This window comes from Mesorhizobium sp. P2_H9 (assembly GCF_056403215.1).
In genome coordinates, this window is the sequence record NZ_JBFUFX010000001.1 from 447,501 (window position 1) to 503,855 (window position 56,355).

The window sequence follows — 56,355 nt, forward strand, 5'->3', positions numbered from 1 at the left end:
GGCACCGCCGTCTCCACCGCCGAGGTGTTCGCAGCCCTTGCCCGTCGCGACAATGACGGGCTGCCGCCGCTGCCGCGTACGTTCGATTTTCACAGCGTCCGCAACTGGCTGGAGATCACCCGCAACGATCTCGAGCCGGCGGCCAGCGCCATCCTGCCTGCTATCGGCAGGGCGCTCTCGGTGCTGAACAGAGCCGGATCGGGGTTCTCGCGGATGTCGGGTTCCGGCGCAACCTGCTTCGGACTGTTCGAGACCGGCAATGTGGCCAAACGCGCGGCGGCCGAAATCCGCAGCCGCGAACCGGACTGGTTTGTCGCCGCGACGCGCAGCATCGCATCGGAGGGAGCTGATGGGCAGAATTGACGAAAGCCGCGCCTTTGTTCCGGTGCGCATCGCGGTGCTGACGGTTTCCGATACGCGCAGCCTTGCCGACGACAAATCCGGCCAGACGCTGGCCGATCGCATCGCCGAGGCCGGCCATATCCTGGCCGCCCGCGACATCGTCACCGACGACCGCGACAAGATCCGCGACACGGTTTTAGCCTGGTCGCGGGACAGGGATATCGATGTGGTGATCACCACCGGCGGCACCGGCTTTACCGGCCGCGACGTGACGCCGGAAGCGCTGGAGCCGATCTTCGAAAAGCGCATGGATGGCTTTTCCGAAGTGTTTCACCGCATTTCCTACGACAAGATCGGCACCTCGACGATCCAGAGCCGGGCGACCGGCGGCGTCGTCAACGCCACCTTCGTCTTCGTGCTGCCAGGCTCGCCCGGCGCCTGCAAGGATGCCTGGGACGGCATTTTGAAGCCGCAGCTCGACTACCGGCACATGCCTTGCAACTTCGTCGAGATCATGCCGCGCCTGGACGAGCATCTGCGGCGCGGCAAGAGCGGATAAGAGCCCGGATCAGCGAATGACCGGTTCGCCATGAAAACGCCGGCGCGAGGGCGGTGAAACGCCAAAGCCGACCTCCATCATCAGCCGCGGCGTGCGCGTCGGCACGGTGCCCATGTGGAAACCGAACGGGTCCTCGACAAAGCCGAGACCGGCCTCGCCGGTCAGCGTCACCGGGCTCTCGTCGCCATAGACGCCGAGCACGTCTTGCGCCGGATGGCCGACGAGCAGCGTCAGCTGATGCTTCAGGGCGCGGCGCTTGTGGCTGCCCCTGACATAGACATGCGGACCGGTGCCGGCATCGACGGGCTTCAGATAGAAGAAGAATTTCAGCATCCGCCAGTCGTCGAGATCGAAATGGTATTTGCCGAGCGACGCCAGGTTCTTGTCGGCGTCCGAGGCAGCCCCGGTCGGAAAGCTCCACCAGACGCGCGTGGTGATCAGTTTTGCCTGGCCGCCGAGATAGTTCGCGGCAATGTCGAGAAGCAGCGGATCGCGCTGGATTGCAAGAGCTGCGTCGCAGTCCAGGATGCGCTCGAAAAAGTGGCCGCTGAGCAAGGAGCGGCCAAAACGCTTTTCAGCCTCGGCATGATCGTCGGCCAAGAACTCGAGGCGGCGGTCGAAATTGCCGAAGCAAGGCGTGCGCTGCGCAAAGCTGGTGATTTCCTCATGGATCGCCTGCGGCAGGACAAACCCGGAAAACAACCCATCCGATTTCAGCGCGTTGACGACGGCGGTGCGGTCGACGCCGGTAAACATCGTATCCCCTGCCTCGCCTGCCGGCTTGGCCGCTTTGGCGCCAAGCCAGTGCAGGCGCCGCCCCGGCATGGTGCGGGCCAGCATGAACATCGGCAGCCAGGCCGGGTTCTCGCGAAGATCGGTCAGATAGGTCGGAATACGCGCTGCAATACGGCGCAACAGGCTGCCGTTTCGCGCAATTGCCTCAAGGCTGGCGGCGCCGGATTTGTCAGGGCTTGTAAAGGTCATCGGGTCCTCGGGTATGAACGCGGCACTGACGCAGCGTCGATGCTCACCGCTCCGGCATTACCCAAACCCTGATGTCCCGCATCGATGAAATGTTAGCCTCACGTCATATTTTGTGCAATGCACAATAATGTGTGCCCTGCAAAATCTGGAGGAGGCGCAGGCCCTCACTTCGCCGGCGCCACCCAGATGTCGGCATTGAGCCGTTTGGTCGCAAGGCCGCGCGCGATGGCCTCGGCGCTGCGCGCGTTTTTCGACAGGGCGGTGGCCTGTCGCTTGCTGATCACCAGACCTTCGGCGAGCGCCCGGTTTCCCGAAAAGATTCGCGACAGGAACGGCGTGCGGCTGCCGCGGGCGCGTGAGAACCGCGCCGGCATGGTCTGCTTGGCCGTGTGGGCGACGACTTCGTCGATCCAGCCTTCCGCCAGCCGCGCGCCCGGTTCCAGCAACAGCAGCCACTCGCCTTTCGCCTGCCTGATGCCGGCCGCAATGCCGCCGCTGACATAGTGGCAGCCGGCATGTTCGGCGACGCGGTGCGTCTGGTCGGTGGAACCGGTGTCGCAGACGATGACATCGCGCACCACGCCCTCGACCGCGCCGCCGATAAGCGAGGCGAGCGTGCGGGCAAGGCCCTCTTCATCATCAAGGGTTTCGATCAGGACGGTGAGCATGGTTAGCCGCATAGCGGAAAGCTGCGCTCCGCGCCAGTTTTCGCATCGCGGCATAAAAAGTTCTTGCTTTGTTCTCATCGACAAAATAGGAATAGTTTCATGAACAGAGCGATTCGACAGCCGACCGACAGTCCCTGGGAGAGGGCAAAAATGGAACATATCGTGCGTGCGGACATTGCAGCCTTCGGGGCAGGAAGAGCCGAGATGGCCAATGCGATGATCGAGCAGAGCGGCATGCGCGTCCGCCCGGACCGCAATCGCGGCCGCTCGGCCGGCATCAATCCGTCCGGCCGCTTCGAGCCGGTCAGCCGGCATGTCTTCGACGACGGCTGGAATTCGCTTGAGGAACTACCGCCTTTCAAGACCGAGGTGCAGGTCGAGAAGCCGCGCACCATCATCACCCGCAACGAATCGCCCGACATTTCCTTCGACCGCTCGATCAATCCCTATCGCGGCTGCGAGCATGGCTGCGTCTACTGCTTCGCGCGGCCGACGCACAGCTTCATGGGGCTGTCGCCGGGACTGGATTTCGAATCGAAGCTGTTCGCCAAGCCGGATGCGGCACGGTTGCTCGACAAGGAACTGTCGAAGGACGGCTACCAGCCGCGCACCATTGCCATCGGCACCAACACCGATCCCTACCAGCCGATCGAAAAGCAGTACCGGATCATGCGCGAGATCCTCGAAGTGCTGGAAGCGCGCGGCCATCCGGTCGGCATCGTCACCAAATCCGCCTTGGTGACGCGCGACATCGACATCCTGTCGCGCATGGCCGAGCGGGGGCTGGCCAAGGTGGCGCTGTCGGTGACGACGCTCGACCGCATGCTGGCCAGAACGATGGAGCCACGCGCCTCGACGCCGACCAAGCGGCTGGAGGCGATCAGGCAGCTTTCGGACGCCGGCATTCCGGCTTCGGTGATGGTGGCGCCGATCATCCCCGGCCTGACCGACCAGGAGATGGAGCGCATCCTCGATTCGGCACGCGCTGCCGGCGCCCGCGAGGCCGGCTATGTCGTGCTGCGCCTGCCGCTGGAGGTCAGCCCGATCTTCAAGGACTGGCTGCTGCGCCACTATCCCGACCGCTATCGCCACGTGATGTCGCTGATCCGTTCGATGCGCGACGGCAAGGATTACGATTCGGAGTGGGGCAAGCGCATGAAAGGTGCTGGCCCCTATGCCTGGCAGATCGGCCGGCGATTTGAGATCACCGCCAAGCGGCTCGGCCTCAATGCCGAGCGGCGCACGCTGCGGACCGACCAGTTCGTCGCCGCAGCCAACGCAACCGAGCAGTTGATGCTGCTTTGAAAATTATCATCTGTCTGCCGTTGCCGGCGGGCAGATGAAGAAATCCCGTCCGGCCTGTCCCCCGGCCTGCAGACGGTGCCCTCCCGGTCTTGCCCCACCTGACCCTGGAGGGACTTGCGGAGAATCGGAGCCGATGCGAACCTCGCCGCAACATGGCTCGCGCGCGTTCCGATTCTCCGCTTCTTTTCGAAATCGTCGAGAAGCCCGACTTCTCCTTCGAGACGAAGGCGATGGCTGAAGGCCTGTGGCCGGTGGCGGGGATGGACGAGGCCGGCCGCGGTCCGCTCGCAGGGCCGGTGGTGGCGGCGGCGGTGGTGCTCGATCCCGCCAACATTCCCGAAGGGCTCGATGATTCCAAGCGGCTGAACCATCTGCAGCGCGAGGCGCTGTTTCTCAAAATCCTCGGCTCCGCCTTCGGTGTGTCGATGGCCTCGATCAGCGCGGAAGGCATCGACGGCAGCAATATTCTCAAGGCCAGTTTAGAGGCGATGCGGCGCGCGCTGGTCGGCCTGCCCATACAGGCAAAACTGGCGCTGGCCGACGGCCGCGACGTGCCGCCCGGCCTGCCTTGCCTCGGGCGCGCGCTGATCAAGGGCGACCAGCGCTCGCAGTCGATCGCCGCCGCTTCGATCGTCGCCAAGGTGATGCGCGACCGCATGATGTGCGGCTGCGGCAGCCACCACGACCGCTACGGTTTCGAGATTCATATGGGCTATGCCACCGCCCGCCATCGCACGGCGATCGAAGCGCATGGACCGGTGGCACGGCTGCACCGCGTGTCGTTTGCGCCGTTCAGGCTTGGCGGGGTCGAGGTGGTGGAAGAAGAGAGCCTCACCGGGCTGGATTGAGCCGACGGCGGTGACGGCTAATCTCCCCCCTCGTGGGGGAGATGTCCGGCAGGACAGAGGGGGCTGCCCCGCCACCCTGTCAGCTTTTTATCTTTCCAGAATACCTACATGAATTAGCAGCCGGCGCTGCGCATCAGGACAGAACGCCGGCGATCCTTCGCGCCCCCCTCTGCCCTGCCGGGCATCTCCCCCACGAGGGGGGAGATTGGCAGCTTCGGCGTTCCGCTCCGTCCTGCAACAAAAAAGCCGCCAGGTTGCCCGGGCGGCTTCGATGATCCGATCGATGCGATCGTTTAGTTCAGCTTGGACTTCACGTCCTGCAGTGAGGCCTTGAACAGGTCGGCGCCGGCCTTGGCGTCGATCTTGCCGGCGAGCAGCGCGCGGGCGGCTTCGACGGCGATGTCGACAGCGCTGGCGCGCACTTCGGCGACTGCATCGCGCTCGGCCTGGCCGATCTTCTGCTCGGCAAGTGCTGTGCGCCTGACGACATAGTCCTCTGTCTTCTTGTGCGCCTCGGCGGCAAGCAATTCTGCTTCGCGCTTGGCGGCAGCGACGATGCTTGCTGCCTCCTGCTCGGCTTCCTTGCGCTTGCGCTGGTATTGGCCGAGCAATTGCTGAGCCTCCTTACGCAAGCGGCGCGCTTCCTCAAGCTCGTTGCTGATCTTGGCGGCGCGGGCATCGAGCGCCTTGGCGATCAGGCCCGGCACCTTGATGTAGACGGCAACGCCGAGGAAAATGACGAGGGCAACCGTGGCCCAAAGCGTCGCGAGAGATGTGGCGTCCATAATGCGCTCCTCACCGGGCCACGGATTTGACCGCAGCCGCGATCTCGGCCTTGCTGGTCTTGCCGCCGACAAGCGCCTCGACAATGGCCGAAGCCGTGTCCTCGGCGATGCTGCCGACTTCCTTCATGGCGTTGGCCTTGATGGAAGCAATGCTGGCCTCGGCCTCACCGAGTTTCTTGTCGAGGGCGGCTTCGACCTTCTTGCGCGCGGTCTCGGCTTCCGCCTTGGCCGCGTCGTTGGCCTGCTGGCCGATCGCGTTGGCCTTGGCCTTGGCTTCCGCCAGTTCCTGCTCATAGGCAGCAACGGCGGCGTCAGCCTCGCCCTTCAGCCTGGCGGCATGGTCGAGATCCTGCGAAATGCGATCGTTGCGCACGTCGATGATGCCACCAAGGCGCGGCATCACCACCTTCTTCAGGAACAGGTAGAACAGCCCGAAGGTGATCGCCAGCCACAGAAGCTGCGACGGGAACGTCGCCGGATCGAATGGCGGGAACGCGCCGTGCGCTTCGGCAGGCACGCCGGTGCCGGAATGCGTGTCGCCTTCCGTCGCGGCGGGCGCTGTCTCTTGCGCAAAGGCAGATGTCACGAACATGGACTATCCCCGAAATTCAAGCTTGGCCGCAGGGTTGCGGCCGGCCTGTCCAATCTTCTCAACGCGTGCCCGAAGGGCTCAGCCGAACAGGGCCAGAAGCGCGATGAGAAGCGAGAAGATGCCCAGAGCTTCGGTCACGGCAAAGCCGAAAATCAGGCGACCGAACTGGCCATCGGCGGCCGACGGATTGCGCAGCGCGCCCGCCAGGTAGCTGCCGAAGATGTTGCCCAGGCCAATGCCTGCGCCACCCATGCCCAGGCAAGCGATGCCGGCGCCGATGTACTTTGCTGCTTCTGCGTCCATTTGTTCAACTCCTTTGGATCTGAAATTCCGTTGCGATTCCATCCGGCACGACTGCCGGAAACTCTTGGTCAGTGCCCCGGGTGCAGGGCGTCGTTCAGGTACATGCAGGTCAACACGGCAAAGACGTAGGCCTGCAGGAAAGCGACCAGCAGTTCCAGCGCCGTCAGCGCCACCGCCATGGCTAGCGGCAGGATCGAGCCGGCAATGCCGACGGCGCCAAGCGCGCTCAGGCTGACGACAAATCCCGAGAACACCTTCAGCGTGATGTGGCCGGCCAGCATGTTGGCGAACAGACGAACCGAGAGGCTGACCGGGCGCGAGACGAAGGAAATCACTTCGATCAGCACCACCAGCGGCAGCAGGAAGACAGGAACGCCATGCGGCACGAACAGCTTGAGGAAGCCGAGGCCGTGCTTCATGAAGCCATAGACGACCACGGTTCCGATCACGAGGGCGGCGAGGCCGAAGGTGACGATGATGTGGCTGGTGACGGTGAAGAAGTAAGGGAAAAGCCCGAGCAGATTGGCGACCAGCACGAACATGAACAGCGAAAACACGAAGGGGAAGAACTTCAGTCCCTGGGTTCCGGCGGCATCCCTGAGCATGTTCGAGACGAACTCATAGGCCATTTCCGAGACCGACTGCAGCCGGCCGGGAACCAGGCTGCGGCTCGACGTCGAAAGGTAAAGAAAGGCGGAGGCGACGGCTACGGTCGCGACCATGAACAATGCCGAATTTGTGAAGGACAGGTCGTAGCCGCCGATGTTGATCGGAAGCAGTTTGATGATATGGAACTGGTGGATCGGATCGACCTTGTCAGCAGCCACTTTACATCCCCGTCAAAGCCGCGCGCGGCTTGAGTGTCTTGTTCATCGCGCCGGCAGGCGGCGCCTTCATTCTTTCGGATCCCGCGGTTTGTCGCTTTGTCCGAATTCCGCCACGACGCCTGCCGAACGCAGGACATTGAGCACACCGGCGCCAAATCCCAGCAGCAGACCCACGATCAGACCCCATGGCGATGTTCCCGCCACACGATCCAGAAACCAGCCAAGGCCCACGCCCACCACTATACCGGCGATAAATTCGCTGGACAGCTTCAGGGCCTGGCCATATCCGGCCACCGCTCTCGCGTCGTCTTTCCCCTCGCTCCGGTCCGGCCGTCTTGTCGCAAGCGTTGCTTCAAGGTCGCGCCGGCGGCGCTCAAGTTCGTCGTCGCGGATGTCGGCATCGTGCTGTTTGCCGCGGCCGGTTTCTCCGGTTCCGTCTGGCCCGTTCTTCTCGGCCATCGAACCCCCCTGCCCGGTCAGAACGTCGCCGTCCGTCCGCTTCTAAAGTCGCCGGCAACATAGTTAGAGGGTTTGCGCCCGTCAAGCCACGGGTGGAACTTCAAAGCCATGTATTTTCTGTATTGAAATCAATAGCTTGGAAAGGTGCGACATCGTGCCCGGCGCAGCAGCGGGGATGCAGGCCCCGAATCCTCTAGGCAATGGCCGTTTGATCGACCTGATGTCAGGGAAAAGAAGCGGCGGTTGTCGAGCACTCAGCTCCAGCCGCCGCCATAGGTGCGATAGAAGATGTGCAGGCCGATCTTGGTCATCTTCTGCATCGTACGCGCCCATCCCGGATGGACATAATTGGCGTAGTAGTGGGTCGACGACCCGACTTCCGGAATGAAGATCTTGCCGGCGGTGACCGCCATGGCGACTTCCTGCGCGGTCTTGTAGTTGGCGGGGCTGTCGATGCGCTTCTTCCTGCCGTCGCAGGCGAAGGAAAACTGGCAACGGTTGAGCCAGTTGTCGTTCTGGTAGACGACGCCGCAGATCGAGTTCGGATAGGCCGGATTGCGGACACGGTTGAGGATGACCTGGGCGACCGCCGCCTGGCCGCGCACGCTCTCGCCACGCGCCTCGAAATAGATGCCGTTGGCAAGGCATGTCTGCTCTTTGGCGGAGAAGGCGCTCGCCGGCAGCGGGTTCTGGATCCACGAATGATCGCCCTTGGCCATCGGTGGAATGAAGCGGCCGTTGTTCGGCTCCTCGTCCTGCAGCAGGGCTTCGAAGGGCGAGGCCTTGGCATAGTCGGGCTCGGCCTGTGCGTAGGCGGTCGCCAGAACGTCCGGGTGATCGTTGTTGACCAGCGCGGCAAGCATCGCCGGCATGCCGGGATCGGGCTTCTTGTCCTCACGGGTGTGGAACGCCTGGGCGATCTGGATTTCCTTGCCTTTGATCTGCGGCCTGGCGAAAGCCATCTTGAGGCCGCTGTCCATGCTGGGGCGTAGCAGCGAGGAGGTGCGCTGGAAGATCGAGCCGGCGTTGAAGTCCTTCGGCGGCGACACCGGCGAGACCTGGATGATGCGGCCCTTCTTGTCGGCGCGCATGACGCGCTCCTCGTCGGGCGTCACGCCGGCGACGCTGCCCTTGCCGCGAAACGAGACGGTGCCGATGCCGGGCAAGCGCACGCCCGAGCCCGAGATCGAGCCGGTGCTGATGGAATCGACGAACGGCATTTCGGCGGCATGGACGGAGCCGGCGACGGATTTCTCGACATAGGAGTTCCAGCGCGAATTCGGCGCCTCGAGGCCGGAAACCAGGCTCGTCATATCCTGGTAGGCAATATCTGTGGGAAAGCCGACCCAGATGCCGAGCCCGATGATGAACGGAGACAGGAAGGAACGATTTTTCTCACCGGCGGCGGCGACAAGCCGCTTCAAAACACGTCGATGCACTGAACTCTCCAGAAACGCAGAACCGACCCACTGGAGAGGGACAATGATGCATTAACCTTGATGGGGCGTTAACGGGTTTGATCGAGTTTTCCCTGTCGTTGCCAAGTCGGGCGCTTTTGCGGCGGTGGTCCGTTCGAAGAAAATCAGGCGGGCCGAAGGAAGATCGGCCAGGCAATCAGCGCACATGCAGCGCCCGCCAGCCAAACACCCGTCCACGACCCGACCACCAGCAGCCCCGGAATGGCGATCGGAACCAGGAAGAAGGCAACGAAGACGAAACTGTTGGCGAGGCCGAGCGCCGTGCCGGCGTGGCTTGCGCCGGCAAGCGTGGCCAGTTCGGTGTAGGCGACGCCGTGCCAGGCGGAGACCGAGATGCCGGCAACGACCAGCAGCACCGCAATCGCCGGCATCAGCGCCGGATGCGCGCCCGGCATGGCGGCCGACACCAACACCAGCAGGCCGAGAACCGCGAAGCCGGCCGCACTCAACACGCTGCACAGGCGCAGGAACGGGCGGCGGTTGCCATGGCGGTCGGTGAAGCGGCCGCTCCAGACGCGCATGACCATGGCGCCGGTCTGGACAGCGGCGAGGCTGGCGCTGATCACCAGCGTGCCCATGCCGGCGAAGTCGTGCAGGAAGACGGAAGCGAAGGTGAGCACCGCCACTTGCGGAACGCAGAGCACGCCGATGGCGATTGCGATGCGCCAGACGGCCACGTTGCGCAGCGGTGCGGTGCCGGCCGGTGTTGCGGCCTGGGCCGAATGTGCATCGTCACCCTGCGGCGGCTGGTGCAGCCAGAGCCAGGTGAAGAAAGTCGAGACAGCGGACGCCGCCGCCAGCAGACCGAAGACCGCGGCAAAGCCATGGACTGAGGCCAGCGACGGCAGGATGAGGGCGCCGAGCCCGCCGCCGAGCGGCACCGCCGTCTGCCTTATGCTCATGGCAAAGCCGCGCTCGCCTTCACGAAACCAGGCCATGATGGCGCGGCCGCTTGAGCCGTTGACGCTGCCGCCGAGCAGACCGGTGACCAGGAGGCTTGCCGCCAGAAGCGCAACGCTCGGAATATGTGCAACTGACGGCACGACAAGGAAGGCCATGAACAGGAGCCAGGCCGCCGTCGCGCCGAGACCAGTCAACAGCACGCCGCGATCACCCCAGCGGTCGGTAAGCAAGCCCCAGGGCAATTCGCTCAAGGCAACGCCCAGTCCGAGAAGGCCAAGGACCAGGCCGAGATTGCCATTGGAGAGATGATAGCCTGAACGCAGAAACACCGCTGTCGCCGGGATGCCGGCAAAGGTGGCGGAGAAACTGGCATTGGCCGCGACGCCGATGCCCAGCACCTTCCAGCGATGATTGCTGCCAAATGCCGTGACGCCGGACGGCGTTACGGTCATGCCCGGGTTGCAATCGGAATCGGAAACGACAGCTGACATGGGACAGACTCCAAAGATGGACCGGCAAGCGCCGGACCTTGACGCACTGTCTCTACCGTCATAGCTTTGTCCCGAATATCGGGAAGTTTTTGACATTAAATCCCGAAAAACAGGATCATGTTCTCGTGCGGCGCGTAACATTCGACCTCGACGTTCTCCGCAGTTTCGTCACCGGCATGGAGCTGGGCAGCTTCGCCAAAGCGGCCGACCGGCTCGGTCGTTCGACCTCGGCGGTCAGCGCGCAGTTGAAGAAGCTGGAGGAGCAGGCGGCGACGCCGATCTTCCGTAAGTCGGGACGCGGCCTGGCATTGACGGAGGCCGGCGAAACCATGCTCGGCTATGCGCGCCGGCTGCTCGAGCTCAATGACGAGGCGGTATCCGCCATCCACGACGTCGAGCTGGAAGGCTGGGTGCGGCTCGGCCTACAAGAGGATTTCGGCGAGGCGGTGCTGCCGGAGGTGCTCGGGCGCTTTGCCCGCGCGCACCCCAAGGTCAAGATCGAGGCCAGGATCGCGCGCAGCCACGAGCTTGCCGAACGGATCACTTCAGGCAGCCTCGATATCGCACTGGCCTGGCACAACGGCACGACGCTGCCTTACAGCCGGCATGTCGCCGATGTTCAGATGCGCTGGATCGGCCCGGCAAAGCTGATCGAGACGAGCCTGCGCGACGGCGAGGCGCTGCCGCTGGTGGCGCTGGAAGCGCCATGTCTGCTGCGCACGGTGGCGACCGAAGCCCTCGACCGCGCCGGCCTGTCGTGGCGGATGGCTTTTTCCAGCCCGAGCCTTGGCGGCGTGTGGGCGGCGGTCGCGGCGGGGTTGGGGTTGACGATCCGCACCGATATCGGTCTGCCGGCCACTGTCAGGGCGATGACATCAGAGATTGCCGGACTGCCGGCCCTGCCCAAGATGGCGCTGGTGCTGCATCGCAAGGAGGCCGAGCTCGATCCGGTGGCGGCGCGTCTCGGCGACATCCTGCTGCAGGCGGCCCTGCAAGCGCTCCCGGAAGGTGCGCGGGGGATTGAGGGCTTGAGAGCGGTCGCTTAGGTTTCTTGGCCGACGCCCTCTCAGCTAGAGGCGTTTCCGCAAATCGCCGAGAGGTAGCCGCCTCACTTGCGCTTGTTCGCCCTGCCGGCAAACGGATTGTCCGAGGTGCGCAGCGCTATCCTGATCGGCACGCCGGGCATGTCGAAGGCCTCGCGCAAGCTGTTCGAGAGATAGCGGACATAGGATTGCGGCATCGCATCCGGCCGTGAGCACTGGACGACAAAACCCGGCGGCCGGGTCTTGGCCTGCGTGACATATTTGATCTTCAGCCGGCGCCCGGCGACGGCGGGCGGCGGATGATGCGCCAGGATGCCTTCCAGCCAGCGGTTGAGCTTGCCGGTGGAAACGCGGCTGTTCCAAACCTTGTGCGTTCGGATGACGGCATCCATCAGCTTGTCGAGACCGCGTCCGGTTTCGGCCGAAACCGTTACCGCTTGCATGCCGCGGGCCTGCGGCAGCAGCCGCTCGGTCTTCTCGCGCAGTTCCGCCAGCAGTTCCTGCGGGTTGTCGATCAGGTCCCATTTGTTGAAGGCGATGACCGGCGCGCGACCCTCGCGGATGATCAGGTCGGCGATCTGCAGATCCTGCTTCTCGAAGGGGATGGTGGCGTCAAGCACGATGATGACGATCTCGGCAAAGCGGATGGCGCGCAAGCCATCCTGCACCGACATCACTTCCAGCTTTTCGTGGATCCTGGCCTTGCGGCGCATGCCGGCAGTGTCGAACAGTTTTAGCCGGCGGCCATGCCAGTCCCAGTCGACGGAGATGGAATCGCGGGTAATACCGGCTTCCGGTCCGGTCAACAGCCGCTCCTCGCCGATCAGCGCATTGATCAGCGTCGACTTGCCGGCGTTCGGGCGGCCGACGACGGCGATGCGCATCGGCTTGGTGTCGTCATAGGCGGGAACATCTTCGGCGTCCGGGTCGAGGATGTCCTCGCCGATCAGCACTTCGCCGGCGGCAACCTCTTCGTCGCCGCCCTCTTCGTCGAAGGCACGCGCCTCGCCGAGGGCCAGGATCACCGCGTCGCGCAAATCGGGCATGCCCTGGCCGTGCTCGGCCGAGATCGGGATCGGCTCGCCAAGGCCAAGCTCCCACGCTTCCAGCATGCCGGCCTGGGCGCCCTTGGCCTCGGCCTTGTTGGCGACCAGCACCACCGGCTTGCCGGACTTGCGCACGATTTCGGCAAAAGTCTTGTCGTCAGGCATCAGGCCGGACTTGGCATCGACGGTGAAGAAGATCAGGTCGGCCTCGCGGATGGCGATCTCGGTCTGCGCGCGCATACGGCCCGGCAGCGTCGAGGCGGCGGCATCCTCGAAGCCGGCAGTGTCGATGACGTCGAAATGCAGGTCGTAGAGCTTGGCGGCATGGACGCGACGGTCGCGGGTGACGCCCGGCGTGTCGTCGACAAGCGCCAGCTTCCTTCCCACCAGTCGATTGAAAAGGGTCGATTTGCCGACGTTAGGCCGGCCGATGATGGCGACTTTGAATGTCATCCGACCCTACGATCTATCATGCATGTCGTTGTCCCAAAACCGCTGCGCACTTTTGGGCGACATGCACTACGACGCGCTGCCCGACCCGCGGATCAGTTCGGACATCAAGGTCGCCCGTTCGCGCGTGTTGCGCGGGGCACCGTCATCCGAAGCGATCTGGTCGAACAGTTTGAGTGCATCCTGGGTCTTGCCTTCCTTCCAGGCGGCAAGGCCGAGTGCTTCGCGCGCCGTATGGCGCAGCGTGTTGGTGTCGGAAGTCAACGCCTCGACACGGCTGGAGACATCGGCGAAGGAGCCATGATCGACAAGCAGGAGTGCTGCCCTGAGGCGCGCCATGTCGCGAATGCCGGACGGAATGGCGGTGTCGGCGGCGACGCCGTCAAAATCCTTGACGGCGGCATCGACGTCGCCCTTGTCCGCCTTGACGGTCGCCGCACGCATGCGGGCAAGCAGCGGATAGGCGCCGTAGCCGTCCGTTTCCAACGCGGCGAGCGCCGTCAGCGCGTCGTCGCTCTTGCCGTCATTGGCAAGCTTCAGCGCCTGCGAAAAGGCGTCACCCGAGCGGTTGGCGCGGGTCTCGTCCCAATAGCGATAGCCGACGACAGCGGCGGTGCCGAGCACCACCAGGATGGCAAGGCCAAGCAAGGCGGGGCCAAAGCGGTCCCACAGCGCCTGCGCCTGGTCGCGCCGCATCTCTTCGTTGACTTCGCGGATAAAACTGTCGTCCGACATCGATCAAAACCATTCCTGCCCGATCCGGGCCCGTTCTTGAGCCCGCGTTTTAGCGAAATTTTGTCGGCATGGAAGGGGTTCGGCAGGAAAATCGGCTAATCGCCGCTCCGGCCGCTTTAAAGGGCAACCATGGGTGCCACCGCACCCACGCCACATTTTCACGATAGCCGGCCTTTGACCCTCCAGATGCAGATCAGATTGCCGATGCCCCGTTTGTCTCGCGTTCTTGCGTTTTCCGTTGCCGCGCTCGCCACGGCGGATGTCGCTTACGCCGATCCGCCCGCGGCGCCATCGCCGGCAAAGCCGAAGCAGATCGTCATCATCTCGTTCGACAGCGCCCGTGAGATTTCGCAGTGGCAGCGCAGCCGCGCGCTGGCGCAGCGCACCGGCGCCCACTTCACCTATTTTCTGTCCTGCGTCTTCCTTTTGTCGCAGCAGACCCGCGCGGAATACACGGCGCCCGGCAAGACTGCAGGCAAATCGAACATCGGCTTTGCCGCTTCCCAACAGGAAGTGGCGGATCGGCTCGAACAGATCGGGCTTGCCGCCTCGGAAGGCCACGACATCGCCAGCCATGGCTGCGGCCATTTCGACGGCAAGGACTGGAGCAAGGCCGACTGGCTGACCGAATTCGCCTCGTTCAAGCATATTTTCGAGAACGCCTATTCGATCAACGGCATTGAGCCGGAACCCAAGGGCTGGCGCGACTTTGCGCGGCACGCGGTGATCGGCTTTCGCGCACCCTATCTGTCGGCCAACAAGGCGCTCTACGAGGCGCTGCCGGCGGCCGGCTACCAGTTCGACGCCAGCGGCGTCTCACAAGGGCCAGCGGTGCCACCGACCCGCAAGGGTATCACGCGCTTTTCGCTGCCGGAGATTCCGGAAGGTCCTAGTTCAAGGCCGGTGATCGCAATGGACTACAATCTCTTTGTCCGCCACTCCGGTGGCTTCGAGCGGCCGAGCGGAGCGACGGAATTCGCTGAGCGGAGCTATCAAGCCTTCCGCGCCGCCTTCGATGCGCAATACCGGGGCAAGCGCGTTCCGCTGGAACTCGGCTTCCATTTCACGCAGATGAACAACGGCGCCTACTGGAACGCGCTGGAGCGCTTCGCCGGCGAGGTCTGCGTCAAGGCTGATGTCGAGTGCATCAGTTTTCGCGACTATGTTTCGCGGCAAGGCGAGAAACAGGCGCAGGTAGGCGGCTGAGCCGCCCACCATTTTCCAGCCAGCAAATCAGGCCGGGTCGGGTTCCTGAGCCTGGCGTTCGAGGAATCGCCGATCGATGTCGGGCAGCGGTCCGCCGTCTAGCGTTGCTTCGAAGGCGCGAAGACGCTTGTAGATGGAGATAAGCACAACGATGTCGCTCCATGAACTTACCAGATACTGGAACGACGAAGCCACTTCTGAAAATGCAGAAACAATCTGCTGAAAAATTCCCAGCGTTATCTTACCAGCGGCAATCGTCGGAATAAGAATGACGATCGCAAAAACGCTATCAGCTTGCCCGTAGAAATATCTTGCTACGTTAAAATATGAGTAGTGGAAATACAGCCTGAAATAATTCAAGCGCACATTTCTAAAAAGCTCTTTTACAGTAACTGGCTCAGCGCGATCAGCATTATCTTCACCGTATACCAATTCTTTCCGATACGCTGCTTCAACTCGTTGGTTTCGAAATTCCAAACCCGGGAGCTTGACACCCACCGTAGCGAGGAGAACTGTTCCAAAAGCTGACCAGACCAAAGCCGCGACAACAAGCGAATACGGAATCTGGCCGACTATCGGGAGCTCGGTTATGTGATGCGAGAGCCCTGCCAGCACCGGCAAGAAGGCGATCAGGGTCATGACGGAGTTGACAAGACTGACGCCAAGATCCTCCACGTTTGTCGAGAACCGCATCGTGTCTTCCTGAACGCGCTGCGATGCGCCTTCTATGTGCCGCAGCCTCGTCCAATTGCTCATGTAGAAATCGTTCATCGCCATGCGCCAGCGAAAGATGAAATGGCTGACGAAAAACCGTGTCACGACGAGCACCGCGATCCAGCAAAATGCGATCTCCATGAAGATCAATATGCCAGCGAACAGTTCGCCCGGACTGACGGAGCCCGGTGGCGGCGTAAGCGCCTTCTGCACCAGATTAAAGAAAGGTCCACGCCATTCGTTTAGCACCACGCTGACCTGGACCGAAAAATTGGTGGTGAACAAAATGAATGCCGATCCGAGGATCGCCCAGTTCTGCCAGGGATGAGGCCGATAGAGCGCCCAGAACGCATAGAAAATGAGCACGACCGCCGCGAAATAGATGTAAAACCAGAGGAATGGCTTCGACCAGAAAGCCGTCACGCCAATGATAGGCTCGGCATCCGGAAGGGCTGGTGGCAGTCCAAAGACCGCGCCCAATTGCTCGCCGCCCAAAAACCAGAACAAAACCGCGGCAAGGCTCCAGACGATCACCGAAGTGAAAAACAGCTTCGGCTGCGGAAAAAACGATACGAACACTGTGGTGAAATCCTCGGGTCGGGGGGCAAATCAGCTGGGTTCGGCGGGCATAAGGTCACACATTAGTTGGAAAGAAAATGCCCGTGCCCGATGCCCGGCATCGAGCAAGACCACAATCATGGCGATTTTGGCGCAGCCGACCAGGTGATCGCGCCCGAGACGAGCAACACAGCAGCAGCTACGATCGAAGCGAGGAAGAAGTTGCCCGATGCCTGCGCCAGCAGCCCGGCGACGATCGGGCCGACGATCTGACCGAGGCCGAAGGAAGCCGTCATCACCGCAAAGATCCGGCGCGGCGCTTGCGGGACAAGTTGCCTCGCGGTCTGCAGGCCGAGCGCGGTGATAGCGATGAAGGTGCCACCGAGCAGAAGGCCGCCGAGCAACGGCCCGACGGTCCCGCCCATGGCAACGCTGGCGGTGACGCCGATCACCTCGACGAGGCAACCCACGGCATAGGCTGCGTAGACGCCGATCCGTGCTGCAACCTTCTGCCAGAGCCAGACCGAGGGAAAGCCGGCAAGGCCGGTGACCATCCAGACCGCGGCCTCGAAGACGCGGCCGCCGCCACCCTGGCGGACGATGGCGACCAGGAACGTCGCCGTCACCACATAGCCGAAGCCGAACAGGCCGTAGGCGACAATGATCTTCAGCAGCGATCGGTCCGTCGGCAGCGCCGGCTCGCGCCCGGTGACGCCATTGGCGGGCGCCGTGCTGCTGACCAGCAAGGCCACCACGGCAAAGCCGCAGGCCGAAAGCAGCGCCGACCACAGCCAGCCCGCCGCCCAGCCGGCATGTTCGGTGACGAGGAACGCCATCAGCGCCGAGGACGCTGCGATGCCGAGGCCGACGCCGCCGAAATGCAGCGCCTGCAGATCGTTGCGGCCGGCCGCCAGCAGATGGCCAAAGACGATGCTTGACATGAACACCATGACGAAGGCGCTGGCCAGACCGGCAAGAAAGCGGAAGAGGAGAAAGGCCGCCATGCTCTCGGTCAGGCCCATCGCGCCGGCGAGGATGGCGCTGGCGGCAAGGCCGGAAAATATCAGCAGGCGCTCGCGCCCATGCGCCCATGCGCCGGCGGCGGCAAGTGCCCCGACGAGGTAACCCAGGTAATTGGCGGAGGCAATCCAGCCGGCATCGGCCGTCGACAGGCCGAGCTCTTCCATCATGCCGGGCAGGATCGGGGTGTAGACGAAGCGACCGATGCCCATGGCGACGGCCATGGCAATCATGCCGGCCGTGGCGAGACGCAAGGGTGAAGCGGCTTTCATCGCGGCGCACAATAGATTTGCCGGGCGCCGAAACAATCCGCTTTTGTTGGGCCAGTTCGGCTCGCTGCGGCCAGGAGCCTGTGGCTATCGCTTCAACGGCAGCCGGCGCCGGCCGTCTCATAGGCGGTGCGCCGGGCCGTCAATCGGAACGGCACGTCGCCGAGTTCGCGCTCCGACATGGTGTCGAGCACCGGATGCGACAGCGGATCGGTCACCCAGTTGGCGGTTTCGCCTTCGTGCCGCCGGCCATGCTGTTGATTGGCGACGAAAAAGGCCCTGAGCAACGATAAAATCTTCACCATTCTTACCTCCTCGGTCTGACTGGCCTCCATAAAGTCTGCATTTCCGGCCTGTCTTTCAATTGAGATTTCGGCCGCGCCAGTTTAGAAAAACTGTATGGCTATTTTGAACCGCGTCCATCTCAACGGCCTGCGCGCCGTCGAAACCGTCGCCCGCCTGGGGTCGCTTGCGGCAGCGGCCAGAGAGCTCAACGTTTCCGTCAGCGCCGTCAGCCAGCAGATCAACCGAACGGAAAAGCAGCTCGGCCAGGCCCTGTTCGAGCGAACGGCGAGCGGGCTGGTGCCGACCGAATTCGGCACTGTCTTCACGGCCCGGTTGGGCGCGGGTTTTCGCGAGATCGCCCAGGCGGTGGCGCTGGCCGACGAAGGGTCGGAATGCACGCTGGTGGTTTCGGTGGCGCCGGCCTTCGCCTCGAAATGGCTGTTGCCGCGGCTGTCGCGGCATTTCGCCCGGCATCCCAACGTGCTGTTGCGCATCGACGCTTCGGTGCGGCTTGCCGATCTCGACCGTTCCGACATCGAGATCGCCATCAGGCTTGGCGACGGCAAGTGGCCAAGCGGGCGGGCGGAACTGTTGCTGGCGCAAGAAATCTTCCCGGTCTGTGCCCCGGTGATTGCCGAGAAGCTGAAGTCGATCGACGATCTCGCCTTGACCTGCGCCATCACCGACGAACGGGCGATGATCAATTGGGAAAGCTGGTTCGAGGCCGCCGGGTCAAGCCGGTCACCTTCCTCAAGGGTGCGCGCTTCACCGACCCGATGCTGTGCCTGGAATCGGCGATTGCCGGCCACGGCGTCATGCTCGGTTGGCAATTGCTGACCGCCGACGCACTGGCCGACGGCCGGCTTGTCGCACCCTTCGGCATCCGCGCCCAGAGCGGGCTCGGCTACTGGATGGTGACTTCCGCCGCCAAAAGCGAAAGCCGCAAGGTCCGGGATTTCAAGGTCTGGGTGCGCGAGGAAATCGAGGCGACGATGGCACAGTTCAGGTCGCTCGAAAGCGCGGCGTAGTTCTGGACCAGCGCAATCGTGGTGGAAAGGTCGGTGGTGCCGGTCTATGTAAAGTGTCGAACCCACACATCACGGCAGGCAAATTCATGACCACACATTCGCGCGGCGTTTCCGCATCGATCGACCCGGTGAAACTCGACAGGCTGGCCGAGGTTGCCATCAAGGTCGGGCTGCAATTGCAGCCGGGACAGGATTTGGTGCTGACCTCGTCGATCGCAGCACTGCCGTTGACGCGGCGGATCGTCGAGCATGCCTACAAGGCCGGTGCGGGCCTGGTAACGCCGATCTTCAACGACGACGAGATGACGCTGGCGCGCTACCGCTTTGGCGCCGATGCCGGCTTCGACCGCGCCGCCGGCTGGCTCTATGAGGGCATGGCGAAAGCTTTTGCCGGCAATGCGGCGCGGCTTGCCGTGCGCGGCGAGGACCCGTCGCTGCTGTCGGCGCAGGACCCGTCGAAGGTGGCGCGCGCCAACAAGGCGAATTCGATGGCCTACCAGCCGGCGTTGGAAAAGATCACCGGCTTTGATATCAACTGGAACATCGTCGCCTATCCTGATCTCGCCTGGGCCAAGCAGGTTTTCCCTGATGATGCCAACGATGTCGCGGTGGCCAAACTCGCCGATGCGATCTTCGCGGCGTCGCGGGTGGATGTCGAAGACCCGATCGGCAACTGGAAAGCGCATAATGCAGCGCTGCGCAGCCGCACCGAATGGCTGAACGGCCACAATTTCCATGCACTGCATTTCACCGGTCCGGGCACCGACCTGACCGTCGGGCTGGCCGACGGCCATGAATGGATGGGCGGCGCCTCGACCGCCAAGAACGGCATCACCTGCAACCCGAACATCCCGACCGAAGAGGTGTTCACCACGCCGCATGCACGGCGTGTCGAGGGCCATGTCTCGTCAACCAAGCCGCTGTCCTACCAGGGCACGCTGATCGACGAGATTTCGGTGCGCTTCGAGGCAGGCCGCATCGTCGAGGCCAAGGCTTCGAAGGGCGAAGACGTGTTGAAGAAGGTGCTCGATACCGATGAGGGCTCGCGCCGTCTCGGCGAAGTGGCGCTGGTGCCGCATTCGTCGCCGATCTCGGCCAGCGGCCTTTTGTTCTTCAACACGCTGTTCGACGAGAACGCCGCCTGCCACATCGCGCTCGGGCAGTGCTACTCCAAGTGTTTCGTCGACGGCGCCTCGCTCAGCCAGGACGAGATCGCGGCACGCGGCGGCAACAAGAGCTTTATCCACATCGACTGGATGATCGGCTCGGACAAGATCGACATCGATGGTGTGCACAAGGATGGCCGCAAGGTGCCGGTGATGCGCAAGGGCGAGTGGGCCTGAGGTTTCGGCGCAGCGCTGGCTTTTAGACGTCGGCGGGACAGCGCCCCCCTCTGTCCTGCCGGACATCTCCCCCACATGGGGGGAGATCAGACGTCATGCGGGGCTTTCGCCAATCACCAACGTTGCATGACAAGCGAGGCGCCAGGACCGCCAATCTCCCCCCTCGTGGGGGAGATGTCCGGCAGGACAGAGGGGGGCGCGAAGGATCGCGGCGGTGAAGGCTTACTTCACCGCGGCTTCATAGACATCCGGCTTGAAGCCAACCAGAATCCTCTCGCCCAGCTCCAGCACCGGCCGCTTGATCATGGTCGGGTTGGCTAGCATCAGTGCCTTGGCCTTCTTCTCGTCGAGGCTCTGCTTGTCCTTGTCCGACAGTTCGCGAAACGTCGTGCTGGCCTTGTTGAGCAGGATCTCCCAGCCAACCTTGCCGACCCAGCCATCCAGCCGCTTGGCGTCCAGCCCCTCTGCCCGGTAGTCGTGGAAGCGGTAAGGCACATCATGACCTTCCAGCCAGACGCGGGCCTTCTTGATCGTGTCGCAGGTGGTGATGCCGTACATCGTAGTCAAAGGCGTGCTTCCTTGGCTGACAGTCGAATCCGTTCTGCAGCCTAAGACCGCCCTTCCCGCTTTGCCAGCACCCTGGCCGACATCTCAGGATTTCTGGGACTTGCCAATACTAAGGAATTTTCCTAAGTATTACCCAGCCGCTCTTTGACAATGGTTCGGGACCGACCGATGACAAGCCTCCACACCGCAAACCCGAACCCGCCGCCGATCGACGGCATCTTCCGCGCACTTGCCGATCCGACGCGACGACGCGTGGTGGAGCGGCTGAACCGCAGCCCGGCCTCGGTCAGCGAGCTGGCGCAGCCTTTCGAGATGGCGCTGCCTTCCTTCATCGAACACCTCAAGGTGCTGGAAGGTTGCGGGCTGGTGCGTTCGCAAAAGATCGGCCGCACAAGGACCTATCAGCTGGCGCCCGAGCCGCTGCAGCTCGCCGAAAACTGGCTGGCCGAACAGCGTACCCTTTGGGAGCGCCGCCTCGACCAGTTCGACGCCTATGTGATGACCCTGAAGGAGCAAGAATAATGAGCTATCCGTTCAAGGCCGACCCCAGACTGGACCTCGTGCTGGAGCGCTTCCTCGCTGCGCCGCGCGATCTGCTGTGGCGCGCCTTGACGACGCCGGAGCATGTCAAACAATGGTTCACGCCAAAGCCGTGGTTGATCACGGATTGCGAGATCGACCTCCGGCCGGGTGGCCTCTTTCGGACCCGCATGCAGTCGCCTGACGGCAAGGAAGTCAACGACCGCCATTGCTGCTATCTCGAAATCGTGGAGAACGAGCGGCTGGTGTGGACGGATGCGCTGCTGCCGGGCTACCGGCCGTCGGGCGAGCCTTTCATCACTGCGGTGATTTCCCTGCAGCCGGACGGCAAGGGCACGCGCTATACCGCCACCGCCATTCACCGCGACGAGGCCACCCGCAACAACCACAAAGAGATGGGTTTCTTCGACGGCTGGGGCACGGTGGCCGATCAGCTTGCGCAGTATGTGAAGACGATCTGATTTTTCTCGCATGGCGGCCAGAACATCGTGCCGGCCGCCATGTTCATTTTTCGACCCTACAGCGGCAAGAGCAGGCTCCCGGAAACGAGGGGGCTTGCGGTCTCAACAATAAGATCGCTCTTCGGTGATCTTGCCGTTCTTGACCGTGTACAAGCCAACTTCGTCCATGGTGACACGCTCGCCTGTCGCCTTGGGCGTTATGTCGAACTTGAAGCGCACTGCGAACTGATCGCCATTGACATAGGGGCCTTCGACCGAAGCCGCCACGCACTTCATTGTTTCTTGCCACAACTGGCTCTTCTGCTTGAGGCCGGCTTGATGGACGGCATCTCGGCAAGCTGCCGACATGCGACACGACCAGCGCGATCAGTGGCGCACCTGATCCCGTTTTGCGTCTGGGTTGGCAAGATGCTAAGGTGGAGTGGTCATCTCGGGCGGATGCATTTGGGGCCAAGTGACCGCCCGTTCATCGTCAAATCTCGACACTGTTCCCTCCTCCCAAGGTCTGCGATGTTTGTCTACGGCAGCCGAACAGCCACCATGCGTCGCCGTTGGCCAGAAGGCATCCTGGCAATTTCGCTGCTTGTCGGCTGGGCTCTGATGCTCAGGATGCCGCTTTCGCATGATGTAGTCTACCAGATGTGGGTCGCCCGACAGTTGATCGGCGGCACTAAACTCTACGGCGAGATTGTCGAGCTGAATCCACCGCTTTGGTTCTGGATGGCGGTTCCGATTGAGCGCATGGCTCAAATTCTCGGCGCAACCGCCGGCGCTGCAGTCGTAACCGCTGTCACGGCGTTCGCGACGCTCGCCTTGACGACCCTTGCCGCAATCACATCGGATGACACAACCGGCCGACGAATGGTCCTGTTGAGTGCGGCGGGTCTTTCGATGCTGCTCATCCCGCTGGCCGACTTCGGACAACGCGAGCACTTGGCGCTCATTGGGGCATTGCCATATGCCTTTCTCATTGCGCGGCGGGCGGACGGCGCCGTGGTGTCTTGGAAGACAGCCGCAACTGCCGGTGCCCTGGCTGCAGCCGGCTTCGCTCTGAAGCACTATTTTGTCGTGGTGCCGATCCTGCTGGAGCTCTGGCTCAGATTCCGGCTGCGAGGAGCCTGGAGACTTTTCCGACCCGAAACGTTGGTGTTGGGAGCCGCCGCCTCGGCCTATGCGGTAGCGATATTGGTCTTTGCGCAAGAATACCTCCGAACGATCTTGCCTATGCTTGCAGCGGCTTACGACGGCTACAACAGTTCACTCCAGGCGCAACTGCTCACGCCGCGCGTCCTTTTCTGGGGCCTCGCGGCGATCGTCATCGCTTGCCTCCGGAAGCGGGCACCATCTGAATCGATTGCGGCAGGCTTGGCGGCCATTGGATTTGCCCTGGCGTATTTCGCACAGCAGAAAGGATTTCGGTATCATACGGTGCCGGTGACCGGGCTGGCTTTCTTCGCGCTTTGCGCAATGCTGAACATGCATGAACGCACAGTCGCCGCGGCGATCCGACAAACCGCGATCATAGTCGTTGGATCAATACCAGTTCTCCTGGCCGTTTTTGTAGGCCCATACAAAAATTCCAATGAAGAACCGGTCCTGGCTCTACTTCACGCGGTCCCGCCCGGCTCTCCGGTGATCATGCTCACTGCAACTCCAAGCAACATCTGGCCCATGATCGAGAACCAAGGCCTCGTCTGGCCTTCGAGGCACTTCAGCTTCTGGATGACGATCGTGATGGCGAAGCAGTTGAAAGCGACTGGCCGGCTGACGCCCACGCTGCAGGCAATGGCCGATAAAGTCCGAACTCAAACGGCCGACGATCTCATGTGCAATCCACCTGACGTGATCCTTGTGGATGATCTGAGCAGGTCAAAGGCCGGTGCTTTCGATCTCGTCGCGTTCTTCAGCGAGAATGAAGCGTTCCGCGCGATATTCTCCCATTATGCCAGACGCGAATCGGCGGCGAATTTCACTGCATACGCAAAACAGGGGAACTGGCAGCCCGAAAACAAACCGGCCCTATGCCGAAATCTATTCTAGATGTTTGATCTTGAGGAAAGCCCGCCTTGGGAGCGCCCGCCTCGACCAGTTCGACGCCTATGTGATGAGCCTCGGTGGCCGATCAGCTGGCGCAGTACGTGAAGACGATTTGAGTTTTCGCTTGGCGGCCAGGACGGTGTCCCGGCCGCCACATTTTTGATCACGCTAGCCGGAAGCCGGCGGAATTCCGGCTTAGTAGTAAAAGCGCTCTTCGGTGATCTTGCCGTTCTTGACCGTGTACAGGCCAACCTCGTCCATGGTGACACGTGCGCCGGTGGCCTTGGGCGTAATATCGAACTTGAAGCGTAGTGCGAACTGGTCGCCGTTGACATAGGGGCCCTCGATCGAGCCGCCATGCACTTCATTGTTCGCTTGCCACCATTCGCCCTTTTGCCTGATGGCCTCCTTGCCATGGACGATTGCCATCGGCCCCTCCATGGCTTCGTAGCTGGCGATGTCGTCGGCATTGTACTTCTCGGCGGCACCCCTGTTATCGCCCTGCTGGAGCAGCTCGGTGAAATCCTTGGCGATTTCCGTGATGGTCATTTGTGTTCCTCCTGTTCAGACTGGTTGAAGTAGGGAAGCGCTTGCCAGCCCGTCACCGTTGCCCGCACGACAGCTGACAGACCGTGTCAGGACGATTGATATAGCGCGGCTCTGTGACGACGATTTCTCACATGCCGGCCAGGGAATCGTCCTGGCCCGTCAATTGCCAGCGTCCACGCTCGGGGAGAAGGGAACTGGCCGCAGCCTCGGCGCCCTTGCCGGCAACGCTGGTGATTGGCGAAATCACCCGACGCAAGCCATTTCTCCCCGTCACTATACGGGGAGAAATGTCCGGCAGGACAATGAGGGGCAGCGCAAGCGCCCGGCAAGTTTCAATTGCCGGAACCGTTCGCCCGTCGATGCAGGGCCTGAACCCTAAGCCCCGTAGCCGATGATGCCCTTGACCTCGAGGAAGTCGTGGATCGCCCAATCGGCATATTCGCGGCCGTTGCCCGACTGCTTGTAGCCGCCGAAGGGGGCGAAGGTGTCCCATTCCGGATAGTTGATCGAGACCTGGCCGGCGCGCAGCTGTCCTGCAATTTTGCGGGCATGCTCGATATCCTGCGACTGCACATAGGCGGCGAGGCCGTAGACGGTATCGTTGGCGATCTTCACCGCGTCGTCATCGTCGCTGTAGGAAATGACCGACAGCACCGGGCCAAAAATTTCTTCCTTTTCGATGGTCATGCCTGGCGTGACATGGCCGAACACGGTCGGGCGGACATAGTAACCGCGGTTGAGGTGTTCGGGCCGGCCGGGGCCGCCGGTGACCAGTGTGGCGCCTTCCTTGATGCCGGCTTCGATCAGCCGCTGGATCTTGTCGTACTGGATGTTGGAAACCACCGGTCCGAGCTTGGTGTCCTCCGAGCGGGGATCGCCGACATTGTGCGCTTCGGCGGCTTTCTTGGCGATGGCGAGTGCTTCGTCATGACGGGCGGCCGGCACCAGCATGCGTGTCGGCGCGTCGCAGGACTGGCCGCTGTTGCCGAAACAGGCGTTGACGCCCTTGCGCACCGCTCTCTCGAAATCGGCATCGGGCAGCACGATGTTGGCGGACTTGCCGCCGAGCTCCTGCGCCACGCGCTTGACCGTTTCGGCCGCCGTCTTGGCGACGATGATGCCGGCCCGGGTCGAGCCGGTGAAGGAGACCATGTCGACATCGGGATGGCCGGCCATGACCTGGCCGACATCGGGGCCGTTGCCGTTGATCATGTTGTAGACGCCTTTCGGCACGCCGGCGGCCTGCATGACTTCCGAGAAGACGATGCCGCTGATCGGCGCGATCTCGGAGGGCTTCAAGACGATGGTGCAGCCGGCGGCGATGGCCGGCGCCACCTTGCAGACGATCTGGTTGAGCGGCCAGTTCCACGGCGTGATCAGCGCGCAGACGCCGATCGGCTCCTTGACCACCATGGTGCCGCCGCGCTTTTCTGAGAATTCATAATCCTCCAGCGCTTTGATGGCGGCTTCCATATGCGCCCTGCCCGCCCAGGCCTGCGCCTCGCGGGCCCAGGTGATTGGCGCACCCATTTCCTGGCTGACGGCCTGGGCGATATCCTCGTAGCGCTCATTGTAGACTTCGAGAATACGCTTCAGGAGCTCCAGGCGCTCGGCCTTGCTGGTCTGCGAAAACGACGGAAAGGCCGCCTTGGCCGCTGCCACCGCCTTGTCGACATCAGCCTTCGAGCCGACGGAAATCCTGGTGTAGGCCTCTTCTGTCGACGGATCGATGACATCCAGCGTTGCCGGCACCACGGGGGCGACCCATTTGCCGTCGATAAAGAAGTTCAGATGATTGCTCACGGGGGACGCTCCGGTTTTTCTGGAAGATGACGATCGGTTCAAGCTGAGAGCATAGGGCAGTTGGCGCCACGCCGCAGGCTGATATGCGCCACGTCGCCGACGCTGAATTGAAAGCCCTCGGCCTGGCGTGGTGCGTCGATCACCACTGGTGTCCCCTGCCCGAGTTCGGCATGCAGACGCAAGGTGCGGCCGTGAAAGACGATGCTGTTGACCCGTACCGGTGCCGTGCCGGTCGAGGCTTCGGTCGCCGCCAGCAGATCTTCCGGGCGCACACCGATGGTGCGCACGGCGCCTTCGGCAGGCGCATCGCCGGTTTCCGAAATGGCTTCCAGCGGCAGAGCGCCGGCGGTGAAGCGCAGCCGATCGCCATCGCGGCCGACGAAGCGCGACTGCAAAAGGTTCATCGTGCCGATGAAGCTGGCGACGAATTTGGTGGCGGGCCGGTCGTAGAGCGTCGCTGGTGCTGCGATCTGCTCGATCCGGCCCTTGTTCATGACGACGATGCGGTCGGAGATCGACAGTGCCTCGGTCTGGTCGTGAGTGACCATGACGAAGGTGGTGCCGAGCCGCGACTGTAGCCGTTTCAACTCGACCTGCATCTGTTCGCGCAGATGCGCATCGAGCGCCGATAATGGCTCGTCGAGCAGCAGCACGCGTGGTTCGCAGACAATGGCACGAGCGAGCGCGACGCGCTGACGCTGACCGCCGGAGAGTTCGGAGACGCGGGCGCCGATCTTGTCGACGAGGCCGACCATGTCGAGGGCTTCGCCGACGCGCTTGGCTTGCTCCGTGCCGGACAGTTTTCGCAAGGACAGGCCGAAACCTACATTTTCGGCGACGTTCATATGCGGGAATAGTGCATAGTCCTGGAACACGGTGTTGACCGGCCGGTCGAAGGGTCTCAGCGCCGTGATGTCGCGGCCGTCAAGCAACACCTTGCCGCTCGACGGGCTTTCGAAGCCGGCGATGACGCGCAGGCTGGTAGTCTTGCCGCAGCCGGAGGGGCCGAGCAAGGTCAGGAACTCGCCGCTGGCGATGTCGAGGTCGACGGCATCGAGGCCGACGATGCCACCTGGAAAGACCTTGGAGACAGCCTGCAGCTGGACGAGAGGATCAAGCGCCATCGCGAACCTCTGAGGGTTTTGTCGTATTGACCCAGAGGATCTGGCAGCGCTTGGAACCCGGATTGCGGAAGGCGTGCAAAAGCGTGCTTTTGAAGGCAAAACTGTCGCCGGTCTTCAGCCCGTAGGTGGTGGAATCGACAACCAGTTCGACCTCCCCCGACAGCACAAAGCCGAATTCATGGCCGGCATGGGCGTAGGCTTCGGCGGTGCCGCCGCCGGCATCGACGCTGACCAGCATGCCGGTGAGCGTTGCGGCCGGCGGCGACAGCAGCGCCTTGGCAATGCCTTCCGACTTGACCGGGATCTGCCGCCGGCTGTTGGCGCGCACGCAATAGAGATCGTTGACGGCATCGTTGCCGTCGGCAATCAGCGCCGACGGCTCGATGTCGAGGGCAGCGGCAAGCGGCCAGATGACCCTGACCCGCAATGATGACATGCCGCGCTCGATCTGGCTCAGCGCACCGATCGACACGCCGGCCTTGGCGGCAAGATCGGCCAGCGACAGGTTGCGCTCCAGCCGCAGCGCCCGCACGCGCCGGCCGACGCGAACGTCGGCGTCGTCCTTGGGCTTTCCAGCCGTGTCGTCCAGCATGTCCATCAAGTCATCCTCGTCTTGTTCCCTTCTCCCCTTGTGGGAGAAGGTGGATCGGCGCGCAGCGCCGAGACGGTTGAGGGGTGTTCCAGCGGAGCGAGACGCCGGTGTTCCCTGGAACACCCCTCATCCGTCGCCTTCGGCGACACCTTCTCCCACAAGGGGAGAAGGGGACGCCTCAGTTCAACCCCCTGCCTTGACCTTCTCGAACATCTTCGCCAGGTCGTCATTCTGTTTCATCGGCCCGGTGAAGACGGTGGTCTTCAGCATCACTTCGGGATCCGACGGCAGTTGCAGCTTGTCCAGCTCCTCCTTCGGCACCGCGGCGAAGGCCGAGCTGGTCGACGCGCCGTAGCCATAGGCCTCGATCAGGTATTTTCCGGAATCGGTTTCCAGCCGGCTGTTGATGAAGTCGTAGGCAAGGTCGACATTCTTGGCGTCCTTGAGCATGACGAAGCCGCAGGACCAGGTCAGCATGCCTTCCTTCGGCTTCATGAACTCGACCGGCACGCCCTGCTTCTTCAGCGAGGTGGCCGAGGCGTTCCAGGTCATGGCGGCGACTAGCTGGCCGCTCGACAGCGCCTGTTCCACCGAGGTCATGTCGGTGGTGTAGTTGGAGAGCAGCGGGCGCTGCTCGCGCAGCTTTTCCGCCACCTTGTCCATTTGCTCCGGCGTCATGTCGAACGGATTGACGCCGGCAAGAAGTGCGGCCACCACCGGCGTGTCATGCACGGCGTCGATGGTCGCCATGCGGCCGGCATACTGCTTGTCCCAAAGCAGGTTCCAGCTGGCTTCCGGGTTCTTCACCAGATCGGTGCGGTAGAGGATCGAGGTGTTGCCCCAGTCCCACGGCACCATCCAGACCTTCCCGTCGCCGGCCTGAATGTCAGGCAGGTTCTTGAACACCGGGAAGATCGAATCCCAGTTCTTGATGCGCTTGGTGTCGATCGGCTGCAGAAGGCCTTCCTTGTTCCAGCGCGCCACCTTGTCGTAGCAGGGATGCGCTATGTCAGGACGGAAGCCGGCCTTGACCTTGGTGAAGGCATCATCGTCATCGCCGAACATCGAGGCCTCGACGCCATCGGGATGCGCGGCCAGGAAGCTCTTGTTGAAGTCGGGCAGTTCATAGCCCGACCAGGTGAAATATTGCAGCTTGTCACTCGCAAACGCGACGGTCAACGACAGCGCCAGTGCCAGTGCGGTCAGTCCGGCGCGGGCTCTGTTTCCGCTTACCGATTTCAGGTCGAATGCCATTGCAGTTCTCCTCTCTTGGTTTCTTCTGGTTTGGATGGAATGGCGGGCGCCGGCCGTTGAGCGGCGGTGAGCCCGCGATGGCGCAGGAATTCGGCAAGGCCGGCAATGACGAAGGACACGGCGAGGATCGCCGTGCCCAGTGCCATGACGGTCGGCAGCGATTTCGGGAAACGCAGCTGGGCCCAGATGTAGAGCGGCAGCGTCGGCTCGGTGCCGGCAAGGAAGAAGACGACGATGAACTCATCGAAGGAGATCAGGAACGACAGCATGAAGGCCGAGGCGATCGCCGGCAGGCTGAGCGGCAACATCACCCGCCTGAACGTCGTCCAATCGGAGGCGCCGAGATCGAGGGCCGCCTCGCGGATGGTCTTGGGGATGACGGCGAAGCGGCTGCGCATGACCACCACCGTCGTCGGTAACCCCACCAGTATGTGGCCAAGCACGATGGCGATGCGCGACGGGCCGAAGCCGACGAGATTGACCAGGATCAGCAGCGATATGCCGACAATGACGCCGGGGATCAGGATCGGCAGCCGGGCGATGGCGCTGATCGTGGCGGCCAGCGGCGAGCGGCCGTAGAGGTCCATATAGGACACGGTGATGCCGCACAGCGTGGCGCCAGAGGCAGCGATCACACCGATCACCAAGCTGTTGGCGAGCGCGCCGGACAGCGTCGGATTGCCAAGCAGGGTCGCATACCATTGCAAGGTAAAACCTTGCAGCGGAAACGCCGCCTGGATCGAATCGTTGAAGGAAAACAGCGGGATCAGCAACACCGGCAGATAGAGAAACACCAGATAGACAAGCACATAGACGCCGAGCCAGCGGCCGCCATCTTCTGTCCGCGCCGCGCTCATGTGCGGCTGCCAAAGCGGCGGTCGGCGAAGCGCACGACCAGCACCACGCAGAGGATGACCAGCATGACGGCGACCGAGAGTGCGGCGCCGAACGGCCAGTCATTGGCCTTGCCGAACTCCGACTGGATCAGCGTGCCGATCATGGTGCTCGCCGGGCCGCCGACCATGGCCGGCGTCACATAGTCGCCGATCGTCGGCACGAAGACGACGAGGGCTGCCGCCAGCACGCCCGGCATCGAGTTCGGCAGCACGACGCGGCGGAAGCTGGTGAAAGGTTTTGCGCCAAGGTCGGACGCGGCTTCGAGCAGCGATTTCGGGATCGTCTCCAGCGCCACATAGATGGGCAGGATGGCGAAGGGCGCATAGGCGTGCGCGAGGGTGACGACCACCGCAGCCGGCGTATTGAGAAAGGCGAGCGTCGGCTCGGACCAGATACCGCTTTCGATCAGCGCCGAGTTCAGCACGCCATTATAGGCAAGCACGATCTTCCAGGCGAAGACGCGCAGGAGGTAGCTGGTCCAGAACGGCAGCGTTACCAGAAACAGCAGCAGGCCGCGGCGCCGACCGGCATGGAAGGCAAGGTAGTAGGCGACGGGATAGGCGGTGACGACCGTTGCCAGCGTCACCAGTCCGGCAATCGTCAGCGAGCGCAGCGTCACAGTCCAGTAGAGAGGATCGGACACCACGGTGACGAAATTCGCCAAAGTGAAACCGGCGCCGAGCAGCGAACCGTCATTGTCGCGGAAGGCAAGGAAAAGCACGAGGCCAAGCGCAAACAGGATCAGCAGGAAGGTGACCAGCGCGCCCGGCAGCAGCATGGCGAAGCGGAACCCCGAAGACGATCGGGATGCTGCCGGCGCTTCTGTTGCAACGATGGTCGACATCGGACTGTCCATCGGAATTTTGAAATTATCTAAGCTTTTTTCATACTCATGAAACTGTCAAGATAAATCAGCGCTCGAACGCATCCAGCATGCGGTACCAGGCGATCGTCGCGGCAACGCCGACCTGCCGGAAGGCGTGGAACGGGATCGGCCGGATCGGCGAGATCGGGAACGGCAACTGCCTGGCATCGCCACTGTGGAGGTAACCGGCAAGGCGCGCCCCAAGTGCCGTCATCAGCCCAAGGCCACGACCCTGGCAGCCGACCACGGCCAGCAGGCCCGGCTCGGGCTCATGAATATGCGGCAGATGGTCCGGCGTCATCGCCACCCGGCCGAACCAGCGCTTCTCGATGGCGACATCGGCCAGTGCCGGATAGAGCCGCCGCAAGGCGCGCTCGAGATGCGCCCAGTCGGCCGGGCTGGTCGGCAGCGCCATGCCGCCGCGGCCGCCAAGCACCAGCCGGCCATCGGCGCTCTTGCGATAGTAGACGAGGATGCGGCGCGAATCCGACACCGCTTGCCCTTCCGGCAGAATGGTGGCCGCCAGATGGGACGACAGCGGCGCGGTGGCGATCTGGAATGAATGCAGCGGAACGATCGTCTGAGCCAAGCCTGGGATCAGACCGCCGGTATAGGCGTTGGTCGCCAGGACAACCGCCTTGGCCTGCAAGTCCGTGCCGTTTTCGGTCGAGATGCGCCAACCACCGGTATTCTTGCCAAGCCGCACCACCTTCTGGCGCTCGGCTATCTTCACGCCCGCCGTCGTGGCGGCCCGGGCCAGTTCCGAGGTATAGGCGAGCGGATCGATGACACCGGCGCGGCGGTCGAGCCAGCCGCCGAGATAGCCCTTTGCGCCGGTCTTAGCTGCGATCTCGCTCTGGCTCAAAAGCCGGACATCGGCGCCCCGCGCCCGCCATTGCCGGTCCCGGTTGGCTGCGGCCTTCAGCGCCGTCTCGGTATGCGCCGCCTGGATCCAGCCGTTGCGAACGAACGGCACCGCCAGCTTCTCGTCGCGGATCAAATCGAAGACGGCGTCCGCCGTCGAGGCTGCGAAGTTGACCAGCGCCTCACCGCGTTCGGGACCAAAATTCTGCAGCAGCCATTCCGGATCGTATTTGAGGCCAGGGATGACCTGGCCGCCATTCAGGCCGGACGCGCCCTGGCCGATGTCGCCGGCGTCCAACACCTGCACGGACATGCCGAGACGGGCGGCATGCAAGGCCGTCGACAGGCCCTGAATGCCGCCGCCAACAATGACGACATCGGCAGTTTGGCCACCAGGCAAAAACGACTGGAATTGGGCTGCCGTTTGCGGCTTCTGCCAGATCGGATCGGAAAACGGCATGGACAAGGGATCACCTGGAATGCATGTCACGAAATGAAAATCCTAGTGACGATTTCATTATTTTGAAAGAGGGTATTCACCCCGGTGTCGACAGATTGCTGTGTATGGGCAGCCCGCGAAGCGAAATGTGGCTGAAAAACAGGGCGCGTCTGGATCGCCAGGACGGGTAGACCTTTGCCGGGAATTTGTTGAAAATGCCGCCGCCGATCCGGCCGCCTTTCCATCAAGCAGAGGACTGCAAGCCATGACGAACCCGACGCAGCTGCCGACTGAGGGCCTTTTCGTCGGCCGCGCCAGGGCCAGCGATGCCTCGCATCCGCTGGTGGTCACGGTGCGCGACGGCACGGTCTTCGACATCACGTCAAGCGCGGCACCCACTGTACGCGACGTTTGCGAGCTGCCGGATCCAGCCGGCCATGTCCGCTCGGCCAAGGGCAGACCGGTCGGTTCGCTCGATGCGACCGCCGCCAACAGTTTTCAGGCCGTTCGCGATCCGAAAAAGCCGTATCTGCTTTCCCCGGTCGACCTGCAGGCGGTCAAGGCGTCGGGCGTCACCTTCGTCGTCAGCCTGCTCGAACGCGTCATCGAGGAGCAGGCGCGCGGCTCGGCGGAGAAGGCAGATGCCATTCGGGCCGACATTGCCGGGCTGATCGGCCATGATCTGTCGAAGCTGAAACCCGGCTCGCCGGAAGCGATGGAGATCAAGGCCAAACTCATCGCGCGCGGAGCCTGGTCGCAATATCTGGAAGTCGGCATCGGCCCGGATGCCGAGATCTTCACCAAATGCCAACCGATGGCGTCGGTCGGCTTCGGCGCCGATGTCGGCCTGCATCCAGTTTCCACCTGGAACAACCCTGAGCCGGAGATCGCCATGATCGCCGCCAGCAGCGGCAGGATCGTCGGCGCCACGATCGGCAATGACGTCAATCTCAGGGATGTCGAGGGACGCTCAGCGCTACTGCTCGGCAAGGCCAAGGACAACAATGCCTCGGCTTCGCTCGGCCCATTCATCCGGCTTTTCGACGACACCTTCGCCATCGACGACGTGAAGCAGGCCATCGTGCGGCTGAAAGTCGAGGGCGAGGACGGGTTCTCGCTCGAGGGCGCGAGTTCGATGGCCGAGATCAGCCGTTCGCCGGAAGAGCTGGTTGCCGCCGCCATGGGACCGCATCACCAATATCCGGACGGCCTTGCGCTCTATCTCGGCACCATGTTCGTGCCGTCGAAGGATCGCGGCGAAAAGGGCAAGGGGTTTACCCACAAGGTCGGCGACATCGTCACCATCTCGTCGGAGAAATTCGGAGCGCTGGTCAATCGCGTGCTCCTGTCGCCGGACTGCCCGCACTGGACGTATGGCGCCAGCCATCTCATGCGCGACCTCGCCCGGGCCGACCTCCTCTAGCAGCGGCGAAGAACCGGCGGCAATCAACACAATTTTATGTTGTACCCCGGTGACTGCGGACGCAAATCACTCCAAGATCGCCGCGCGGTCGGGGGGCCGTTCATATGTCAGATACGCCGCTGGTCTTGGTACGCAACGTCGCCAAACGCTTTGGCGGCACCATCGTACTCGAAGACATGAGCCTTGCCGCCAGGCGCGGCACCATCCACGCCATTGTCGGGGAAAGCGGCGCCGGCAAATCGACCCTGGTCAAGCTCCTGGCCGGCATCTTGAGGCCGGGCAGCGGCACGATCGAGATAAACGGCCGGAAGGTGGCCCTCAACAGTCCGAATGCCGCGCGCAAGCACGGCATCGGCGTGGTGCTGCAGCAGTCGGCGCTTTTTCCCGACCGCCCCGTGCTCGCCAATCTCTTCGTCAACCGGGAGCCGCTGCGCAGCGGCCTTGTCTCGGGCCGCGAGATGGCGGCGCGCAGCTTCGACCTGCTTCGCCAGCTCGGCCTTTCCGTCGACGTCCGCGCTCCGCTCGGCGAACTCGATGCGGCCGAACGCCAACTGGTCAACATCGCCCGGGCGCTTCTGGAGAACCCGAGGCTGCTCCTGCTCGACGAGCCGACCGAAACGCTCGACCGGCACCAGAGCGAGCGGCTGTTTTCGGTGCTCAACGGGCTGAAGGCCAGGGGCATGACCATGCTCTTTGTGTCGAACCGGCTGGAGGAAGCACTTGGCCTCGCCGACGAACTGACGGTGATGCGCAACGGCCGCGACGTGCTGTCGAAGGCGCGGCAGGAGCTGACGGCATCCGAGGAAACCATGATCGGCCGATTGCGCCACGCGCTGTTCCCGGTGCCGTTGCGCTCATTGTCGACCATCGCCGGCACGCTGCGGCCGCAGCTTACAGTGACAGCCTTGAGCGGAGGCCGGCTTGCCGGTGCCGACTTCAGCGCCCGTGCCGGCGAGATCGTCGGCCTTGCCGGGCTCGCCGGCTCCGGCGTGTCGGATCTGCTTGCCATGCTGTTCGGGCAACGCAAGGAGCGCAAGGGCAAGGTGCGTTTTCCCGATGGCGATGGCCTGCCGAAGAACCGGACGGAAGCGGCGCGCCGCAGCATCTGCCTGATCTCGAACCAGGGCGGCGACGGCTTGATGCCAGACCGGTCCATCGCCTTCAACCTCTCCAGCGTGGTTGTCGGCGCGCGCGACTGGGGGCGGCGCTGGTATTCGCCGGCGGCGGCAACCGAGCGCGCGGCGCGGCAGATCGAGGCGCTGCGTGTCCGCAGCGGTCCCGATGAACTTGCCGGCACGCTGTCGGCCGGCGGCCGGCAGAAGGTGGCCGTCGCCAGGTGGCTGGAGATCGGCCCGCAGGTGGTGTTGCTCGACGATCCCGCGCGCGGCATCGACATTTCCAGCAAGCAGGAGATCTACGGCTTGATCCGCCAGATGGCGGCGAGCGGCTGCGTCGTGCTCATGCACTCGACCGAGATGTCCGAACTGGCTGGGCTTTGCGACCGCGTGCTTGCCTTCCATCGCGGCCGGCTTGCCGGCGAGGTGGCGGGCGCGGATATGGATGCGGTTGCAGTTCGCAGGCTCATCACCGGCGACGAGACAACCGCGCCGGCCGAGCAGGCGACCACAGGCCGGAGGGATGCGGCATGACCGAAACCGTCACCGTCCCGCGGCTGGCGGGGTCGGCCGTGCCCAAGCCAAGGCGAAGCTTTCGCCTGCCGGGGGCGACGGCCGTGGTCCTTATGCTGGCCGTGGTCATCGGTTTGCTCGGCCTGCTGCACCGCCCCTTCCTCGAGCCCGCCAGTCTCGTCGCGCTGCTGGAGCAGGCCGCCCTGCCCGGCCTGCTCGCCATCGGCATGGTGTTCGTGCTCGCCGTTCGCGGGATAGACCTGTCGGTGGCTGCCGTGTTCCACATCACGGCACTGCTTGCCGCGCTGCTGATGCGCGCTGGCGTCGATCCCTGGCTGTCCGCTGTGGCCGGCGTCGCGCTCGGCGCCGGCATCGGCCTCGTCAACGGGCTGCTCGCGCTGGCACTGCGCGTCCCGGTCCTCATTGTCACGCTCGGCACCTGGTGGATGATCGACGGGCTGTCGCTGGTGCTCGGCAAAGGACAGGCGATTGCCCCGCCGGCGGGAGACAGCAGCCTCTTTGCGACGCTCTCCGGCAAGGCCTTCGGGATCGTGCCGGCGACGGTCGTGATCTTTGTCCTGCTGGCGCTTGCGTTGCAGGTGGTGCTGCAGCGGACCCGCTTCGGCTACCGGGTACAGGCGACAGGGAGCAATCCGGAAGCCGCCGCCCATGCCGGCATCGCGACCGGCAAGGTCCGGCTGAAGGCGCTGGCGCTGATGGGCGCAGTTGCGGGGCTCGCCGGCGTCGTCCATCTCGGTGCGCAGGGCTCGATTTCGCCCAATGATGGCAATGGCTTTGCGCTGCTGGCAATCGCCGCAGCGCTGCTTGGCGGCACGAGGCTGTCGGGCGGCCACGGCAGCGTCATCGGCGCCGCCATCGGCATGCTGGTCATCCAGGCGGTGCTGAGCGGGACCGCACTGCTCGGCATCGATGCCACATGGACCAGTTTCGCCGTCGGCGCGCTGCTGGTGCTGGCGCTGGCGGTCGACCGGCTGGGCAGGGCATGGCGCGGCTGGCGCGCTGAGCGCAGGCAGAACGGCGCGCGCGGCTGAGGCCGGCCGCAGCCAACCTCACACAAATATCACCCAAACTGATGCAATCTGATGGGCCTGCTGATGGCGCCGGCGATTGCGTTGACTTCCACTGATCGATGGAGGCTTGCCAACCGTCGAAAAAGGGAATGCTCTGCTGCGTTCCAGATCGGCGCTGGCAAGAGAATGCGATCAGGGCTTTGCCGTGATCAAACGTCGGATGCGGAGGTCATTTCAACATGGGAGGAAAGCAAATGCTGACGAGGCTACGATTACTTGTGCTTGGCTTGATTGTGGCGCTGGCCATTCCGGCAGCGGCACAGGCCAAGACCTTCTACTGGATTTCGCATGGCGGCCCGGCTGACCCGGTGTGGACCTACTTCCTCGCCGGCGCCAAGCAATGGGCGAAGGACACCGGCAACACCGTCAACACCTCGTTCCACAATGGCGACGTGGCATCGCAGCAGGAAGCTGTTCGTGCCGCCATCTCCGCCAAGGCCGACGGCATCGTCACCACCAGCCCCGATCCGGGCAGCCTGGTCGAGATCGTCAAGGAAGCGCGGACGGCGAAAATCCCGATCATCAATTTCAACACGCCCGATCCGAAGGCGAACTTCAACGCCTATGTCGGCGGCGACAACGTCACTTTCGGCAAGCACTGGGCGCAATATCTGGTCGACAAGGGCCTGGTGAAGAAAGGCGATTTCGTCTGGATGCCGGTTGAAGTCCCGGGCGCCACTTATGGCGTTCAGGAAGAAGAAGGCATCAAGAGCGTCTTCGGCCCGCTCGGCATCACCTRKGAARTCACYGAARCCACGCTCGACCAGGCYGAAGTGATCAGCCGCATGRKCGAYTACCTCACCRCCAACAAGGCCAAGRTCAAGGCGATCATCGGCCTSGGCGAYCTKGYSACCGGCWSSATCAAGCGSGTSTTCGAYCAGGTCGGCRTCAAGCCYGGCGARRTCCCGGTCGTSGGCTGGGGCAACTCGCTCGACACCACRCARGAAGTGCTGAACGGCTAYGTCAAYGCYGSSCAGTGGCAGGACCCGCAGGCKACCAGCTATGTSGCSCTYTCGCTSGCYGCSATGGCCGCMGGCGGCATYCSYCCSGGCTTCAAYGTCATMACCGGCGCGCTCTACGAAAAGGATACCGCGCAGGTCTACGACGACATCCTGTCCGGCAAGTAAAATCCGAGACGCAACAGTCGCGACCGTATCCGCGGTCGCGGCTGTCTTGTCAATCCGCCGGGCTGCACACACAATGTGCAGGTCTCAGCCAATTCCCATCCTGTGTCGCGGGTCCCAATTGGAAAATCGTTCCCTCATCCAACGCCTGATCGCGAGGCCGGAATTCGGGCCTTTCGTGCTGCTGGTCATCGAGCTCGCCGTGTTCTGGGGGTTCAATCATGACTTCCTGTCGCCGCAGAACATCTCCAACATACTGGCCTTCACCGTTGAGCTCGGCCTGATTGCGCTGGCGATGACATTGCTGATGACATCGGGCGAATTCGACCTCTCGGTCGGATCGCTGTTCGGTTTCTCGCCGGTGCTGATGTGGACGCTGTTCAACAGCGGCGTCACCTCGCTGGAGGTCGGCTTCGTCGTTGCCTTGCTGGTCGCCGCCTTCATCGGGCTGGTCAATGGCTGGTTCGTGACGCAGCTCAAGATCCCGTCCTTCCTGGTAACGCTCGGCATGCTGCTGGTGGTGCGCGGCACCGCTTTGTTCGTCACCGACGGATTTCCGCAGCGCACCTGGAGCGCGGAGGGCAGCTGGCTGGCCGAGGCGCTGGTCGGTGATTTCTTCGTCGGCCCGTTCCGCATCTACATGTCGCTGTTCTGGTTCATCGCCGCAGCAATAGCGCTCGGCTATGTGCTGACGCAGAGCCGGACCGGCAACTGGATCCAGGCGGCGGGCGGCAACCCAGGTGCTGCGCGGGCACGCGGCGTCAATGTCAGCGGCGTCAAGATCGGCCTGTTCGTGCTGTCGTCACTGATGGCCTCGTTCGCCGGCGTCATCTCTTCGCTGCGCACCTCGGCGGCCAACCCCAACAGCGGCACCGGCTACGAGCTTGAAGTCATCGCCATGGTGGTGATCGGCGGCACGGCGCTGACCGGCGGACGCGGCACCATCATCGGCACCGTGCTCGGTATCCTGATCCTGCGCGTGATGCGCAACGGCATCGTGCTGATCGGCGTCCCCGGCCTTGCCTACAACATCTTCATCGGCGCCATCATCCTCGGCATGATGGCGCTTCATTCATGGCTGGAACGCCGGCATCAGGCAGGGACTTGAACCATGGCTGAACCGCTTATCCGCATGGAAAACATCCGCAAGTCTTACGGGCGCGTACAGGCGCTCGAGGACGCCAATTTCCATGTCAATGAAAGGGAGATTGTTGGCCTGCTCGGCGACAATGGCGCCGGCAAATCGACGCTGATCAAGGTGCTGTCGGGGGCGGTTCCGCTGACCAGCGGCGACATCTTCATCCGCGGCAAGAAGGTGAACTTGCGCAGCACCAGCGACGCCATCGCCCATGGCATCGAGACGATCTATCAGGATTCGGCGCTGGTCACGCAATTGTCGATCGCCCGCAATCTGTTTCTCGGGCGCGAGCCGATCAAGCCGCCGCGTTTCCTCAACCGGATGGACCAGGAGGCGATGAACGTGGTCGCACGCGACCTGCTCAAGCAGGTCGGCATCTCGAAAAACATCCCGCCAACGACGCCGATCGGCTCGCTGTCGGGTGGTGAGCGGCAAGCGGTGGCGATCGCACGCGCCATGCATTTCGACAGCGACCTCATCATCCTCGATGAGCCGACCAACAATCTTGGCGTCGCCGAGACGCAAGGCGTGCTGAGCTTCGTGCGCAACGCCCGCGATTCCGGTCATTCCTGCATCTTCATCGCCCACAACATCCATCACGTCTTTCAGGTGGTCGACCGCATCGTCGTCATGCGCCGGGGCAAGGTGGTCGCCGACGACATCGACCCGAAGAAGACCAATGTTGCCGAGGTCGAACGGATTATCACCGGCATGTCGGACAAGGAGATCCACGACGCCGTCGTCGAAGGCACGCAGCGGCCGGGCTGAGCAGTCATCCCGGCTGCTTACATCGCTGTCTGGCCGCATCAGCTCTACTCTTTGTGGAGCATGATCTTTGGGACAAAACGGTTCCCGTTTGTCCGACAGAACCGGTTCCCACTTTTCGGGATCATGCTCTATGACTGTGACCATGAAAGCCACCGTTTCGGACATCGCCAGGAGCTGCGGCCTGTCGACGGCGACCGTCGACCGGGTGCTCAACAATCGTCCGGGCGCCAGCGCTGCCAACCGGCAACGGGTGATGGAGGCGGCCAAGCAGCTCGGCTATCTGCCTGTCGTCGACCAGGTGACGCTGCCGTCGCGGCCGGCGCATCTCGAATTCTTCCTGCCGATCGGCAGCAACGCCTTCATGGTCGACCTGGCCAGCCACATCGAGGACTATGCGGCGCGCCTGCCGCTTGTCGCTTCCTGCCGCATCCACAATCTCGCCGGCATCTCGCCGGGCGCGTTGCAGGCGGCCGTCGAAAACCTCTCGCTCAAGGCGAACGGCGTCGGCGTCATTGCGGTCGACCATCCGAGAACCCGCAACATCCTGCGCGAGATCGTCGACGCCGGCATACGCCTCGTCACGCTGGTGTCCGACGTTCCAGCAGCACCGCGCTCGGCCTATGTCGGCATCGACAACCGGGTGGCCGGGCGCACCGCGGCATTGTTGATGGGGCGCTTCCTGGCGGGGCGCACCGGTCATCTGGCGATGGTCGTCGGTTCACGCTCCTATCGCGGACACGAGGAGCGCGAAATGGGCTTTCGTTCGGTGCTGAGCGAAGAGTTCCCCAACCTGACCATCACCAGCGCGGTCGAGATCAACGACGAACCGGAGGGCAGCTACACCGCGACGATGAAGGCGCTGCACAACGAGCCGGAACTGCTCGGCATCTATTGCGTCGGCGCCGGGCGCTCGGGCGTGGCGAAAGCGTTGCGCGAAGCCAAGCCGCAGAAGAAACCGGTGTTCATCTGCCACGATCTGACCAGGGAAACGCGCGGCTACCTCGTCGACGACCTGCTCGATGTCGTCATCGACCAGAATGCGCGGCTGATCGCCGAGCAATCGGTCATTCGCCTGCTCGGCTCGATCGCCTCATCGGCGCCCTATCTGACCAAGAAATTCATCGAGCCACGGCTGATCTTCAAGGAAAACGTGCCGGTGCAGTGAATTCGCGGCGAAGGCCGCTTTTTGCGGATTTGTACGACATATCGGGGCAGATGCCGCAAATCTGCACAGCTGCTATGCAACTTTTATGGTTGCCGAATCATTAAGCAGCCCGTAATCATACGGGTGTCGGCCATCTACTCCTCCCAGATGCGATGCCGACGCTGAATGCGGCGCACCTCCTCCCGCGTCTCATTCGAAATCGAGCCCGCTGCCACCTCCTCCCGGCAGCGGGCTTTTTTCGTTCTGGCCTGAAGTTTCAGCGGCAAGAGGGCGGGAAAGTCGGAGCCTTTGGCGGCAATTACCTTGCCGCGGCGCCCCTGAAAGAGGCGATGAGCCCTTCCGCCATGCGCACGAACTGCGCGCTGGGGCCTTCGGCGCCGACGCTTTGCTGGCTGACGCGGGCGCCTTCAAGCAACAACGAGAGCGTGTCGGCGAGCAGTTCCGCCTGACCGATGCCGGCATCCCGGCACAGCGTCACAAGGCGATCGCGCTGGGCTTCCTTGAGCTCCTTGATCACGCGTCTGGCCGGATGGTCGGTCTCGCTCAACTCGACGGCGGCATTGGCCATGTCGCAACCGCGGCCATCGGCCCTGAGCATATCGGCGGCCTTGCTGACCCAGGCGTGCAGCTGCGCAAGCTTGTCGCCGGGGTGCTGAGCCTCAAATGCATCCCACATCGCGCCGGCCTTGCACGCGGTGGCGCGCAGGCATTCGATGATCAGATCGTCCTTGGATTCGAAATGACGGTACAACGTCATCTTGTTGGTGCCGGCGGCTTCGGTGATGGCGTCGACGCCGACGCCCTTGATGCCATGCTTGTGAAACATGTCTTGCGCCGTCTCCAGGATTCGATCCCGGGGACGCACGCGTTCCGAAGTGCCGTCTACCATCGAAGTCTCCTTGTCTCCCTAAAAATCCGGTACGCCTCTTGACTAGGGTGTTACCGGTCTGTAACGTCATGAATGTTACTTACTGGTAACACCCATATTGCCTCCCGTCAACGACAGTATCGCCGCAGGGCCCTGCCGAGACGAAATAGGGCAGGAAAACTGCAAGTCATGCGGCTTCGGCCGGTGAGAACGACAAAAACGGTTCGCGATCATCCGATGCGAATCGCCAGCCAAGGAGCCGCTCCAATGTTGCAGCGCAAGGATCTGACGATCGATGAAGCCATCCGGGATCCGATGATCCGGCTGGTGATGAAGGCGGACCGTGTCGACCCGCAGTCGTTCGAAGCGATGCTGCGGTCCCTGGCCGATGAGCAGGGCCTGAGCCGCAAGGCGCCGTCGGGTTTTCTGGCGGACCCGGGTTCGGGGCGCAGCCGGCGACTGTCCAAGGTTGCCAGAGCGTTTGGTGAAGTGAAGGCATTTGGCGAGGCGTGCGTCTCATGGTGAACTTCTTCATCCACCGTCCGATCTTCGCCTCGGCGATCGCCATCATCATGGTGCTCGCCGGGACGATTTGCTATTTCCTGCTGCCGGTCTCGCAGTTTCCCGACATCACCCCGCCCCAGGTCGTGGTCAGCGCCCATTATCCCGGCGCCAGTGCGCAAGTCGTCGCCGACACCGTAACGACGCCGCTCGAGCAGCAGATCAACGGCGTCCAGGGCATGACCTACATGTCGTCGTCCAGCTCCAATGACGGCTCGTCGACGATCACCATCACCTTCGACGTCGGCTACTCGCTCAGCACCGCCGCCGTCGACGTCCAGAACCGGGTGTCACAGGCGGCGTCCTCGCTGCCGGCAATCGTCAACCAGGGCGGCGTGACGATCAAGAAGCAGAACCCGAACTTCGTGCTGATCGTCGACCTGACCTCGCCGGACGGCTCCGTCGATCCGGTGGCGCTGAGCAACCTCGCCTATCTGCAGGTGGTCGACCCGCTGAAGCGCCTACCCGGCGTCGGCGACGTGCAGATCTTCGGCGAGCGGCGCTATTCGATGCGCATATGGCTCGATCCCGACAAGCTCGCCAATCTCGGCATCACCGCCGTCGATGTGCAGAACGCCATCGCCGAGCAGAACGTCCAGGTGGCGGCCGGCAAGATCGGCCAATCGCCGGCGCCGGCCGGCACCGCCTTCGAGATGCAGGTCAATGCCGTCGGCCGGTTGAGCGACCCGAAGGAATTCGGCGACATCATCGTGCGCGCCAATGCGGCTTCCGGCTCGCTGGTGCGGCTGCGCGACGTCGCCCGCATCGAACTTGGCGCGCTGCAATATTCGTCGTCGGCCTTCTTCGGCAAGGACCCGACGGTGGTGCTCGCCGTCTACCAGATGCCGGGTTCCAACGCGCTCGATCTGCAGCAGCGCGTCAAGGACAAGATGCAGGAACTATCCGCCCGTTTCCCCAAGGGCGTCAGCTACGCCATGCACTACGACACGACGCGCTTCGTCTCGGCCTCGATGCATGACGTGTTGATCACGCTTGGCGAGGCGCTGATCCTGGTTGTCGCGGTGGTGTTCATCTTCCTGCAAAGCTGGCGCACCACGATCATCCCGACCATCGCCATCCCGGTGTCGCTGATCGCGACGCTGGTGGTCATGGAGATGCTCGGCTTCTCGCTCAACATGCTCAGCCTGCTCGGCATGGTGCTGGCCATCGGCCTCGTCGTCGACGACGCCATCGTCGTGGTCGAAAACGTCGAACGACAACTCGAGGCCGGCCTCAAGCCGCTGGCCGCGACAAAGGCGGCGATGGCCGAAGTCACCGGCCCGATCATCGCCACCACCGCCGTGCTGATGGCCGTGTTCGTGCCGGTCGCCTTCATTCCCGGCGTTTCCGGTCGGCTCTACAATCAGTTTGCTTTGACGGTGGCGATTTCTGTCGGCATCTCGGCCTTCAACTCGCTGACGCTCAGCCCGGCGCTCAGCGCCGCCTTCCTGCGCCATCGCGGCGAGACACAGTTCGCCCCGTTCCGCTGGTTCAACACGGGCTTCGACAGGCTGTCGCATGCCTATGCGCATGGCGTACGCATCCTCATCCGTCTGCGCTGGATCATGCTCGGCCTGTTCGCGGCCGGACTGGTCGCCACCTATTTCGTCTGGCAGCGCCTGCCTTCGACTTTCCTTCCGGTCGAGGACCAGGGCTATTTCTTCGTCGTCATCCAACTGCCCGATGGTGCCGCACTGGAGCGCACAGACGCGGTGGCCAAGAAGGCGCGCGACATCCTGCAGAACACACCCGGCGTCGATATCGTCGGCTCGATCTCAGGCCTGAACTTCCTGACCAGCGCCGCGCAGTCGAACTCGGCGGTCGAGTTCGCCATCCTCAAGCCATGGGATGAACGCGGACCGGACCAGAGCGCCTCGAAGCTCGTCGCCGAGGTGCGCAACAAGCTGCTGCAGATACCGGAAGCCTTTGCGCTGAGCTTCGATCCACCGTCGATCCCCGGCATCGGCACCACCGGCGGCTTCGAATTCCAGGTCGAGGACCTGACAGGTCGCGGCGCCATTGCGCTGAACGACGCAACGCAGGCCGTGCTTGCCGAGGCCCGCAAGCAGCCAGAGCTCAACCCGCAACAACTGTTCTCGTCGTTCTCGACCTCGACGCCGCAGTTCAATTACGAGCTCGACCGCAACAAGGCCAAGCTGCTCGGCCTCAACCTGCCGGATGTGTTCAACACGCTGCAAATCTATCTCGGCTCGCTCTATGTCAACGACTTCAACCTGTTCGGCCGCACCTTCCGGGTGACGATGCAGGCCGACAAGGATGCGCGCGCCGGTGCGGCCGACATTTCGCGGCTCTATGTGCGCAACGCTTCCGGTGGCATGGTGCCGCTGAGCACGCTTGGCAAACTGGTGCCGATCGTCGGCCCGGAGACCGTCCCGCATTACAACAACAATGCATCGGCGCTGATCAACGGCGGGGCCGCACCGGGCTTCTCCTCGGGCCAGGCGGTGGCGGCCATGGAACGCGCAGCGGCGACGGCCCTGCCGAGGGATTTCGGTTATGAGTGGACCGGCATCACCTATCAGGAGCTCAAGGCGGGTTCGATCGCGTCGGTCGTCTTCGGGCTGGCCATCGTCTTCGTCTTCCTGATCCTCGCCGCGCAGTATGAGAGCTGGGCGATGCCGTTCATGGTGCTGCTGGCGGTGCCGCTGGCGCTGTTCGGCGCCTTCGCCGTGCTGTGGGTACGTGGCATGCAGATCGACGTCTATTCGCAGATCGGCTTCGTCATGCTGATCGGGCTGGCGGCCAAGAACGCCATCCTGATCGTCGAGTTTGCCCGACGCCGGCGCGAAGAAGGTCTGAGCATCGTCGACGCGGCGATGGAAGCGGCGCGCCTGCGGCTGCGGCCGATCCTGATGACCGCCTTTGCCTTCATCCTCGGCGTGCTGCCGTTGATGTTTGCCACCGGTGCAGGTGCCGCGAGCCGTCAGTCGATCGGCACCACCGTCTTTGGCGGCATGGTCGCGGCGACCATCCTGTCGCTGGTGTTCGTGCCGGTCTTCTACGCGGTGATAGAACAGCTGCGCGAGCGCCGCGGCGACGGCGAAGCCGTTTCCGAACCAACTGAACCAACTGCCGAACCCGTTTTTGCGCCCTKGGCGCAAGCGGCCGAATAGGATTGGAGACTGATCATGCGTAAATGGAAAATCGCGTTGGGTGCGGCGGTCGCCCTGGGGGCGATCTCGGTGGCGAGCGTTCACTGGCTCGACATGGGCAATCTCAGCCTGAATGCCGGCACGGCAGCAGCGACGCCGGCTCCGGCGGCGTTTGTCATGCCGGTGCCGGTGGTCAACGTCGTCAAGAAGACGATCCCGATCTATCTCGACTATGCCGCGCGCACCGAGCCGATCCGCAGCATCACGCTGCAGGCGCGCGTGCCGGGCTATTTGCAGGAGCAGGCTGCTGCCGACGGTGTCGACGTCAAGCAAGGCGACCTGCTCTACCGGATCGCCCCGCAGGATTTCCAGGCTGCTCTCGACCAGGCGAAGGCGCAGGTGCAGCGCGACACGGCCACGCTCGACTATGCCCGTTCCAATCTCGGCCGTGGCAGCGAGCTGGCCAAGAGCGGCTACATTGCCAAGGACGCGTTCGACCAGCGCACCAGCACCTTGCGCGAGGCGGAGGCGTCGCTGGCCGTCAACCAGGCCGCCGTGCGGACGGCAGAGCTCAATTTGAGCTACGCCGAAATCAAGGCGCCATTCGCCGGCCGCATCGGCCGCAACCAGGCGTCGGTCGGCACGCTGGTCAGCGTCGCCGGCACCGTGCTCAACACGTTGGTGCAGCTCGACCCGATCTACGTCACCTTCAATCCCAGCGAAACCGATCTGGCGCAGATCGAGGAAGCTCGCGCCGCGGGACCGATCGACGTCGACATCCTGCTGCCCGGCGACACCGAAGCGCGCCAGAAGGGCGAACTTACCTTCATCGACAACACGATCGATCCCTCGACCGGCACCATCACGGCGCGGGCAACGATCGGCAACGGCAAGTTCACGCTGCTGCCCGGCCAATATGTCCGGGTCAGGCTGCACATCAAGCAGCAGCCCGATGCGCTGATGGTGCCGCAGACGGCGCTGGGCTCGAGCCAGCTCGGCAAATATCTCTACGTCGTCGGCAAGGGCAACACGGTCGACCAGCGCATCGTTTCGCTCGGCCCGATCAACGGCGATCTGGTGGCGATCCTCAGCGGCGTGGCCGAAGGCGACCAGGTGATCACAGGCAATCTGCAGAAGATCGGACCCGGAATGCCGATCTCGCCGTTGCCCCAGGAGAAACCGGCCAGCTGATAACCCCCATCAGACAAGGTCGTGTGGCGCCCTCGGTTCCCACACCGAGGGCGCCGTTTTGTTGAGGAGTGCGACGAGGCCGGCGACATCGGCGCGTTCGGCTTTGGCCGCAGGCATGAAGGCGCAATAGGGATGGCCGAGACGCACCGACACGGATGAGAGCGCGATGAGGCGCCCGGATTCCAGATCGGCGCGGGCCATGACCCGCTGGCCAAGCGCCACCCCAAGACCCAGCCTTGCAGCTGATATCGACAGACTGGACAGGCCGACGCGCCGCCCCTGCGAAGGATCGGGCGAACGGCTGCCTCCCGAGGCAGCGAACCAGTCGGCCCAGCTCGGATGCGTGGCATAGTTCGGGCCCCAGTTGGTGTGGATGAACAGGCTCTCGTGCAGTTCCGCCAGGCTGGTCGTGCTGCCGCCATGCCGACGCCAGAATTCCGGCGCGCAGACCGGCAGCACGTCGTCATGGACGAGGCGGACGAGTTTCAAGCCGGGATAGTGATAGTCGCCATAGGAGATGCGCAGGTCGATGTTCTGGCGCGCAATATCGACCGGGTCATCCTCGACGCGGACGTCGATGGCCATATGCGGAAAGGCTTCGAGCAGCACGGCCAGTCTTGGCGCCAGCCACAGTTCGGCCAGCGAAAACGGCACGCTGACGACAAGCCGGGTTCTCAAAGTCCCTTCCAGCATGCGTTGGCCGATCGCCGCGATGTCGCCCAAGGCGCGCGCGGTCTGCGGGTAGATCGCATGGCCGGCGTCGGTCAGCGCGATGCGGTTGCCGGTGCGCACGAACAGCTGCTTGCCGAACCAGCTCTCGAGATTGCGGATCTGCTGGCTGACCGCGGCCGAGGAAACACCGAGTTCGGTCGCCGCGAGCGTGAAGCTGCCGGCACGCGCCGCGACCTCGAAGGCCTTGATCGCATTCAGGGGCGGCAGCCGTTCCACCTTGTCACCATAGGTTTTTCTTTCGCAACCCTAATAATTTTCCACGTTGAGAGAAAGATTTTTTTGCCGTCTTCTGCGGTCTCAGCCTTGGAGCAAGAGACATGAAAGATATTCTCGATCTGGACCGCTACCCGCTCGACCGTGAAGGCAGCGCCGAATGGAAGCACCTTGTGGAAACCTCCAGAGCGGCGCTGGCAGCCGACGGCATGTTCAATCTCGAAGGCTTTCTGCGGCCCGGCGTCGCCGAAAAGGCGGTCTGGGAAATCCAGCCGGTGATGGATACGCGCTCGCATATGCACAAGCGCATGCACAACATCTACTTCAAGCCTGACCTTCCGGACCTTGCGCCCGACCATCCGGCGCTGCGCAAGGTCGAGACGGTCAGCCATACGGTGTGCGCCGACCAGATCCCCGGCAGCGTCGTGCTGGCCATCTACGAATACGAACCGCTGCTGCGCTTTCTGGCAGCGACGATGGGCAAGACGAAGCTGCATGTGATGGAGGATCCGCTGGCGCGCACCAATGTGATGGGCTACCGCGCCGGCGAGGCGCTGAACTGGCATTTCGACCGTTCGGAATTCACCACCACGCTGCTGTTGCAGGCGGCCGAGGGTGGCGGCGATCTCGAATACCGCACCGAGCTCCGTTCCGACGACAATCCCAACTATGACGGCGTGGCGAAACTGCTCGAAGGCCGCGACCCCGAGGCAAAAATCCTTCGCATGAAGGCGGGCACGCTGAATGTCTTCCGCGGCAAGAACACCGCGCATCGCGTCACCACCGTTGAGGGCGAACGCGAGCGGATGATCGCGGTGTTCTCCTACTACGAGAAGCCGGGTGTGATGTTCAGCAACGAGGAGCGGGTCGGCTTCTACGGCCGGGCGGCTTGAGGCCAAAGAGGCCGGCATGCCACCGAACGAAAAGAATCCAAAAATGACCTCTTGTTAGATTGTCGACAATCTGATTGTCTTACCTTCTGTTCTCGCTGGAGTGGGCCGGACGGTGACGACGGATTTCAGCCCGATTGCCGACACGACGCGACGCGCCGAAATCGTGGCGCTGCTGCGACGCGCGATCCTGACCGGCCAACTGCAACCAGGCCAGAAGCTCAATGAGCTCAGGATTTCCGAACAGATGCGCGTCAGCCGCGCGCCCCTGCGCGAGGCAATGCGCGAGCTGGTGCAGGAAGGCATCCTGACCAGCATCCCCTATGCCGGCACCTTCGTCATCGATGTCACCGCCAAGGACATCGATGATGCGTATTCGCTCAACCAGGTGCTGGACGAGTTCGCCATCGAACGGACATGGCCACAGCGCGACCAGCGTTTCTTCGATGAGCTTGACCGGCGCCACGAAGCGGTGAAGCAAGCGACCCGCAACCTCGACACCACAAGGCAGATCGAAACGGCGCTGCAACTGCATGGCCTGATCTATGAATGGGCCGAAAATTCGGTGCTTCTGGAAACCTGGCAGCGGCTGACCAGCCGGCTTCAGATGTATTTTGCCCTCCACCAGCATGCGCGCAACGAGCCGGTGCCGGCCGAAGATGTGCACGAGACCTATGTGCGGTTGCTCAAGGGCACCGACATGCGCGCTGCCCAGCGCCATGCCCGCGAGCATATCCACCTCGATTACGAACAGCTGCTTTCCTACGCACGCAGCCTCGAACAGCGCCCCTCAAGGGGCGCCTGACCATTCCCCAAACATCGTAGACAACGGACAGATACGTGCGGATCCAAACCATAAAAGCCTACCATGTCGTGCAGCCCTTCGTGGACGGGCCCTACCGCATGTCCAAAGGGCGCGAGGCCGACGCCTTCGACGCGGTGATTGTCGCCATCACCTCCGACAGCGGCGTCACCGGCTGGGGCGAGATGGCGCCGCTGGGCAATTTTTACTCCGCCGCCTTCCCCGCCGGAACGCGCGCCGGTGTCGTCGAGATTGCGCCGCATCTCATCGGCCAGGATCCGCGCGGACTGGCGAGCATCGGCCGGCTGATGGACACGGTGTTCAAGGGCCATCCCTACATCAAGTCGGCGCTCGACATGGCATGCTGGGATCTCGCCGCGCGCGCCGCCGACGTGCCGCTGGTCACGCTGCTCGGCGGACGCGAGAGCGAGACGGCGGAGCTCTACAAGGTCGTCACCCATGGCAGCGTCGACGCCATGGCGGCACTTGCCAAGCGGATCGTCGGCCAGGGCTTTCACCGGCTGCAGGTCAAGGTCGGCGGCAATGTCCATGACGACATCGAGCGCGTCAGCGCGGTCGCCGCTTCGGTGCCGAAGGGCACTGTCATCTTCTGCGACGCCAATGCCGGCTGGACGCCCTATCAGGCGCGCCAGTTTGCCGATGCGACGCGCGCTATCGATTACACGTTCGAGCAGCCCTGCACCACGATTGACGAGAACATGTCGGTGCGCCGCATGCTCGACAAGCCGATGGTGCTCGACGAATCCGTGACGTCGCTCGAGGCGATGCTGGAAATACATCGCCTGGGCGCGGCCGATGGGCTGACGCTGAAGATCTCGCGGCTCGGCGGAGTCAGCAAGACGCGGCAGATCCGCGACGTTGCCGTCGACCTCGGCTTCATGATCACGGTGGAGGATACCGGCGGCGCCGAGATCGACACTGCTGCCATGGCGCATCTGTCGCTGTCGACGCCGGAGGAACGCCGGCTGCATGCCATCGCTTTCCACGAATGGGTGACAGTGCGCACAGCCTCCAACAAGCCGCCGGTCACCGGCAGCCGCATGGGCATTCCGGACGGACCGGGCCTCGGCATCGATGTCCTGCCTGACCTGCTCGGCAAGCCCTTCTTCGAGATTGGCAGCTGAGATGAAAATCCGCCGCATCCATGCCACCCCAATCAACCTGCGGCTCGAAGCACCCTACGCCTGGGTGTTCGGCGAGCTCGACGGCTTCTCGCCGACCATCGTCGAGGTCGAAACCGAGGACGGGCTGATCGGCCTCGGCGAAGCGCCGACACCGGCGGCGGCAGCGATCATCAATGATGTGCTGGCGGCGCGGCTTGTCGGCCGCGACGCCTTCGACATCGCCGGCGCCGAAGAAGTCTGCCTGCCCTACTGGACCGGTGTGCAGTCGATCAACGACCGCAGCCGTATCATGGCCTTCGGCGCCATCGAGATGGCGCTCTGGGACCTGCGCGGCAAGGCGTGGAAGCAGCCGCTCTACCAGCTGCTCGGCGGCGCGGTGCGCAAGGACATCCCGTTCACCGATTATTTCTCGCTGCGCGGTGACGGACCAAAGATCAAGGGCGAGACAACGCCGGAGCAAGTCGCCGATTATTGCGTCGAATTGCACGAGACCTATGGAACGACCTTCTTCGAAGGCAAGTTCTCGACCCAGGATCCGAAAATCTCACTGAAGATGGTCGAGTTGATCCGCCAGAAGCTTGGCGACGAGGCGATGATCCGCATCGATTCCAACCAGGCCTATTCGCTAGCGACGGCGCGCCGGCTGGCGCGGCCGCTCGAAGAGCTTGGCGTGCGCAACTGGGAAGACCCGGTGGCGACCATCGAGGAAATGCGCGAACTGCGCCGCCATTGCTCGATCCCGTTTTCGACCCACAACATCGACATAGCGCGCGCCATGGAGACCAAGGTGCCCGACGCCTTCGTCGGCAACCCGACCGTGCATGGCGGCATCGGCCGCATGCTGCGCTTCGTCGGCGCCTGCGAGCATTCCGGCATCGACTACTGGTGTTACAGCGGCGACAGCGGCATCGGCAGCGCCGCCTATCTGCATCTGTGCGCGGCTCTTGGCTGGATCAGGGAGCCGAACCAGTCGCTGTTTCGCATGCTGCCGATGGACGTCATCGAGGAAGGGCCGTTCTCGCCGAGGAACAATGTCGTGCGGGTGCCCGAGGGACACGGCCTCGGCGTCACCCTGTCGCGCGCAAACCTCGCCGCCTGCCACCGCGACTTTGCCGAGAACGGGTCCTGCAACAAATATCACGATCCGGTGAAGCCCGGGACCTATCGCCGCCTGCCGCTGAACTAGGAGGACAGGACGCAGGAGACGGAAACCAGACAACAGAAGCCTGCAGCGGCGTTTTCGACCGGAATGCAGGACGAACGGGTGGAAGCAGTGCCTCGAAGAAACCCCGTCTCTCCGCCGCAAGGACCGGATGGACCAGCAAAGATCGCATGCTACAGTCCCGGTCAGCAGACCTCATTGACGCCCGGGATACGGAGAACATCCACGGTACTCGTCAATCACAAAGAGCGTTCGTAGTTACAAAAAACACAGGGGAAAGGGTTAAACCCATGAGCAACAATTATCGCATTCTCGACTTCATCCGGCGCAGCCGCTCGCCGCTCGAAAACCACCTGATCGATGGACTGGTCGATGGCCGGGTCAGCCGCCGCGATTTCATCCGCCACGGCAGCCTGCTCGGCCTGTCGCTGCCGCTGCTCGGCCGCATCGGCGCTGCCGCCGGCTTCGGCGCCATGCCGTCGCTGGCCCGTGCCGCGGGCGCAGCCGGCGCCACCATCCGCGTCGCCAGCAGCGTGCCCGCCGCGGCGATCGACCCGGTGACCATCGCCGATGCCGGCGGCCTCGTCGTCCTGCAGCAGGTCGCCGAATTCCTCTGCGTCGACGGCCCGGACCTGGTGCTGCAGCCGTCGCTCGCCGAAAGCTGGAAGCCGAACGACACCGGCACGGTGTGGACCTTCACGCTGCGCAAGGGCGTGAAATTCCACTCAGGCGGCGAGATGAAAGCCGACGACGTCGTGGCCAGCATCGACCGGCTCGCCGATCCGGCGAACTCGTCCAATGCGCTGTCGGTGTTCAGCGGTATCCTGCAGAAGGGCGCGACCAAGAAGGTCGACGACTATACGGTGGAATTCCATCTCGATGCGCCGAACGGCAACTTCCCCTACATGCTGTCGTCCGACAACTACAACGCCGTGATCCTGCCGGCGAGCTACAAGGGCGACTACGAAAAGAGCTTCGACGGCACCGGGCCGTTCAAGCTCGAGAAATACACGCCGAAGGTCGGCGCGTCGTTCGTCCGCAATGATGGGTACTGGGGCGAGAAGGCGCTGCCCGATCGCACCGAGTTCACCTTCTTTGCCGACACGCAGCCAATGATCCTGGCGCTGCAGGGCGGTCAGGTCGACATCATCAACCAGCTGCCGGTGCTGGCCGGCGTCGGCCTGCTCAGCGATCCGAACATCGACATCATCAGCCTGAAATCGGTGGCGCATCAGCAGGTGCACATGCGCTGCGATTCCGATCCGTTCAAGGATCCGCGCGTGCGCCGCGCCATCGCGCTCTGCCTCGACCGCGACAAGCTGGTGGCCGGCCTGATGAAGGGCCGGGGCGTGGCCGGCAACGACAGCCCGTTCGCCTCCGCCTACCCCTCGACCGATCCGAGCGTGCCGCAGCGCAAGCAGGATATCGCCCAGGCCAAGCAGTTGATGGAAGCGGCGGGCGCCGGCGCGGGCTTCAAGGTGACGCTGACCACCGAGCGCTATCTGGAAATCCCCGAATACGCGCAGCTGATCCAGAACTGGGTCAAGGAGATCGGCATCGAGCTCGAACTCAACATCCTCGACCAGGGCGCCTATTACGGCGATGCGGTGTTCGGCAAGTCGAACTGGCTGGATTCGGTGATGGGGATCACCGATTACGGTCACCGCGGCGTGCCGAACGTCTTCCTGGCCGCGCCGCTGAAGAGCGACGGCACCTGGAATGCGGCGCACTTCAAGAACAAGGACTACGATACGCTGGCGACCAGCTACATCGCAGCCCTCGATCTCGAAGCGCAAAAGGCGGATGCCGGCAAGATCCAGGCCCTGCTGCTCGAGGAAACGCCGGTCCTGTTCGGCTATTTCTACGACTATCTGACGGCGACCTTGAAGGGCGTCGCCGGCGTGCAGCCGACGGCCATGTCGCAGCTCTTCCTCAGCGGAGCATCGAAGGCCTGAACGGAAAGAGGGAAGCCGGAACTGCCAGCCCCGCGTTGGGGCTGGCAGTTGCGTGGCAAGGCGGGGCGCGCCCGCCTGACGTGTAACTTTGCCGTAGTGGGACTATCCATCGTTGACGTGTCCCAAGGAGTCCGAGACCCTGCTCACCACCATGCATTGGGGGACATACGAAGTCGGTGCCGAGAACGGCAGGCTTGTCAGCGTCGAGCCATGGAGCGGCGATCCCGATCCATCGCCGATCGGCAGCTCCATGCTCGGCACCGTACAGGGAGACCTGCGCATTTCGCGCCCCGCCATCAGGCGCGGCTGGCTGGAGGGAAACAGGTCCGGCGCCAGCGGCAGGCGCGGCAGCGAACCCTTTGTCGAAGTCCCCTGGGAAACCGCGCTGGACGTCGTGGCGGCCGAACTGGACCGGGTTCGCGGCGAGCATGGGAATGCCGCGATTTATGCGGGGTCCTACGGATGGGCGAGCGCGGGGCGATTCCACCACGCCCAAAGCCAGGTCCACCGCTTCCTCAACACGATCGGCGGTTACACAAGCTCGGTGCTGAGCTACTCCTATGGCGCGGCCGAGATCATCCTGCCGCATGTGCTCGGCGGCACCGACGGCCTGACGGGCAATCATTCCACCTGGGACGGGATCGAGCGGCACAGCGAGCTCATCGTTGCCTTTGGCGGGCTGCCCTGGCGCAACGCGCAGATACAGGGCGGCGGTGCGGCACGCCACGAGGCCTCAACCGCCTTGCAAAGGGCCGTCGGCAACGGCGCCCGGCTCATCAATGTTTCACCCGTGCGCGACGACGCGCCGCGCGGCGTCGAGACCGAATGGCTGCCGCTTCGACCGAACAGCGACACCGCCCTGATGCTGGCTCTATGCCATGTCCTCATCAGCGAGGGCCGTCATGACGAGACATTTCTGGCGCGATATTGCACCGGCTTCGAGGTCGTGCGGGCCTATGTCCTGGGAGAAACCGACGGCCAGCCGAAGAACCCGGCATGGGCCGCCGCCCTGAGCGGCGTTGCCGAGGAGAGGATTGTCGCACTGGCCAGGGAAATGGCCGCCAAGCGCACGATGGTGATGGTCAGTTGGTCGCTGCAGCGCGCAGACCATGGCGAGCAGCCATATTGGGCGGCGATCACGCTTGCCGCGCTGCTCGGCCAGATCGGCTTGCCGGGCGGCGGGTTCGGCTTCGGTTATTCATCCACAAACGGCGCCGGACGACCGGAGATGGGATTTCGATGGCCATCCCTGCCGCAGGGCACGAACCGAGTGCCGGGCTTCATCCCTGTCGCGCGCGTGGCCGACATGCTGCTCGATCCGGGCGGCCCCTTCGAGTTCAACGGCGCCGCACTATCCTATCCCGACATCAGACTCGTCTACTGGGCCGGCGGCAATCCATTCCACCATCATCAGGATTTGAACCGCCTCGTCGAAGCGTGGCAGCGTCCGCGGACCATCATCGTCCACGAACCCTTCTGGACGGCGACGGCGCGCCATGCCGACATCGTGCTGCCGGTCACGACACCGCTGGAGCGAAACGATCTCGCCTTTTCGAACCGCGAAAACCTCGTGGTCGCCATGAAACAGGCGATCGATCCGGTGGAAGAGGCGCGCGACGACTATCGGATCTTTGCCGACCTGGCGGCACGGCTTGGCGTGCGCCAGGCCTTCACCGAAGGGCGCGATGCCGAAGAGTGGATCCGCCTGCTCTATGGCCAGGCCAGGGACAATGCGGGGGCCGCCGGGGTCGAGATGCCGCCATTCGAGCATTTCTGGCATGACGGCTACGCCGAGCTTGCCCGGCATGTCACCTCTCAGACATTGCTTGGCTCCTTCCGTGCCGATCCGGATCGGCACCGGCTGGCGACCCCGTCGGGCCGCATAGAGCTGTTTTCGCCGACGGTCGATTCTTTCGGCTATGACGACTGTCCGGGCCATGCCGTGTGGCGGGAACCGCGGGAGTGGCTGGGCGGCGATCTTGCCAAGCAGTTCCCGCTGCATCTTTTGTCACCGCAGCCAGCCGACAAACTCCACAGCCAGTACGATCACGGGTCGGTCAGCCGCGCGGGCAAGGTGTCGGGCCGCGCGCCGTTGTTGATAAATCCAGCGGATGCCACCGCACGCGCCATCCTGGACGGAGCGGTCGTCCTCGTTTTCAACGATCGCGGATCATGCCTCGCGGGCGCCGTGCTGACAGATGGCCTGATCCCCGGCGTCGTGCAGTTGCCCACCGGGGCATGGTTCGACCCCTCCGAGCCAGCACAATCGCACAGTCTGGAAAAGCATGGTAATCCGAATGTCCTGACACCCGACCGGGGTACGTCGCGCCTTGCCCAATCGCCAACCTGCAATTCGACGCTGGTCCAGGTGTCGCGATTTATGGGAGCTGTGCCGCCGGTGACAGCATTCGATCCGCCTGCCACAGTGAGTTTGCCCGACGTGTCCGGCATGCCCGGGCCGAACGGTCTTCATAAGGAGTCCTAGCCATGCTCTCCTTTCTCGTCCGGCGTGTTTTCCTGTCGTTCGTCACGCTGTTCCTGCTCTCGATCATGGTGTTTCTGGGCGGCCAGGTGCTGCCCGGAAATGTCGGGCGCGCCATATTGGGACCGTTTGCCGACCAGCGCGCCGTCGACACGCTCAATCATACGCTCGGCGTCGATCGTCCGCTGCTCACCCAATATGGCAGCTGGATCTGGAACTTCATCCAGGGCGACATGGGCACGTCCTATATTTTCCGCTCGCCGGTAGCGCCCTTCGTCATCGATGCGCTGGGCAATTCCATGAAGCTGGCGGCAGTCGCCTTCGTTCTGGTGGTGCCGATCGGCATTCTCGGCGGCGTCATCGCGGCGCTCAATCTCAACCGGCCGCTCGACCGCATCATCAGCCTCGGCGGCCTGTCGGTGACGGTACTGCCGGAATTCGTCACCGGCATCATCCTGATCCTGATTTTCGGGGTCTGGCTGCGCTGGTTGCCGATTTCCGCCGCATGGCCGCCCAATGCCGGCTTCTTCACCCAGCTCTACTACCTGATCCTGCCTTCGCTGCCGCTGTTCCTGGTGCTGTTCGGCTACATCGCCCGCATGGCGCGCTCAGGCATGATCGAGGCGCTGGATTCCGACTACACCAGAACCGCGGTGCTCAAGGGCCTGCCG

54 protein-coding genes and 1 pseudogene (2 of these 55 running past the window's edge) are annotated in these 56,355 nt (G+C 63.4%); 28 read left to right on the forward strand and 27 right to left on the reverse strand.

Annotated elements, in window-relative coordinates:
- Both AC1DXN_RS02205 and moaB read left to right on the forward strand, forming a co-directional pair.
- Positions 1–363 carry the end of a 4-(cytidine 5'-diphospho)-2-C-methyl-D-erythritol kinase gene (locus AC1DXN_RS02205; protein ID WP_477271775.1) on the forward strand. 531 nt of this gene lie to the left of the window's left edge, so only the last 363 of its 894 coding nucleotides appear in the window; the start codon falls outside the window, past its left edge; the stop codon is at positions 361–363.
- Positions 350–901: a molybdenum cofactor biosynthesis protein B gene (gene moaB, locus AC1DXN_RS02210; RefSeq protein ID WP_477271773.1), complete on the forward strand. Its 552-nt coding sequence runs from the start codon at positions 350–352 to the stop codon at positions 899–901. The genes AC1DXN_RS02205 and moaB overlap by 14 nt, the downstream gene beginning before the upstream one ends.
- Before the next feature lie 9 nt (positions 902–910).
- Here the strand turns inward: moaB and AC1DXN_RS02215 are convergent, their stop codons facing one another.
- Both AC1DXN_RS02215 and AC1DXN_RS02220 read right to left on the reverse strand, forming a co-directional pair.
- Positions 911–1,885 (reverse strand): hypothetical protein, encoded by a 975-nt coding sequence (locus AC1DXN_RS02215; protein WP_477243462.1) that lies wholly within the window; start codon positions 1,883–1,885, stop codon positions 911–913.
- Between the two features lie 164 nt (positions 1,886–2,049).
- Positions 2,050–2,553 carry a glycosyltransferase gene (locus tag AC1DXN_RS02220; protein WP_477271771.1) on the reverse strand — a complete coding sequence of 168 codons (504 nt, stop codon included), beginning with the start codon at positions 2,551–2,553 and terminating at the stop codon, positions 2,050–2,052.
- Between the two features lie 150 nt (positions 2,554–2,703).
- On the opposite strand from AC1DXN_RS02220, the gene AC1DXN_RS02225 reads away from it, so the two are divergent.
- Both AC1DXN_RS02225 and AC1DXN_RS02230 read left to right on the forward strand, forming a co-directional pair.
- Complete coding sequence (locus tag AC1DXN_RS02225) at positions 2,704–3,858, forward strand: PA0069 family radical SAM protein (RefSeq protein ID WP_477271769.1); 1,155 nt, start codon at positions 2,704–2,706, stop codon at positions 3,856–3,858.
- 152 nt (positions 3,859–4,010) lie between these two features.
- Complete coding sequence (locus AC1DXN_RS02230; RefSeq protein ID WP_477271767.1) at positions 4,011–4,706, forward strand: ribonuclease HII; 696 nt, start codon at positions 4,011–4,013, stop codon at positions 4,704–4,706.
- A gap of 293 nt (positions 4,707–4,999) precedes the next feature.
- On the opposite strand, the gene AC1DXN_RS02235 is transcribed toward AC1DXN_RS02230, so the two are convergent.
- The 7 genes from AC1DXN_RS02235 to AC1DXN_RS02265 form a co-directional block, all read right to left on the reverse strand.
- Complete coding sequence (locus AC1DXN_RS02235; protein WP_477271765.1) at positions 5,000–5,491, reverse strand: F0F1 ATP synthase subunit B; 492 nt, start codon at positions 5,489–5,491, stop codon at positions 5,000–5,002.
- Positions 5,492–5,501: 10 nt separating this feature from the next.
- Positions 5,502–6,083: a F0F1 ATP synthase subunit B gene (locus AC1DXN_RS02240; RefSeq protein WP_477243453.1), complete on the reverse strand. Its 582-nt coding sequence runs from the start codon at positions 6,081–6,083 to the stop codon at positions 5,502–5,504.
- A 78-nt stretch (positions 6,084–6,161) separates the two neighbouring features.
- Positions 6,162–6,386, reverse strand: a complete 225-nt coding sequence (locus tag AC1DXN_RS02245) for a F0F1 ATP synthase subunit C (RefSeq protein ID WP_006206606.1) — start codon at positions 6,384–6,386, stop codon at positions 6,162–6,164.
- Positions 6,387–6,454: 68 nt separating this feature from the next.
- On the reverse strand, positions 6,455–7,213 hold the full coding sequence (locus tag AC1DXN_RS02250) for a F0F1 ATP synthase subunit A (protein ID WP_477243451.1): 759 nt from the start codon (positions 7,211–7,213) through the stop codon (positions 6,455–6,457).
- 66 nt (positions 7,214–7,279) lie between these two features.
- Entirely contained in the window at positions 7,280–7,672 is a 393-nt protein-coding gene (locus AC1DXN_RS02255) for an AtpZ/AtpI family protein (protein ID WP_477271763.1), read from the reverse strand.
- A 254-nt stretch (positions 7,673–7,926) separates the two neighbouring features.
- On the reverse strand, positions 7,927–9,111 hold the full coding sequence (locus tag AC1DXN_RS02260; protein WP_477271761.1) for a cell wall hydrolase: 1,185 nt from the start codon (positions 9,109–9,111) through the stop codon (positions 7,927–7,929).
- A gap of 143 nt (positions 9,112–9,254) precedes the next feature.
- Complete coding sequence (locus tag AC1DXN_RS02265; RefSeq protein WP_477271759.1) at positions 9,255–10,544, reverse strand: MFS transporter; 1,290 nt, start codon at positions 10,542–10,544, stop codon at positions 9,255–9,257.
- A 125-nt stretch (positions 10,545–10,669) separates the two neighbouring features.
- Between AC1DXN_RS02265 and AC1DXN_RS02270 the strand changes: the two genes are divergently transcribed.
- Positions 10,670–11,590: a LysR substrate-binding domain-containing protein gene (locus AC1DXN_RS02270; protein WP_477271757.1), complete on the forward strand. Its 921-nt coding sequence runs from the start codon at positions 10,670–10,672 to the stop codon at positions 11,588–11,590.
- Between the two features lie 62 nt (positions 11,591–11,652).
- On the opposite strand, the gene der is transcribed toward AC1DXN_RS02270, so the two are convergent.
- Together der and AC1DXN_RS02280 are read right to left on the reverse strand one after the other, a co-directional pair.
- On the reverse strand, positions 11,653–13,086 hold the full coding sequence (der, locus tag AC1DXN_RS02275) for a ribosome biogenesis GTPase Der (RefSeq protein ID WP_477271755.1): 1,434 nt from the start codon (positions 13,084–13,086) through the stop codon (positions 11,653–11,655).
- A 66-nt stretch (positions 13,087–13,152) separates the two neighbouring features.
- On the reverse strand, positions 13,153–13,818 hold the full coding sequence (locus AC1DXN_RS02280; protein ID WP_477271753.1) for a tetratricopeptide repeat protein: 666 nt from the start codon (positions 13,816–13,818) through the stop codon (positions 13,153–13,155).
- 204 nt (positions 13,819–14,022) lie between these two features.
- Here AC1DXN_RS02280 and AC1DXN_RS02285 point away from each other — a divergent pair, with 204 nt between their 5' ends.
- Positions 14,023–15,024, forward strand: coding sequence for a polysaccharide deacetylase family protein (locus AC1DXN_RS02285; protein ID WP_477271751.1), 1,002 nt, complete (start codon positions 14,023–14,025; stop codon positions 15,022–15,024).
- A 27-nt stretch (positions 15,025–15,051) separates the two neighbouring features.
- On the opposite strand, the gene sbmA is transcribed toward AC1DXN_RS02285, so the two are convergent.
- The 3 genes from sbmA to AC1DXN_RS02300 all read right to left on the reverse strand — a co-directional run bounded on the left by sbmA (position 15,052) and on the right by AC1DXN_RS02300 (position 17,890).
- Positions 15,052–16,317, reverse strand: a complete 1,266-nt coding sequence (gene sbmA / locus AC1DXN_RS02290) for a peptide antibiotic transporter SbmA (RefSeq protein WP_477243435.1) — start codon at positions 16,315–16,317, stop codon at positions 15,052–15,054.
- A gap of 116 nt (positions 16,318–16,433) precedes the next feature.
- Complete coding sequence (locus tag AC1DXN_RS02295; protein WP_477271749.1) at positions 16,434–17,588, reverse strand: YbfB/YjiJ family MFS transporter; 1,155 nt, start codon at positions 17,586–17,588, stop codon at positions 16,434–16,436.
- Positions 17,589–17,680: 92 nt separating this feature from the next.
- The gene (locus tag AC1DXN_RS02300; protein ID WP_477271747.1) at positions 17,681–17,890 is read right to left on the reverse strand and encodes a hypothetical protein; all 210 of its coding nucleotides are present in this window, start codon (positions 17,888–17,890) and stop codon (positions 17,681–17,683) included.
- 94 nt (positions 17,891–17,984) lie between these two features.
- Here AC1DXN_RS02300 and AC1DXN_RS02305 point away from each other — a divergent pair.
- Both AC1DXN_RS02305 and AC1DXN_RS02310 read left to right on the forward strand, forming a co-directional pair.
- A pseudogene (locus AC1DXN_RS02305) lies at positions 17,985–18,898 on the forward strand (LysR substrate-binding domain-containing protein).
- An 86-nt stretch (positions 18,899–18,984) separates the two neighbouring features.
- Entirely contained in the window at positions 18,985–20,241 is a 1,257-nt protein-coding gene (locus AC1DXN_RS02310; protein WP_477271745.1) for an aminopeptidase, read from the forward strand.
- A gap of 222 nt (positions 20,242–20,463) precedes the next feature.
- Here the strand turns inward: AC1DXN_RS02310 and AC1DXN_RS02315 are convergent, their stop codons facing one another.
- Positions 20,464–20,799 carry an ArsC family reductase gene (locus AC1DXN_RS02315; protein ID WP_477272415.1) on the reverse strand — a complete coding sequence of 112 codons (336 nt, stop codon included), beginning with the start codon at positions 20,797–20,799 and terminating at the stop codon, positions 20,464–20,466.
- 177 nt (positions 20,800–20,976) lie between these two features.
- On the opposite strand from AC1DXN_RS02315, the gene AC1DXN_RS02320 reads away from it, so the two are divergent.
- Positions 20,977–21,330 (forward strand): ArsR/SmtB family transcription factor, encoded by a 354-nt coding sequence (locus AC1DXN_RS02320; protein ID WP_477271743.1) that lies wholly within the window; start codon positions 20,977–20,979, stop codon positions 21,328–21,330.
- Positions 21,330–21,809 carry an SRPBCC family protein gene (locus tag AC1DXN_RS02325; protein WP_477271741.1) on the forward strand — a complete coding sequence of 160 codons (480 nt, stop codon included), beginning with the start codon at positions 21,330–21,332 and terminating at the stop codon, positions 21,807–21,809. The genes AC1DXN_RS02320 and AC1DXN_RS02325 overlap by 1 nt, the downstream gene beginning before the upstream one ends.
- 102 nt (positions 21,810–21,911) lie before the next feature.
- On the opposite strand, the gene AC1DXN_RS02330 is transcribed toward AC1DXN_RS02325, so the two are convergent.
- Complete coding sequence (locus AC1DXN_RS02330) at positions 21,912–22,157, reverse strand: nuclear transport factor 2 family protein (protein WP_477271739.1); 246 nt, start codon at positions 22,155–22,157, stop codon at positions 21,912–21,914.
- Positions 22,158–22,319: 162 nt separating this feature from the next.
- Here AC1DXN_RS02330 and AC1DXN_RS02335 point away from each other — a divergent pair, with 162 nt between their 5' ends.
- On the forward strand, positions 22,320–23,849 hold the full coding sequence (locus tag AC1DXN_RS02335) for a hypothetical protein (RefSeq protein WP_477271737.1): 1,530 nt from the start codon (positions 22,320–22,322) through the stop codon (positions 23,847–23,849).
- Positions 23,850–24,041: 192 nt separating this feature from the next.
- Here AC1DXN_RS02335 and AC1DXN_RS02340 read toward each other — a convergent pair whose 3' ends face one another.
- The 9 genes from AC1DXN_RS02340 to AC1DXN_RS02380 form a co-directional block, all read right to left on the reverse strand.
- On the reverse strand, positions 24,042–24,395 hold the full coding sequence (locus AC1DXN_RS02340; RefSeq protein ID WP_477271735.1) for a SnoaL-like domain-containing protein: 354 nt from the start codon (positions 24,393–24,395) through the stop codon (positions 24,042–24,044).
- A 127-nt stretch (positions 24,396–24,522) separates the two neighbouring features.
- Positions 24,523–24,651 (reverse strand): hypothetical protein, encoded by a 129-nt coding sequence (locus AC1DXN_RS02345; RefSeq protein WP_477271733.1) that lies wholly within the window; start codon positions 24,649–24,651, stop codon positions 24,523–24,525.
- 119 nt (positions 24,652–24,770) lie between these two features.
- Positions 24,771–26,198, reverse strand: coding sequence for an aldehyde dehydrogenase family protein (locus AC1DXN_RS02350; RefSeq protein WP_477271731.1), 1,428 nt, complete (start codon positions 26,196–26,198; stop codon positions 24,771–24,773).
- Positions 26,199–26,236: 38 nt separating this feature from the next.
- Positions 26,237–27,322 carry an ABC transporter ATP-binding protein gene (locus AC1DXN_RS02355; RefSeq protein WP_477243417.1) on the reverse strand — a complete coding sequence of 362 codons (1,086 nt, stop codon included), beginning with the start codon at positions 27,320–27,322 and terminating at the stop codon, positions 26,237–26,239.
- Positions 27,312–27,920 (reverse strand): cupin domain-containing protein, encoded by a 609-nt coding sequence (locus tag AC1DXN_RS02360; RefSeq protein ID WP_477271729.1) that lies wholly within the window; start codon positions 27,918–27,920, stop codon positions 27,312–27,314. Before AC1DXN_RS02360 ends, AC1DXN_RS02355 begins: the two co-directional genes overlap by 11 nt.
- A 177-nt stretch (positions 27,921–28,097) precedes the next feature.
- Positions 28,098–29,168: an ABC transporter substrate-binding protein gene (locus tag AC1DXN_RS02365; RefSeq protein ID WP_477271727.1), complete on the reverse strand. Its 1,071-nt coding sequence runs from the start codon at positions 29,166–29,168 to the stop codon at positions 28,098–28,100.
- Positions 29,153–30,025 (reverse strand): ABC transporter permease, encoded by an 873-nt coding sequence (locus tag AC1DXN_RS02370; RefSeq protein WP_477271725.1) that lies wholly within the window; start codon positions 30,023–30,025, stop codon positions 29,153–29,155. The genes AC1DXN_RS02365 and AC1DXN_RS02370 overlap by 16 nt, the downstream gene beginning before the upstream one ends.
- Positions 30,022–30,909, reverse strand: a complete 888-nt coding sequence (locus AC1DXN_RS02375) for an ABC transporter permease (RefSeq protein WP_477271723.1) — start codon at positions 30,907–30,909, stop codon at positions 30,022–30,024. Before AC1DXN_RS02375 ends, AC1DXN_RS02370 begins: the two co-directional genes overlap by 4 nt.
- Positions 30,910–30,976: 67 nt before the next feature.
- Complete coding sequence (locus AC1DXN_RS02380; RefSeq protein WP_477271721.1) at positions 30,977–32,254, reverse strand: NAD(P)/FAD-dependent oxidoreductase; 1,278 nt, start codon at positions 32,252–32,254, stop codon at positions 30,977–30,979.
- A 244-nt stretch (positions 32,255–32,498) separates the two neighbouring features.
- Between AC1DXN_RS02380 and AC1DXN_RS02385 the strand changes: the two genes are divergently transcribed.
- From AC1DXN_RS02385 to AC1DXN_RS02415, 7 genes are all read left to right on the forward strand, one after another.
- A complete protein-coding gene (locus tag AC1DXN_RS02385) occupies positions 32,499–33,656 on the forward strand; it encodes a fumarylacetoacetate hydrolase family protein (RefSeq protein WP_477271719.1) in 1,158 nt (385 codons plus the stop codon).
- A gap of 104 nt (positions 33,657–33,760) precedes the next feature.
- Positions 33,761–35,305, forward strand: a complete 1,545-nt coding sequence (locus tag AC1DXN_RS02390; RefSeq protein ID WP_477271717.1) for a sugar ABC transporter ATP-binding protein — start codon at positions 33,761–33,763, stop codon at positions 35,303–35,305.
- Positions 35,302–36,336: an ABC transporter permease gene (locus tag AC1DXN_RS02395; protein ID WP_477271715.1), complete on the forward strand. Its 1,035-nt coding sequence runs from the start codon at positions 35,302–35,304 to the stop codon at positions 36,334–36,336. The genes AC1DXN_RS02390 and AC1DXN_RS02395 overlap by 4 nt, the downstream gene beginning before the upstream one ends.
- 233 nt (positions 36,337–36,569) lie before the next feature.
- Positions 36,570–37,502: a substrate-binding domain-containing protein gene (locus AC1DXN_RS02400; protein ID WP_477421442.1), complete on the forward strand. Its 933-nt coding sequence runs from the start codon at positions 36,570–36,572 to the stop codon at positions 37,500–37,502.
- A gap of 118 nt (positions 37,503–37,620) precedes the next feature.
- The gene (locus AC1DXN_RS02405) at positions 37,621–38,607 is read left to right on the forward strand and encodes an ABC transporter permease (RefSeq protein ID WP_477271713.1); all 987 of its coding nucleotides are present in this window, start codon (positions 37,621–37,623) and stop codon (positions 38,605–38,607) included.
- A 3-nt stretch (positions 38,608–38,610) separates the two neighbouring features.
- The gene (locus AC1DXN_RS02410) at positions 38,611–39,405 is read left to right on the forward strand and encodes an ATP-binding cassette domain-containing protein (RefSeq protein WP_477271711.1); all 795 of its coding nucleotides are present in this window, start codon (positions 38,611–38,613) and stop codon (positions 39,403–39,405) included.
- A 142-nt stretch (positions 39,406–39,547) separates the two neighbouring features.
- A complete protein-coding gene (locus tag AC1DXN_RS02415; RefSeq protein ID WP_477272413.1) occupies positions 39,548–40,570 on the forward strand; it encodes a LacI family DNA-binding transcriptional regulator in 1,023 nt (340 codons plus the stop codon).
- Positions 40,571–40,868: 298 nt separating this feature from the next.
- Here the strand turns inward: AC1DXN_RS02415 and AC1DXN_RS02420 are convergent, their stop codons facing one another.
- Positions 40,869–41,459 (reverse strand): TetR/AcrR family transcriptional regulator, encoded by a 591-nt coding sequence (locus AC1DXN_RS02420; RefSeq protein ID WP_477243396.1) that lies wholly within the window; start codon positions 41,457–41,459, stop codon positions 40,869–40,871.
- Between the two features lie 246 nt (positions 41,460–41,705).
- On the opposite strand from AC1DXN_RS02420, the gene AC1DXN_RS02425 reads away from it, so the two are divergent.
- From AC1DXN_RS02425 to AC1DXN_RS02435, 3 genes are read left to right on the forward strand one after another with little or no spacing between them, the layout of a single operon-like run.
- Entirely contained in the window at positions 41,706–41,963 is a 258-nt protein-coding gene (locus tag AC1DXN_RS02425) for a hypothetical protein (protein ID WP_477271709.1), read from the forward strand.
- Positions 41,957–45,133, forward strand: coding sequence for an efflux RND transporter permease subunit (locus AC1DXN_RS02430; protein WP_477421444.1), 3,177 nt, complete (start codon positions 41,957–41,959; stop codon positions 45,131–45,133). The genes AC1DXN_RS02425 and AC1DXN_RS02430 overlap by 7 nt, the downstream gene beginning before the upstream one ends.
- Positions 45,134–45,148: 15 nt before the next feature.
- On the forward strand, positions 45,149–46,303 hold the full coding sequence (locus tag AC1DXN_RS02435; protein WP_477271705.1) for an efflux RND transporter periplasmic adaptor subunit: 1,155 nt from the start codon (positions 45,149–45,151) through the stop codon (positions 46,301–46,303).
- A 9-nt stretch (positions 46,304–46,312) separates the two neighbouring features.
- On the opposite strand, the gene AC1DXN_RS02440 is transcribed toward AC1DXN_RS02435, so the two are convergent.
- Positions 46,313–47,251, reverse strand: coding sequence for a LysR substrate-binding domain-containing protein (locus AC1DXN_RS02440; protein WP_477271703.1), 939 nt, complete (start codon positions 47,249–47,251; stop codon positions 46,313–46,315).
- A gap of 101 nt (positions 47,252–47,352) precedes the next feature.
- Between AC1DXN_RS02440 and AC1DXN_RS02445 the strand changes: the two genes are divergently transcribed.
- The 7 genes from AC1DXN_RS02445 to AC1DXN_RS02475 all read left to right on the forward strand — a co-directional run.
- The gene (locus AC1DXN_RS02445) at positions 47,353–48,141 is read left to right on the forward strand and encodes a HalD/BesD family halogenase (protein WP_477271701.1); all 789 of its coding nucleotides are present in this window, start codon (positions 47,353–47,355) and stop codon (positions 48,139–48,141) included.
- Between the two features lie 112 nt (positions 48,142–48,253).
- A complete protein-coding gene (locus AC1DXN_RS02450) occupies positions 48,254–48,943 on the forward strand; it encodes a GntR family transcriptional regulator (protein WP_477271699.1) in 690 nt (229 codons plus the stop codon).
- 35 nt (positions 48,944–48,978) lie between these two features.
- Positions 48,979–50,085 (forward strand): mandelate racemase/muconate lactonizing enzyme family protein, encoded by a 1,107-nt coding sequence (locus tag AC1DXN_RS02455; RefSeq protein ID WP_477271697.1) that lies wholly within the window; start codon positions 48,979–48,981, stop codon positions 50,083–50,085.
- A gap of 1 nt (position 50,086) precedes the next feature.
- Positions 50,087–51,271, forward strand: coding sequence for a mandelate racemase/muconate lactonizing enzyme family protein (locus AC1DXN_RS02460; RefSeq protein WP_477271695.1), 1,185 nt, complete (start codon positions 50,087–50,089; stop codon positions 51,269–51,271).
- Positions 51,272–51,537: 266 nt separating this feature from the next.
- The gene (locus AC1DXN_RS02465) at positions 51,538–53,202 is read left to right on the forward strand and encodes an ABC transporter substrate-binding protein (protein WP_477271693.1); all 1,665 of its coding nucleotides are present in this window, start codon (positions 51,538–51,540) and stop codon (positions 53,200–53,202) included.
- Between the two features lie 151 nt (positions 53,203–53,353).
- On the forward strand, positions 53,354–55,687 hold the full coding sequence (locus AC1DXN_RS02470) for a molybdopterin guanine dinucleotide-containing S/N-oxide reductase (RefSeq protein WP_477272411.1): 2,334 nt from the start codon (positions 53,354–53,356) through the stop codon (positions 55,685–55,687).
- A gap of 2 nt (positions 55,688–55,689) precedes the next feature.
- A protein-coding gene (locus AC1DXN_RS02475; protein WP_477271691.1) for an ABC transporter permease crosses the window boundary here: on the forward strand, positions 55,690–56,355 show its 5' portion. Its footprint extends 288 nt past the window's final position; only the first 666 of its 954 coding nucleotides appear in the window; the start codon lies at positions 55,690–55,692; its stop codon lies beyond the right edge, outside the window.

Bases quoted from the DNA above. Each gene is read 5' to 3' on its own strand.
- moaB (WP_477271773.1), top strand. From the start codon at position 350: ATGGGCAGAATTGACGAAAGCCGCGCCTTTGTTCCGGTGCGCATCGCG.
- AC1DXN_RS02215 (WP_477243462.1), bottom strand. From the start codon at position 1,885: ATGACCTTTACAAGCCCTGACAAATCCGGCGCCGCCAGCCTTGAGGCA.
- AC1DXN_RS02220 (WP_477271771.1), bottom strand. From the start codon at position 2,553: ATGCTCACCGTCCTGATCGAAACCCTTGATGATGAAGAGGGCCTTGCC.
- AC1DXN_RS02225 (WP_477271769.1), top strand. From the start codon at position 2,704: ATGGAACATATCGTGCGTGCGGACATTGCAGCCTTCGGGGCAGGAAGA.
- AC1DXN_RS02230 (WP_477271767.1), top strand. From the start codon at position 4,011: ATGGCTCGCGCGCGTTCCGATTCTCCGCTTCTTTTCGAAATCGTCGAG.
- AC1DXN_RS02235 (WP_477271765.1), bottom strand. From the start codon at position 5,491: ATGGACGCCACATCTCTCGCGACGCTTTGGGCCACGGTTGCCCTCGTC.
- AC1DXN_RS02240 (WP_477243453.1), bottom strand. From the start codon at position 6,083: ATGTTCGTGACATCTGCCTTTGCGCAAGAGACAGCGCCCGCCGCGACG.
- AC1DXN_RS02245 (WP_006206606.1), bottom strand. From the start codon at position 6,386: ATGGACGCAGAAGCAGCAAAGTACATCGGCGCCGGCATCGCTTGCCTG.
- AC1DXN_RS02255 (WP_477271763.1), bottom strand. From the start codon at position 7,672: ATGGCCGAGAAGAACGGGCCAGACGGAACCGGAGAAACCGGCCGCGGC.
- AC1DXN_RS02265 (WP_477271759.1), bottom strand. From the start codon at position 10,544: ATGTCAGCTGTCGTTTCCGATTCCGATTGCAACCCGGGCATGACCGTA.
- der (WP_477271755.1), bottom strand. From the start codon at position 13,086: ATGACATTCAAAGTCGCCATCATCGGCCGGCCTAACGTCGGCAAATCG.
- AC1DXN_RS02280 (WP_477271753.1), bottom strand. From the start codon at position 13,818: ATGTCGGACGACAGTTTTATCCGCGAAGTCAACGAAGAGATGCGGCGC.
- AC1DXN_RS02285 (WP_477271751.1), top strand. From the start codon at position 14,023: ATGCCCCGTTTGTCTCGCGTTCTTGCGTTTTCCGTTGCCGCGCTCGCC.
- AC1DXN_RS02295 (WP_477271749.1), bottom strand. From the start codon at position 17,588: ATGAAAGCCGCTTCACCCTTGCGTCTCGCCACGGCCGGCATGATTGCC.
- AC1DXN_RS02300 (WP_477271747.1), bottom strand. From the start codon at position 17,890: ATGGTGAAGATTTTATCGTTGCTCAGGGCCTTTTTCGTCGCCAATCAA.
- AC1DXN_RS02310 (WP_477271745.1), top strand. From the start codon at position 18,985: ATGACCACACATTCGCGCGGCGTTTCCGCATCGATCGACCCGGTGAAA.
- AC1DXN_RS02315 (WP_477272415.1), bottom strand. From the start codon at position 20,799: ATGTACGGCATCACCACCTGCGACACGATCAAGAAGGCCCGCGTCTGG.
- AC1DXN_RS02320 (WP_477271743.1), top strand. From the start codon at position 20,977: ATGACAAGCCTCCACACCGCAAACCCGAACCCGCCGCCGATCGACGGC.
- AC1DXN_RS02325 (WP_477271741.1), top strand. From the start codon at position 21,330: ATGAGCTATCCGTTCAAGGCCGACCCCAGACTGGACCTCGTGCTGGAG.
- AC1DXN_RS02330 (WP_477271739.1), bottom strand. From the start codon at position 22,157: ATGTCGGCAGCTTGCCGAGATGCCGTCCATCAAGCCGGCCTCAAGCAG.
- AC1DXN_RS02335 (WP_477271737.1), top strand. From the start codon at position 22,320: ATGTTTGTCTACGGCAGCCGAACAGCCACCATGCGTCGCCGTTGGCCA.
- AC1DXN_RS02340 (WP_477271735.1), bottom strand. From the start codon at position 24,395: ATGACCATCACGGAAATCGCCAAGGATTTCACCGAGCTGCTCCAGCAG.
- AC1DXN_RS02355 (WP_477243417.1), bottom strand. From the start codon at position 27,322: ATGGCGCTTGATCCTCTCGTCCAGCTGCAGGCTGTCTCCAAGGTCTTT.
- AC1DXN_RS02360 (WP_477271729.1), bottom strand. From the start codon at position 27,920: ATGGACATGCTGGACGACACGGCTGGAAAGCCCAAGGACGACGCCGAC.
- AC1DXN_RS02365 (WP_477271727.1), bottom strand. From the start codon at position 29,168: ATGGCATTCGACCTGAAATCGGTAAGCGGAAACAGAGCCCGCGCCGGA.
- AC1DXN_RS02370 (WP_477271725.1), bottom strand. From the start codon at position 30,025: ATGAGCGCGGCGCGGACAGAAGATGGCGGCCGCTGGCTCGGCGTCTAT.
- AC1DXN_RS02375 (WP_477271723.1), bottom strand. From the start codon at position 30,909: ATGTCGACCATCGTTGCAACAGAAGCGCCGGCAGCATCCCGATCGTCT.
- AC1DXN_RS02380 (WP_477271721.1), bottom strand. From the start codon at position 32,254: ATGCCGTTTTCCGATCCGATCTGGCAGAAGCCGCAAACGGCAGCCCAA.
- AC1DXN_RS02385 (WP_477271719.1), top strand. From the start codon at position 32,499: ATGACGAACCCGACGCAGCTGCCGACTGAGGGCCTTTTCGTCGGCCGC.
- AC1DXN_RS02390 (WP_477271717.1), top strand. From the start codon at position 33,761: ATGTCAGATACGCCGCTGGTCTTGGTACGCAACGTCGCCAAACGCTTT.
- AC1DXN_RS02395 (WP_477271715.1), top strand. From the start codon at position 35,302: ATGACCGAAACCGTCACCGTCCCGCGGCTGGCGGGGTCGGCCGTGCCC.
- AC1DXN_RS02410 (WP_477271711.1), top strand. From the start codon at position 38,611: ATGGCTGAACCGCTTATCCGCATGGAAAACATCCGCAAGTCTTACGGG.
- AC1DXN_RS02415 (WP_477272413.1), top strand. From the start codon at position 39,548: ATGAAAGCCACCGTTTCGGACATCGCCAGGAGCTGCGGCCTGTCGACG.
- AC1DXN_RS02420 (WP_477243396.1), bottom strand. From the start codon at position 41,459: ATGGTAGACGGCACTTCGGAACGCGTGCGTCCCCGGGATCGAATCCTG.
- AC1DXN_RS02425 (WP_477271709.1), top strand. From the start codon at position 41,706: ATGTTGCAGCGCAAGGATCTGACGATCGATGAAGCCATCCGGGATCCG.
- AC1DXN_RS02435 (WP_477271705.1), top strand. From the start codon at position 45,149: ATGCGTAAATGGAAAATCGCGTTGGGTGCGGCGGTCGCCCTGGGGGCG.
- AC1DXN_RS02445 (WP_477271701.1), top strand. From the start codon at position 47,353: ATGAAAGATATTCTCGATCTGGACCGCTACCCGCTCGACCGTGAAGGC.
- AC1DXN_RS02460 (WP_477271695.1), top strand. From the start codon at position 50,087: ATGAAAATCCGCCGCATCCATGCCACCCCAATCAACCTGCGGCTCGAA.
- AC1DXN_RS02465 (WP_477271693.1), top strand. From the start codon at position 51,538: ATGAGCAACAATTATCGCATTCTCGACTTCATCCGGCGCAGCCGCTCG.
- AC1DXN_RS02470 (WP_477272411.1), top strand. From the start codon at position 53,354: ATGCATTGGGGGACATACGAAGTCGGTGCCGAGAACGGCAGGCTTGTC.